This is a genomic window from Pseudomonas sp. 1D4 (genome assembly GCF_001728925.1).
GTDB lineage: Bacteria > Pseudomonadota > Gammaproteobacteria > Pseudomonadales > Pseudomonadaceae > Metapseudomonas > Metapseudomonas otitidis.
In genome coordinates, this window is sequence record NZ_LXJQ01000024.1 from 1 (window position 1) to 53,606 (window position 53,606).

Genomic DNA, 53,606 nt, shown 5'->3' on the forward strand with positions numbered 1-53,606 from the left:
ACAGCCTGCGCCACGCGGTGGACTGCCCGGCGGAGGACCACCTGGCCTGCCCCACCTTCCAGCGCCTGATGAAAGTGGCGGCCCGCGCCGCCACGCGGGAGCCGGCGCGGCGGGCGGGTACGAAACGCCGGCCCTGAGGCCGGCGCGGGGTCACTGGCTGCCGAACAGCGCGGTCCAGTAGATGCCGGCGTCGCTCTTCGGGTCCACCGAGTAGGCGGCACCCAGGTCGCGAAACTGCGGGTTCATCAGATTGGCGCAGTGGCCGGGGCTGGCGAGCCAGCCGTCGAGCACCTTGCGCGAGGTGTCCTGGCCGGCGGCGATGTTCTCGCCGATCTGCCGGCCGATGTAGCCGGACAGCTCGGCGCGGTCCCCCGGGGTGCGGCCGTCGCGGTCCTTGTGGTCGAAGAAGTTGTTGTTGGCCATGGCGCGGGAGTGCCCTTCGGCCGCCGTGGCCAGGGAGGCGTTCCAGCTCAGCGGCGCGGCGGCGGCGAAGAACTGGGTGCCGCACTGGCGGGACTGGGCGCGGGCGGTGTTGACCTGCTCCAGCAGTTTCTGGCCCTCGGCCTGCCAGTCGCCCAGGCGTCCGGTGAGCAGCGGCCGAGCCAGGACGATGCGCCACTCGCGGTTATCGCGGCTGACGCCGATGTCGACGAACTGCGGGTCCAGCACCACCTGGCAGAAGCTCTCGCGGATGGCCTTCATCGCCGACTGCGCATCGCGGGGGCCGGAGAGGCTGATGGCCTGGACGTTGACCATGGGGTAGCGCGACTGGGTCATCGCCTCCTGCAGGTCGCCCATGGTGGTGGCGGAAATCACCAGGCGGGGGTCGGTGGTGAGCGGCGGCAGCTCCAGGGAAGCCTGGCCGGCACAGCTCTGCACCTGGCCGCGGTAGGCGTTGAGGGCTTCGATCAGTTGCGCTTCATCGCCGGCACGGGCGCCTTGGGCGAGCAACAGGCCCAGCGACAAGGCCGCCAGCCGCAGGACGTTAGAGGTGACGCGCATGGATGCCTCCTTGGACGGGTTGCGCCCGGGTGCGCGAGCCCGCTCGGGGCTGGGGTCGCGGCTTATCGGAAGGGCGTATGACCGGCAGACGGGCGATTGGTTGCCCGGCCGGACGGATAGGGGTGGATTCAACCACGGGGGCCGGGCAAATCCCAGGCCATTCGCACCGGAATAGACCCGTTCAGGGCCGCCAGCCCTGCACCTGGCCCTTGGCATCGGCGCCAATCAACAGCAGCCGCTGGGGCCAGTCCACCAGCAGCAGGCCGTGCTCGCGGTTGAGGGCGAGGAACGCGCCCATCAAGGCCTGGGAGTCCGCCCCCTCCTCCAGCACGGCGCCCAGCGCGAGCAGCCCACGCGGGCCGGTGTAGCCGTAGAGCCAGGCGCCGCGCCCCACGGGCAGGCTGAACCCCTGGGCGAGCCGCCCCAGCATCTGCCCCTCGGCCACTATCACTGGCGCTGGTCCTGGCGTGACGCCGAGCCGCGCGGCCAGGCGCTCCAGTGCATCGGGCAACGGCACCAGCGGCACACTGCCCAGCACGCCTGGGCCCGGCGTCCCGCTGGCCTTGAGCGCACTCAACGCCGCCTCGGCCGCTCCACGCTGGCCTGGCGCCAGGAACTGCACCCGCAACCAGTCCGCCTGATGCAGCAGCCGCGCGCCGCGCAGGTCTCCCTGCACCGGCTCCAGCGGCGGCAGCCCGAGCGAGGCCGGGGCGGGCGATGCCACAACCGTGTCGACGGAGTGGGCATCAGCCACGGCAGGCACCAGGCCGAGGGCAACCAGCAGGACGATGGGCAACGGATTCATGGGCAGCGCCGGCAAGTAAAAGGGCGCGCAGATTACCCACGCCCAGGCACACCGTCAGCGACCCCAGCACGGGAGCGGCCGGGGATGACAGGGGAATCAGCCGGGGTTTGGGCTTACAGGCAGACCGAGGTGGTCATGCAGCCGAACACGAACCAGGTCGGCAGCATGCTTGCCAGCAACATGACCGCACCGATCACCACCACCCCAACGGTTCGCCGCCCCTCGAACCGATAGCGCCACGCCCCCAACAGCAGCAATACCGTGCACACCGCCAGTGAAAGACTGAGCGGCCATTCCAGCGACGCTTGCTGCAATCCCTTGGCGACCAGGTTGCCGACAAAAAGCACGTAACCGCTCCCCACACCGAGGGCCGCCACCCATAGCGAAGCCAGGCCCGGCGCTCGACGGACGGTCAAGCCCAGCCATCCCAAAAGCATCAGAACCAGTACGACTGGAATGGCCAGGATAACCAGCTCATAGGGGGTCAGCGGGTACTGGACAGGCATGGTTTTCCTCCGTGAAAAGCGCACATATTGACGCAAGGCAACGCTCGGCACCACGCAGCGAGCATCATCGGCGACCGCCCGGACGACCGTCCCAGAACGTGGCACCCAACACCCCACCACCCCATGGAAGGAACCCCATGAGCCCTGCCCCGCGAACCCCCGACCACGTCCGTTTCCCCCTGCGACAGCGGAGGGGCTGACATGGACCGGCTGGAACTGCTCGACGAACTGGACCGCCTGCTGCCCCCGGTGGACAAGCCCGAAGGCCCGGACCTGTCCTTTCACCCCAGCGGCTGCGAGGCCTGCGACATGCTGCGCACGGAGCTGGCCATCTGGCCCGGGCGCAAGCTGCCGATGGAGGCCCTCTTCTGGCTGCACGATGACATGAGCAGCCTCTCCGCCGCCGGCTGGCGCTGGGCGCTGCCCTCCTACCTGCGGCTGGTGCTGGAGTCACCGCCCGATGAGATCAACCTGCTGCTGGGCTTCCTCATCCTCAACCTCAACCCCTCCCCCGCCTACCGCGAGGACACCCGCACCCGCCTCGGCGCGCTGGATGCGCAGCAGCTCGGGCTGCTGCTGCGCTTCATGCAGTGGTGCGGCGAACAGCCGTGGCTGCTGGCCTGGGGCGAAGACATCGATCAGGCCTGCAGCTTCCTCGACGACCTGCGCCGCCGGCGCTGAGCCTCAGCCCGGCAAGCCGTGCCGCGCCCGGGCGGCCTGCACCACCCGCGCGGCCGGCACCCGCAACTGCACCAGCAGGTACTCGGCGAAATCCGCCGCGTAGCCCTGCCGGGCGATCGCCCGCTCCATGCACAGCAGCCACGCCTCGCTGAGGCCCTCGTCGATGGGCCAGCGGGCGTGGAACGCCGGGATGGCGATGGCGCCGTATTTCTCGCTGAACAGCCGTGGGCCGCCCAGCCAGCCGCTGAGGAAGCAGGCCAGCTTGTCCCGCGAGGGCGCCAGGTCCTCGGGGTGCAGCCGGCGCAGCGCCGCCGCCTCGGGCAGGCTGTTCATCTGCTGGTAGAAGTCGTCGACCAGACGGCGCAAACCGTCGATGCCGCCGGCGGCCTGGTAAGAGGCATCGCCGACGCCGTAGGGCGCGTGGCTCATGGAGGGCTCCGGGCAAAGCGCGGATTGTAGCGAGCGGAGCCTGGTGGCAGTGACTGCCCATTGGTCGCACCGGGCACTGGTGCCGTGAACCCCCGCGCACCGCTCGGCGCCCCGCTGGCAGGCGCCCCTGCTGGCCCGGTAGAATCGCCGCCCTGCCGGACGGTCACGTCCGCCCCATCAACCTGCGGGAGATACGCCATGGGCGCCCAGTGGAAAGCCAAACCCAAAGAAGCCGCCGCCAACGCCCGAGGGAAGATCTTCGGCAAGCTGGTGAAGGAAATCATGATCGCTGCGCGCAACGGCGCCGACCCGGACATGAACCCCAAGCTGCGCCTGGCCGTTCACCAGGCCAAGAAGGCCTCCATGCCCAAGGACACCCTGGAGCGCGCCATCAAGAAAGGCGCCGGGCTGTCCGGTGAGGTGGTCAACTACGAGCGCACCCTGTACGAAGGCTTCGCCCCGCACCGTGTGCCGGTGATCGTCGAGTGCCTGACCGACAACCTGAACCGCACCGTGGCAGAAATCCGCGTGCTGTTCCGCAAGGGCCAACTGGGCACCTCCGGCTCCGTGTCCTGGGATTTCGACCACCTGGGCATCATCGAGGCCGAACCGGCCAGCGCCGATGCCGACGTGGAACTGGCCGCCATCGAAGCCGGCGCCCAGGACTTCGAGCCCGGTGACGACAACACCAGCGTGTTCTACACCGAGCCCACCGACCTGGATGCCGTGTGCAAGGCCCTGCCGGACTTCGGCTTCACCGTGCATTCGGCCAACCTCGGCTACAAGGCCAAGAACCCGGTCACCCTCTCCGGCGCCGAGCTGGAGGAAGTGGAGGCCTTCCTCGAAGCCCTCGACGGCCACGATGACGTGCAGAACGTCTACGTGGGCCTCTCCGTGGCCTGATGAGCCGCCGGGACTTCCACGAGGAACACGCCGAGCGCGCCCGCGCCGATGCGTTGCGCCTGCTGGCCCAGCGCGTCGCCCTCGGCCCGCGCTGGCTGGCCTGGGTGGCCACCGAGCTCTACCAGTTCAAGCCGCCGGAATACGCCAACATGGTGCGCCGCGAACTGGAGCGGCTGACCTCGGCCCAGCGCCTGCTAGACGAGCCGGGCACCACGGTCCATTGACCGCGCCCCGCGCGTCACAGCGCGGGCACTCCTCACGCTGGCTTCAGCCGTGCGCCCAGCCTGGGCGTCCCCAGTAGCAAGCCCACCACTTCGATGATTTCCTCCAGCGCCGCCTCCAGGGTGATGGGCGAGGGCTCCAGCAGCAGGTCCGCCGCGTAGCTGTTGGCCAGGGCGGTGATCTGCCGGGTGGCCCGTGGCAGGTCATCGCAACTGAACACCCCACTGGCGCATCCCTCGGCGATCAGCCCCAGCAGCAGCCCTTGCCATTGGCCGAGCGCCAGCCGGTAGGCCTCGGCCAGCTCCGGGTCGTGCAGGGATTCGTCCCAGGCATCCAGCCAGAGCGTCCAGGCCGCGTCGTCCTTGCGCGCCGGCAGGCAATCGCGCATCAGCGCGATGAGCGCAGGCTCGGGGTCGAGCCCCTGGAGCAACGCCTGGGTGCCGGCCAACTGCTCCTCGGAGAAGCGCTCGAACGCCGCCCGGCGCAGGGTCTTCCAGTCACTGAAGTAGTGATACAGGTGGCTGCGGGACAACCCCGTGTGCTCCGCCAGGTCACGGGTGGAGACGCTGGCCAGGCCGTTGCGCAGGAACAGCTCCAGGGCGGCGGTGATGATCTGATCCTTGCGTTCGGCAACGGGGGGACGGGCCATGAGGTCTCCGGGGGATGAGTGGCTCTTGAATTTTGAGCGACTGCTCAAGGAAAATTGAGCGGCCGCTCAAATCATAGCGCGGCCCCTCCTCACTCACTACGGTCAACCGACGATGCACCCCCTCGATACCGAGCAACTGGCCTCCACCGGCGCCCGCCTCGGCCAGCAATCCGCCGCCACCACCCTCAAGGCCATCGCCTGCGCCTACCCCGGCAAGCTGCTGGGCACCTTCTCCCTGGTCGCCCTGGAGAACCTGCTGATGCTGGCCTACCCGCTGTTCGCCGGGTTCGCCATCGACGCCATCGTGCGTGGCGAAGCGCGCCTGGCGGTGCTCTATGCGCTGGTGGTGCTGGCCTTCTGGGTGGTGGGCGCGGCGCGCCGTGCGGTGGACACCCGCACCTTCACCCGCATCTATGCCGAGCTGGCAGTGCCGGTGGTGCTGCACCAGCGCCAGCAGCAGCACGGCACCTCGAAGGTGGCGGCACGGGTGGTGCTGGCACGGGAGTTCGTCGACTTCTTCGAGAAGCAGATCCCGATCATCGCCACCGCCCTGGTCTCCATCGTCGGTGCCGCCGCGATGCTGCTGGCCATCGAGCCCTGGGTGGGTGCGGCCTGCCTGCTGGCCCTCTCACTGTGCCTGGCCTGCCTGCCGCGCTTCGCCGCCCGCAACCAGACCCTGCACGAGCGCCTGAACGACCGCCTGGAGCAGGAAGTGGCGCTGGTGGGTCGGGTCGGCCGGGGCAGCCTGCTGCGCCACTACCGGCACCTGTCGAGCCTGCGGGTACGGCTCTCCGACCGCGAGGCAGTGGCCTACCTGCTGCTGGGGGTGATGGCTGCGCTGCTGTTCGTGGTCGCCATCACCTGCCTGGCCTCTGCCGAGCAGGTCAAGGCCGGGCACATCTATGCGGTGATGACCTACCTGTGGACCTTCGTCGGCAGCCTGGACGAAGCGCCCTCGGTGGTGGACCAGCTCGCCCGCCTGCGGGACATCGGCAAGCGCGTCGACATCGGCCGGGACGACACCCCGGCCTGATCAGTTGGCCGGGCGCAGAGCCTGCTGCCGCAGCTCGCGGGCCACGTCGAACTGCTGGCGGTAGGCCGGCGACTCCACCGCGTCGTAATCGCGGGTGTAGCGCCGGGCGAATTCCAGGCTGCCCCACTGGCGGTACTGCTGGACGTGGAACAGCTCGTGGGCCCAGAGCACGGCATCCTGGGCCAGGGCCTCGTTGCGGAAGACGATCACGTCCACCAGCGTCACCGCCTTGATGTCGGGGTTCTGCAGCATGGTGCGGGCGGCGGCCATGTCGTCGGCATCGCCCACCCGGTAGCGCACGTTGTCGAGCACGTCGGTGGGGTAGTACGGCAGCAGCACCTGGCGGATCGCCGGCGGGATCGGCGCAGTGCCCTGGCTCAGTGCCGAGGCGCGGGAGCGCAGGATCCAGCCCTCCAGGGAGGTGGCCGCCACCTCGCCGACCCGCTGCTGGGCCGGGCCGATCACCCCGTCCGGGTCCGGCACGCAGATGCAGCCCCCCAGGCAGACCTGCGTCTGCCCCGCCGGGCAGGACGCGGCAAAGGCGGGCGAGGCGGACAACAACAGCAACCCGAGGCAGCGGGCGGACAGGGCAAGGCGCATGGACGACTCCGGGACGAAACGCGCGGCGATACTTGGGCAGCCGCGCGCCGTTGTCCAGCCCCCACGGGCGTTTGACTGGCCGGCGCATTGCGGTAGGCTCTGCGCTTTTCCAGAGGAGTCTTCCCATGCCCCGCGCAACCGCACGCCACATCCTGGTTTCCAGCGAAGCCAAGTGCAACGAACTGAAAGCCGCCATCGAAGGCGGTGCCGACTTCGCCCAGGTCGCCAAGGACAACTCCACCTGCCCCTCCAGCCGTGACGGCGGCAACCTCGGTTCCTTCGGCCCCGGCCAGATGGTCCGCGAGTTCGACACCGTGGTCTTCAGCGCGCCGGTCGGCGTGGTCCAGGGCCCGGTGAAGACCCAGTTCGGCTACCACCTGGTGGAAGTCACCAGCCGCCAGGACTGATCCACCCCGAGGCCCGGCAGCGCCGGGCCTTTCCACGCGCCCTTCGCCCCCCCCCCTCTTCCCCCCTGCGACGCCGTGCCGGATCGCACGCCCCGCGCGCCCACTGCTAGGCTTGCCCGATCCACCCAGCAAGGAGGCGGGATGAGCGACTCCCTCGACACGGTCCCCGGCGTATTCACCTACCTGGACCTGCTGCACCAGCACCAGGGCTCCGACATGTTCTTCAGCGTCGGCTCGCCGCCCCACATCAAGATCGAAGGCCACGCCCGGCCCGTGGGCGAACGCGCCCTGCAACCCGGCGACGTGCGCCAGCTCGCCTACCAGCTCATGTCCCCCGCCCAGGTCGCCGAGTTCGAGCGCGAATGGGAGATGAACCTGGCCGTCAGCCTGCCCGGCAGTGGCCGCTTCCGCGCCAACATGTACCTGCAGCGGGGCGAGGTCTCGATGGTGGTGCGCCTGATCAAGACCAGCATCCCCAGCCTGGAGAGCCTCGGTCTGCCACCGGTGCTGGAGAAGCTGGCCCTGCAGGACCGTGGCCTGATCCTGGTGGTGGGTGCCGCCGGCTCCGGCAAGTCCACCACCCTGGCGGCCATGCTCGACCACCGCAACGCCCAGCGCAGCGGCCACATCATCTGCATCGAAGACCCCATCGAGTTCCTCCACCCGCACCGCCGCTCCATCGTCGACCAGCGCGAGGTGGGCCTGGACACCCACAGCTTCGCCGCCGCACTGCGCAACGTCCTGCGCGAGGCACCCGACGTGATCATGCTCGGCGAGGTGCGCGACGCCGACACCATGCAGCACGCCCTGCACTACGCCGAGACCGGCCACCTGTGCGTGGCCACGCTGCACGGCACCAGTGCCCGCCACGCCATCGAGCGCGTCACCCGCTTCTTCCCGGACGAGGCGCGCAAGCAGGTGCTCGCCGACCTCTCGCAGAACCTCCTGGCCATGGTCGGCCAGCGCCTGGTGCCGGGCATCGACCACAAGCGCGTGGCCGCCGTGGAACTGATGCTGGGCACGCCCCACGTGCGTGACCTGGTGCTGCGCGACGAGCTGCACGAACTCAAGGACGCCATCGAGAACGCCCTGGAGGCCGGCATGTGCAGCTTCGACCAGAGCCTGTTCCGCCTGGTCGAGGCCAACCGCGTCAGCCTGGCCGATGCGCTGCGCTTCGCCGACTCGCGCACCGACCTGGCACTGAAGGTGAAGCTGGAGCACGGCTTCGACGGCCAGGACGCCGAACGCAAGGTGCTGCGCGACGCCTGACCGCCCACCAGCGGTCGATGACCACCATCGACCAATGCGATTCGCACCCGCGCCGACGCTGGAGTAAGGTCGCCCCTTCTCGACGACACAAGGCAGGTGGGCGATGGCAGCCCTCGACGAACAGACCCAGACCCCGCCGGCGGACGCCGGCAGCCCCCATGACGGCGCCGCCCCGGTGGCGCGCCAGGCGAACGCCCGTGGCGATGCCGCGGTGATCGCCACCCTCCTCCCCTACCTGCGCCCCTACACCGGGCGCATCGCCGTGGCCCTGGGGCTGATCCTCGCGGCCAAGCTGGTCAACCTCTACGTGCCCATGGCGCTCAAGCAGATCGTCGACCAGCTCAACGTCGCCCCCAGCCTGGTGGTGCTGCCGGCCGGCCTGCTGCTGGCCTACGGTGCCGCACGCATCGGCGTGACCCTGTTCACCGAGCTGCGCCAGGTGGTGTTCGCCCGGGTCATGGCGCGGGCCTCGCGGCAGATCACCCTGCAGGTGTTCCAGCACCTGCATGGCCTCAGCCTCAAGTTCCACCTGGGCCGGCGCACCGGCGGCGTGGCGCGGGACGTGGAGCGCGGCGGCAGCGCCATCTCCGACCTGCTGGACTGGACCCTCTACACCATCGTCCCGACCCTGGTGGAGATCGTCATGGTCACCGCCGTGCTGGTGTGGGCCTATGACTGGGGCTTCGCCCTCATCACCCTCGCCACCCTGGTGGCCTACGCCCTGTGGACGGTGGCGGTGACCGAGTGGCGCACCGCCTACTACCGCGCCTCGGTGGAGGCGGACACCCGCGCCAACGAGCGCGCGGTGGACTCGCTGCTCAACTACGAGACGGTGAAGTACTTCAACAACGAAGCCCACGAAGCGGCGCGCTACGACGAGAACCTGCGCCATCTGGAGAACGCCAGGGTCAAGGCGACCAAGTCCCTGGCGCTGCTCAACCTGGGCCAGACCGCCATCGTCGCCCTGGGCGTGACCGCGATGATGTGGCGCGCCGCCGCCGGCGTGGTGGCCGGCGAGCTGACCATCGGCGACCTGGTGCTGGTGAACACCTACCTGCTGCAACTCTCCGCGCCGCTGTTCCTGCTCGGGATGATGTACCGCGAGGTGAAGCAGTCGCTGACCAACATGGAGCGGCTGTTCGGCCTGCTGGACGAGCGCCAGGACGTGCGCGACGCCGAGGGCGCCGTACCGCTGCAGGCCACCCGGCCCCGGGTGCGCTTCGAGAACGTGCACTTCGGCTACGACCCGCGCCGGGAGATCCTCCACGGCGTGGACTTCGAGATCCCGCCCGGCGGCACGGTGGCGGTGGTGGGGCATTCCGGCTCGGGCAAGTCCACCCTCGCCCGCCTGCTCTACCGCTTCTACGACATCGACAGCGGCCACATCCGCATCGACGGCCACGACCTGCGGGAGCTGACCCAGTCGTCCCTGCGCGGGGCCATCGCCATCGTTCCCCAGGACACGGTGCTGTTCAACGACAGCATCTACTACAACATCCGCTACGGCCGCCCCGACGCCACCCGCGAAGAGGTGGAGGCCGCCGCCCGCGCCGCCCACATCCATGACTTCATCCAGCGCCTGCCCGACGGCTACGAAACCCCGGTGGGCGAGCGCGGCCTGAAGCTCTCCGGCGGCGAGAAGCAGCGCGTCGCCATCGCCCGGGCCTTGCTGAAGAACCCGGCGATCCTGATCTTCGACGAGGCCACCTCGGCGCTGGACTCCAAGTCCGAGAAGGCCATCCAGACCGCCCTCGACCGCATCCAGGAAGGCCGCACCACCCTGGTCATCGCCCACCGCCTGTCGACGGTGATGGACGCCGACCGGATCCTGGTGCTCGACGCAGGCCGGGTGATCGAAAAGGGCACCCACCGCGAACTGCTGGAGGCCGGCGGCACCTACGCGCAGATGTGGACCCTGCAGCAGCAGGAGCCGGAAGAGCCCGCCGAAGCCTGAGCCGGAGGCCGGTCGCCCGTCGACCGGCACCTTGCCAAACGCCGCGCTTCCTGCGAAAACGCGCGCCTTCCCCACCGGAGCGACTCCCATGAGCGATGAACTGAAGATCGAAGACCTGCTCGAAGGCGACGGCAAGGCCGTGGTCAAGGGCGCGCTGATCACCACCCAGTACAACGGCTGGCTGGAGGACGGCACCCTGTTCGACTCCTCCTACCAGAAAGGCCGCCCCTTCCAGTGCGTGATCGGCACCGGCCGCGTGATCAAGGGCTGGGACCAGGGTCTGATGGGCATGAAGGTCGGCGGCAAGCGCAAGCTCCACGTCCCCGCCCACCTGGCCTACGGCGACCGCCAGGTCGGCGCCCACATCACCCCCGGCTCCAACCTCGTGTTCGAGATCGAACTGCTGGAAGTGCTGACTCGGGACGACTGATCCCAACCGCTAGCGCAGCCGGGGCACACCGTAGGGTGCGCTAACGAGGAACGAGGCAGCGCACCGTCTGCACGGTGCGTCTGCCGTCTTCCCCATCAGCCTCCTCACTCCATACGTACCGAGCCCCTCGCAGGCCCCGCCCCCCTTTCTCTACACCCGCTCAGGGCTTCGCCACCCACGGCTTCGGCCGCTCATACGCCCCCAGGTCACAGCGCGCCACACCATCACCATCCCCGTCACGCGGGCGCTTGGAACCGCGCTGGTCACGAGCGGTGCAGGTACCGATGCCGGCATCCACCGCCGGGCTGTGCGGGCGCAGGGCGTGGGTCTGGGTGCGTCCGTTGTTGTCCGCCAGCGGGTAGAGGACCTGGGTCATCACGTCGGCCTGCTCCACATAGAGCTCGCCCGTGCAGTTGCCCGGACCGGTGCCAAGCAGCAGGCCGATGGCCTTGTACTGCGCCTGGGCGCCCCGGTTGTCGCAGTTCATCGGGGTCGCCAGGTCCTCGTCGAGGTTGCCGGCGATGATGCTGTTGCGCAGGGTCACCTTGCCGAGGTTGATCAACCCGTAGCCACCGCTGTTGTTGGCGATGGTCACGTTCACCAGCAGCGCTTGCGGCGGCGTGCCCCCCATCTGGTACTGGCCATTGTTGAAGGTTCCCTGCCCGTAGTAGGGCTGGCGGTTGCCACTGAGGGTGGCGTTGGCCAGGGTCAGTACGCCGTCGTTGCCGATGGCCGAGCCGAAGCTGGCTTCGTTGCCGGTGAAGGTGGTGCGCGCCACGTCGGCGCGGCCCTTGTTGTGGAGCCCGCCGCCGAAGCCGGCGTCATCGTCGTCGCTGGCGCGGTTGCCGAGCAGGGTGCTGTCGCGCAGCAGCAGGTCGCCGTCGTTGTACAGGCCACCGCCGAGGCCGTAGTGCCCTTCGCCGGCCCCCGCCCAATTGTTGGCGAACAGCGAGCGGTGCACCTCCAGCCGCCCGTGGTTGGCCACGCCACCGCCGTTGCCGGGCTGGAAGGCGGCCGTGGAGCGGTTGCCGCTCACTTCCACCTGGCGCAGCACCACCTCGCCGTGGTTCTCCAGGGCGCCGCCGTAGGTGGAGCTGTGGCCACCGGTGAGGCGCAGGCGCTCCAGCACCACGCGGGCCCCGGCGAACACTTCGATCAGCCGGTCGTTGGCCTCGGGGCTGCCGCTGATGACGGTGCGGCTGGGGCCCTGGCCGACGAGGGTGAGGGAATCGCGGATGTCGAGGTCGCCGTTGAGGTTGTCGTCCTCGTCCAGCACGTCACCCTCCTCGTCGCGCCCGGCGGGCAGGCTGAGGCGGTAGGTTTCGGCCTGGAGGATGATGCGGTCCGGCCCCGGCAGCGCGTTGGCGGCGGAGATCGCGTCGCGCAGGGAGCAGTGGGCATCGCAGACGCCGTCGTAGCGGTCGTCGGTCTGGTTGACGATGAAGTCGGCAGCGCCGGCCGGCAGGCCGAGAAAGGCAAGGGACAGTGTGGCGCAAGGGGCGCCGAGGCGAGAGGCGATACGTGGCATGTGCATGACCCGTCCTGAGTGTCGTGGACAGGGCGCGGCCGCCGTTCGAGGTGAGCGTCCAGGCCCTGCCGGTTCCAAGGGGTGCGGATACGACCGGGCCTCCGCAGGTGCCGCCCGAATGCGGCAGGGTGATCGACCGGCGCAACGCGCCTGGGGTTCAGCGCGCCGGACGAAAGGTCATCCGCAGCCTGGACACCCCGTGGCAGAGCGGCCGCCTCTGGCAGGCACGACGGGCAGCCGCCCACGCCGCCAGGGGTGAAACGCGACCTTCGGCGGGTTGAACCCCTTGGGCGACTTGGTCAGAATCGCCGCCTTTCGAAAAACCGAGCCGCACCGAACATGAAGAACACGCTCAGCCTGATCGCCCTCTGCATCGCCGCCTCCACTTCGGCCCTGGCCGATGACCAGTCCACCGCCAAGGGCTTCGTGGAAGACAGCCACCTCGACGTGCTGCTGCGCAATGCGTACATGAACCGCGACTACAAGCACCACAACAAGGACAAGATGGAGTGGGGCCAGGGCGTCATCGGCACCTTCACCTCGGGCTTCACCCAGGGCACCGTGGGCGTGGGCGTCGACGCCTTTGGCCTCTACGGCCTGCGCCTGGACGGCGGCAAGGGCCGTGTCGGCGCGGCCGGCATCGACTTCTTCAAGCCCGGCGACAGCGGCCACGCCCAGGACGACATCGCCCGTGGCGGTGCGGCGGTCAAGGCGCGCTTCTCCAACACCGTGGTGAAGTTCGGCGACCAGATGCCCGCTCTGCCGGTGCTGAGCTATGACGATTCGCGCCTGCTGCCGGAGAGCTACACCGGCACCCTGATCACCTCCAAGGAGATCGAGGGCCTGGAGCTGAACGCCGGCCACTTCACCGCCGAGGCCCGCAAGAGTGCCGAAGGCCGTGACAGCGGCGGTCTCAAGCGCATCGACGTGCTGGGCGGCAGCTACCGCTTCAACGATCAGTTCAGCGCCTCGCTGTACGGCTCCGACGTGGAAGACGTGCTGAAGAAGCAGTACGTGAACCTGAACTACGTCTACCCGATCGCCAAGGACCGCTCCCTGACCCTGGACTTCAACGGCTACCGCACCCGCCTGGACAAGGACTTCGCCAAGGACGACAACCGCACCAACCGCATCTGGAGCCTGGCGGCCACCTACGCCATGGGCGCGCACGCCTTCACCCTCGCCCACCAGCGCAGCAGCGGTGACATCGGCTACCTCTACGGCGGCTACCAGAGTGCCGACTACATCGGCGACGGCGGCACCACCATCTGGCTGGCCAACTCCTACTGGTCGGACTTCAACGGCAAGGACGAGAACTCCTGGCAGGTGGCCTACGGCCTGGACTTCGCCGAGTACGGCATCCCCGGCCTGAGCTACCGCGTGGCCTACGTGCGCGGCGACAACATCGACGCCGGCCAGGCCGGCCGTGGCCAGGAGCGCGAGATCTTCAACCAGGTGCAGTACCTGGTGCAGGAAGGCCCGGCCAAGGACCTCAAGCTGAAGTTGCGCGGTTCGATGCTGCGGGCGTCCAACAACGTCAACAGCTATGTGGACGATGGCAACGAGGTGCGGGTGTTCGTGGAGTACCCGATCCGGGTGTTCTGATTCCCGCCGTGCTCCGAAAGGCCCCGTCGTGAAAGCGCCGGGGCTTTTTATTGGCGGTGGTCCTGTTTCCCAGGCCCTGACACCCACTCTCCCCCCAGCCTTATCCCAGGTAGTGAAAAATTGAGCGAACTCCGAGCGCACACTTTGCTGTTGCCTGACGCAGATAGTGGGGCGGGGAAAGTGCCCCTTCAGGAGGCCGAGCGCAGTCGTCGCGGAAGGGGTTGAGCGACATGGATGTCGCGAGAGCGCTGTCGGGCCAAGGATGGCCCGTTAGCGCGTACCCCTGGAGCGGCGATGGAGCGAGGGAAGTCCCGCGCAGCGGGACCCGCATGCAGGGGCGAGCCTTTTTGGTTTCTTTTTTGGCGACTGAAAAAAGAAACTCGCCCGGCAAGGCGAAACAGGTGACATCAGCAGAACTCGATAACCAGCCGAGCTACAAATCCCCCGCCGACACACCGTCGAACGGTTCACATAAACACCCGGTGCTGCCCATCCGCTGACTAATGGCCTGGCGCCATCAAGCCGATGCGGGCACCATGCGCACCCGGCGGCGATACCGCCCTGGACAGTCGTACCGAAAAGGATTGGCAGTGAAGACGTACACGCGCATGGCCGCCCTGCTGGCGGTGGCCCTGGTGGCAGGGGGCTGCTCCACCCGCACCTATTTCAAGCTCCCGGACGATACCCGGGTTTCCGTCTACGAACGCGCCGAGCAGTACCCGCAAGGCATGGTCACCACCCGGCCGTTCTTCTGGACCGCCAGCGGTGGCATCCCCTACAAGCTCACCCGCACCGACGGGGCGCCGGTGCAGCAGGGCAAGCTGCGGGCGCGCTTCCGCGTGGCGTCGATCTTCTGGCCGCCGTTCGCGATCATCTACTGGCCCATGGGCTTCGGCCAGCGCTGCTATGACCTGACCTCCACCGAGCCGCAACAGTGCACGCGGGGCGACATGGTCCAACTGAAACGTGACGAGCGCCTGAAGGACTGAGGCAGGAACCCGCACCCGTCATCTGTCGGCGGGTGTCTCAAGGAGGATTTCGTGATGAACCGACGCGGCATCCTGCCGCTGCTGGTGGGCCTGCTGCTCTGCGCCCTGACCCCGGCCCAGGCTGCCGGGGAGGCCCGAGCCATCGAACAGGCCAAGGCTGCGGCCCATGCCTGGCTGGCGGTGGCCGACCGTGAGGACTACATCCGCACCTGGCAGCAGGCGGCCAGCGTGCTGCGCCGCAGCACCAGCCGTTACGAGTGGGTGACCCTGGCGGTGGACCTGCGCTCGCCCCTGGGGGCGCTCAAGCAGCGCGAGCTGCAGGGCGCCAGCTACGCCACGCAGTTGCCGGGCCTGCCGGACGGGGAATACGTGATCCTGCAGTACCGCAGCGACTTCGAGCACCGGGACGGCGCGACGGAGACGGTGACGCCGATGCGCGACAGCGACGGCCAGTGGCGGGTGGTGAGCTACTTCGTGGATTGACCCCGCGCCCGACGGGCGCGAGGTCCTGGCGGGTCAGAGCACGAACGTGGCAACGGCGGCGCCGATGCCCAGCACGGCGATGACGATGCCGCCGATCAGCACCAGACGCCCCTTGGCATCCTCATTGGCCGCTACCGAGGCTGCCGCTTCGGCGGGAGCCGGTGCCACGGCGCGCAGGGGGTTGGCCGATGCCGGCTGACTCACCTCGCGGGCGGCCGCCGGGGCCGGCTTGGGCAGGTCGACCACGCGCACGAACTGGGTGGCGTCCTCGTCGGCCGCCTGGCGCACGTCCACCTTGGGCCCGATCACCAGCAGCGTCACCGAGGCCATGCGCACCTGGTCGCCGGGGGTGAGCACGGCGGTGCCGACCTTCTGCTGGTTGATGTAGACGCCATTGGCGGACGCCAGGTCCTTGATCTCCAGCACGTCGTCCTTGAGGAAGAACTCGGCGTGCCGGCGGGACAGCTCCAGGTCGCTGAAGCACAGCTCGCACTTCACCGAACGACCAAAGGTCATGGAGCCGGTGACGTGGTACTTGCGCCCTTCGTTCTCGCCCTTGATCACCTGCAGGAACCAGCGCGCGGTGGGCGCGGCCTTGGGCTTGACCTTGGCCGGGTCGACCAGCACCAGTTCGACGGCGCCGATCTTCACACGGTCCTCGGAACGCAACTGGTAGCGGGCGCCGATGCGCTCGCCGTTGACCAGGGTGCCGTTGCGGGTGCCGCAGTCGGAGAGGTAGTAGTGGCCGTGGTCCTGACGGATTTCGGCGTGGAAGGGGCTGACGTCCGCTTCGTTCAGTACCAGGTGGTTGCGTTCGTCCTGGCCGATGGTGAAGCGCTCGTCCGCCAGCCAGATGGGTTCCTGGCGGTTGTCCGCGAAGTGAATCCTGAGCATGTCCGAAGTCCTTGATTTACGTTGCGCCAAGCCGATTGCCCGGCTGACCTGTTCCCGCGCATCAATCGAAGATGCGATTCCACAAACGCTTGACCGGGTTGCCACTCTGCTGCTGCCGGGCCGTCTGGCCGGAGGCGCGGGCCTGGGCCCTGCGCACGCGCTGGGCATGACCGGCCTGCAGGGCCAGCAGGGGTTCGTCCAGCGGGCGGACCTTGAGCCCGGCCTCGATGAACTGCTGGGCCAGGGCGAACTCGCGGTGCCCGTAGGCTTCGTCGGCAAGCCGGGCGAAGCGCGCGGCAACGCGGTCGAGCCCCTGCTCGGCGCGGGCCTCGTCCGGGTTCAGGGCCAGTGCCTGGCGGTAGTGGTAGACCGCGCTGTCGTCCTCGGGTTGCACCAGGCGGTCCTCGGCCAGGCGCGCATCGCCCTGGGCCAGGGCGGCCTCGATGCGGGCCTGCTTTACGCGGGCAAGGCCATCGCGGGCCTGGGCGTTGTCGGGTTCGCGGGCGAGTGCGCGGTTGAAGAAGTCTTCGGCGCTGTCTCCGGCCGGGCTGGCCAGTTGGCCGGCGGCCAGGCGCTGTTCGCCCTGGGCCAGGAGGTCGCGGATCTGCTTCTGCTTGACCAGGTGCAGGCCAACGGCGGAGCCGATCCCCAGCAGCAGCACGCCAAGCAGTGCCCATCCCCAGGCGGGCAGGCGACGGGCCGAGGCAGCAGCCGGCACGGGCTGACGCGGGGACGTGCGCGCGGGGCCGGCCCCCTTGGCGAGGTCGGGGGTGCGGGTGACGCGGGTGTGGTCCTGCTCGTTCTCGTTCAGTTCGGCGAGGCTGGCCAGCAGCACGCGGCAGTCGGCGAAACGCTCTTCCGGGTCCTTGGCGAGCATGCGGTCCACCAGGAACTGGTAGGGCTCCAGGGCGCCGGCCAGGCGCGGCGGCTCCATCTGTACGTGGTTGAGCACGGTCTGGGTGTAGCTGGTGCCACGGAACGGGTTGGTGCCGATGAGCAGCTCGAGGAAGATCACGCCCAGGCTGTAGATGTCGCTGCGCGGGTCCAGGGGCAGGCACTGGGCCTGCTCCGGGCCGCTGTAGGCGGGGCTGCCGACGGCGACGTCATGCTGGGTGAGGTCGCTGTCCAGGGCCAGCTCCTTGGCGATGCCGAAGTCGCTGAGCACGGCGGTGCCGTCCTCCCGGAAGAGGATGTTGGCCGGCTTGATGTCGCGGTGGATCATGCCCTTGTCGTGCACCACCACCAGGGCGCTGGCGATCTGCCGGATGAGGGTCAGCGCGCGCTGGGGCTCGAAGCGCTCGCCCCGGTGCTGGGCCAGGTCGCCACCGGCGACGAACTCCATGGCGATGTAGGGGCGGCCATCGGCGAGCCGACCGATGTCGTGGATGGTGATGATCGCGGGGTGGTGCAGCGAGGCCACCAGGTGCGCTTCCTTGATGAAGCGCTTGGCGAAGGCTTCATCATCCAGGCGTTGCAGGACCTTGATCGCCACCTGGCGGTGCAGGGATTCCTGGGTGGCGAGGTAGACCTCGGCCATGCCGCCACGGCCCAGCCGGCCCTGCACGCTGTAGCCGGGTATCTCCAACAAGCTGTCGTTCATAGGGAAGGAAGGTGCGCTTATCGCTGTTTTCGGGAGCCGAACCATCGGCTGAGGAAGCCGCGTGGCGGGGCCTCCGGTGGAGCAGACTCCGGCGCCGGCAGGCCCAGCACGATGCAGGAGATATTGTCCCTGCCGCCATGGCTATTGGCTAGCTCGACCAGCGTGCCAACCATCGCTTCGAGGGTGCTCGAGCGGCTGCAGATCTGGTGCAGGGTGGCGTCGTCCAGCTCGTTGCTGAGGCCGTCGCTGCACAGCAGCAGCAGCTCGCCCGGGGCGAGGCGGCCGACCCGGCTGCCGACTTCCAGGGCCTGATCGTCACGGCCGAGGCACTGGGTGACGACGTTGCGACGCGGGTCCTGACGGGCCTGCTCGGGGGTGAGCTGGCCAAGGTCCACCAGCATCTGCACCCAACTGTGGTCGTGGCTGATCTGGCGAATGCCGCTGGCGTCGATGAGGTAGCAGCGGCTGTCACCGGCCCAGGCCAGTTGGTAGGCGTCGCCTTGCAGGTGCAGGGCGACCAGGGTGGTGCCCATGCCGCGGCGCTCCTCGCCCCCTTCGGCTGCCACCGCGAGCACGGCTTCATTGGCGCCGTGTACGGCCGTGGGCAGGTCGGCGCCGGCCTGGATGTGCTGCTCCAGCGCCGCCAGGGCGGTGGCGCTGGCCACTTCGCCGCACTGGTGCCCGCCCATGCCATCGGCCACGGCCCAGAGGCCCAGGGTGCTGCTGCACAGCAGGGCATCTTCGTTGTGTTCACGCACGCGGCCGGCCACGGACAGGGCGGCGTAGGCGGGAGCGGAGGGGGCGGGCGTGCTGGGCATGGGCGGCGGCGGGGATCTCGGGTGAGTCGGGGCGACCCTGAATGATGGCGGCAGCCACGCTGGCTGTCGCGTTCCGTGCCCCACAAGTGTTAAACAGTCGAGGCTTTGTCGCACGCGTGGTGCGCGGCCCGGGCGTCTATGCTTGCGCCTCGGGGCCGGGCCGAACCGGCCCCGCCATGTGCAGCCGAACGCTCAACCCCGGCACCCGGACCCGAGGACGCCCCATGCGCGTGACCCGCTTCAGCTTCAGCACCCTGTTGCTCAGCCTGACCCTGCTGCTCGCCGGCTGCGCCGGCCAGTCCTGCGACGAGCCGCTTTCCGGCGAGGCCTGCCGCGACGAAAAGCTGCTCTACCAGAACGACATGCTGCAGGCCAAGCTGCTGATCGCGGCAGGCGACCCGGAGAACTACGAGCTGGCCGGCGCGCTGCTCAAGCGGGCGGAGCCGGGGGATACGCGCGGCGAGGTGCCCTTCTACCAGGCGGTGCTGCTGATCAACGAGGGCCCGCAGTTGGAAGAGGTGCTCGACCTGCTGGAGAAGGCGGCGGCACGCAAGCACCCCCACGCCATCGCCCTGCTCTACAAGATCTGGTCCGAACCCTTCCTGGCCACCGAGGCCGACCCGTTGCGTGCGGAGCTGTACCGGGCGCGCTACGCCGACCTGGACGTGGCCAAGAGCGGCTACCCGTCCTTCGAGAAGGCCCTGGCGGTGGTCAACACCCTGGTGGACCGCTCCAACCCGGCCGGGGCACAGGTCAGCGGGCGCTGAGGCCTGCGGCAATACGCCCAGCCCCACCTCGCCGACACCTGCGGCACAATCCGCCCCCGGAGCCCGGCGCCAGACCGGCGCCCTTCGCCTGCGCGTGTAGACCCGATCCGGTCCTGCGGACCTTCCAGCGAGGTTTACCCATGAGCATCACTTCCAGCGGCATCTGCGCCGCCGCCGACCAGCTGCAGGGCTTCGTCGGCTTCAACCTGAAGACCGGGCACCACATCGTGCGCTTCAGCGAGGACTCCTTCGGCATGGACGTGGACAACGACAGCATCATGCCGGCCAGCGAATTCGTCTGGCAGCCCCACACCGACCACACCATGACCCTCAAGCGCGAGCTGATCCAGTTGCTGCTGGACCAGAACATCGACGAGCGCCTGAACATCAGCGAGCCGCTGCGGGTGTACATGCGCCGCCGCGACCTGCCCGAGATCACCGCCGAGCGTCGCCTGCGGGGCTGCCTGGAGGCCTGACTCAGGCCTTCAGCACCGGCACCGGGCGCGGCTCGCCGGCCTCGTCCAGTTGGTAGCAATAGGCTTCCTTGAGGTTGGCCTTGCCGCTGTCGGTGTAGACCAGCAGGCGCTGGCCGTCGGTGCGGGTCTTCACCAGGCCGTAGGCGGTCCGGCTGAAGGCGTAGAAATCGCCACGGCGTTCGGCCTTCTGGGCATCGGTCAGTCGGGCCCAGCCCTCCATGCGGAAGAACGCCACCAGTTCGGTGACGAACACCAGCGGCTCCTCGACCCGTGAATGCCGCCCCAGGGCGCCCATGAGGGTGGCGCGGGGGTGGATGTACTCGTTCATCGGGTCGTCGCCGCTGGAGACGACGTTGACCACCGGGGACACCCGCTTGAACAGCGCGCCGGAGAAATCCGCCGAGCCGTGATGCGGCACCTTGAACACTTCGGAACGCAGGTTGACCTGCCCGGCATCATGCTGGCGGGCCAGGGTGCGTCCGGCTTCGTCGTTGAGGTCCCCGCAGAACAGGTAGCTGAAGCCGCCATAGGCCAGGCGGAACACCACGGAGTGGCCGTTGATGGTGTGGGAGGCGGAGTAGCCGGAGAAGCCGGTGGGCGCCGTTTCCAGCGAGTCATGGCCGACACGGGGCCCGGCGGGTGGCGCACCGAGGAACGGCAGGCCGGCGTCGGCCCCTTCGCCGACCGGCAATGGGCCGAGTACCTGGATGTCCACCCCTTCTTCCCGGAGGAAGTCGAAGGCATCGTGCTGGCCGAAGGACAGGCGACGGAACTCGATGGGCTGGCGGGCCCGGCTGGACCAGGCTTCCAGCGCCTTGCGCCAGGCGCGGAACTCGGTGTTCATCACCTCGGCCGGTACGTCCAGGGGGCTGTCCAGCAGGGGCGACACCAGCAGGGCGTCACCGGCCTGGCGGGTGGGGCCGAGCTGCTCGATTTCCTTGCGGCCCTTGGCGGCACGCTTGACCAGGCCGTTGTGGTAGATCCGCCGGGGTTCGATGAACAGCCGCTTGCGCGGTTCGGCGTTGGTTTCCGAGCGGTGGATCTGGGTCAGACCGGAGAAGTGGTCGGCATCGCCGTGGGTGACGAGGATGCAGTCGATCACCTTGGGCGCCTCGGCCGAGGAGCCACGGTAGCGAGCGGCCAGGTAGCGGGCGAACATCTGGTTGTCGCCGCCATCCACCAGCATCACCTGCCCGCCCGGGGTCTCGATCACCGCGCCATCGCCCTGCTGCACGTCGACGAAGTTGACCTTGAGCACCCGGCTTTCCGTGCGTGGCATGACCAGGTCGGCCGGTCGCAGCGGCTTGCCATCGCGGCGTCGGGCCGAGCGCGGCGGCACCAGCCAGGCCTCGGTGGCGACGGGCAGGATGCTGCCGTCGGGGCGCTCCTCGTAGGTGTGGGTGGCGATGCGCACATGCCGCTCGGTCACCTCCAGCACCTCGACGAAATCCCCCCAGGCGAGGGTGTAGAGCAGCGTGTTGCGTTCCGGGCTGTCGTAGACGTTGGCGAGGTCGACGGCGATGGCGTGCTGGGCAGTCATGCTCGGGCTCCTTCCGGGCGTGTTGGGCGGGTCAGTCGTCGGCCGTGGGATCGAGGCCGGGGAACAGCACCTCGGTGAAGCCGAAGCGGGTGAAGTCTTCGATGCGCGAGGGGTAAAGCCGGCCGATCAGGTGGTCGCATTCATGCTGTACGACACGGGCGTGGAAGCCCTCGACAGCGCGGTCGATGGGCTGGCCGTCAGGATCGATGCCCTGGTAGCGGATGGCCCGGTAGCGCGGCACCCAGCCACGCAGGCCGGGCACCGAGAGGCAGCCTTCCCAGCCGCTTTCGCGGGCTTCGTCCAGGGGCGTGATCACCGGGTTGAGGAGGATGGTCGGCGGCACGGCCGGGGCATCGGGGTAACGCTCGCTGCGCTCGAAACCGAAGATCACCAGTTGCAGGTCGACGCCGATCTGCGGGGCAGCCAGGCCGACGCCGCCGACGTGGTGCATGGTTTCGAACATGTCGTCGATCAGCGTCTTGAGGGCGGCGCTGCCGATCATCTCGTCAGGCACGGGCGGGGCAATGCGCAGCAGACGCGGGTCACCCATGCGGAGGATTTCGCGGATCATCTCGGGCATTCCGGAACGGTGGCTGGAGGGGCTCGATGAAGCCTGCAAACGCGCCCGCTGGCAAGGGTTGAAACGGCTTTGCAACGCACCTCGCCGAGGGGCGCAAACGGGTCTTTCAACGCCGCGCTAAAAAACGGTAGGCAATCCCCGAAATGACGGGTATGGTGTTGCCCACTGTGCTGCATGTGTGACGTAAATCGATCCATGTTCCAAGCTTCGATTTGTACTCTTTGCGCTCAGTCCGGCGTGGAAAGTCCTCGCCGTGTCAACTTTGTTCAAGGAGTTACTCCAAATGGCTGATCGTCAAACTGGCACCGTCAAGTGGTTCAACGATGAGAAAGGCTTCGGCTTCATCACCACTGACAACGGCCCGGACCTGTTCGTCCACTACCGCTCCATCCAGTCCAACGGCTTCAAAACTCTGAAGGAAGGCCAAAAGGTTTCCTTCGTAGCCGTTCAGGGCCAGAAGGGCATGCAGGCAGACGAAGTCCAAGTGATCTGATCACCGACCGTCTTCCGGAAAAACCGGCCCTCGGGCCGGTTTTTTCATGCCTGCGATTTGGCTTCGCTGATGTGCGTACTGGCGCGAGCCTCGGCCACCAGCCAGTCGATCAGCCGGCGTAGCCGCTCGCTGGGCTGCCCCTTCCGGCTCCAGGCCAGGCGGTATTCCCAGGGTGTCGACAAGCGACACGCCTCACCGAACGGCAGCACCAGCCGCCCCTGCGCGATGTCATCCCCCGCCAGCGCCGTCGACCCCAACGCAAAGCCCTGCCCATTCACCGCGCCCTGTATCGCATGTCCGATCAGGCCGAAGCGGATGCCGGCCGAGGTATCGACACGCGCGCCGACATAGCGCTCGAACCAGTCCCCCCAGTCGGGAATCCGCAGGTTGCTGGCGCTCTTCCAATGGGCATGGACCAGCCGCGCGCCCACCAGATCAGCCGGCTCGCGGACCGGATGGGCCTCCAGGTAGGCCGGGCTGCACACCGGGAAGAACACCTCACGGAACAGCAGCTCGCTGGCGGGCAGCGCGGTGCCCTCGGTGACGAAGCGGATCGCCAGGCTGGCCTCGCCGCGTTCCAGGTCCGCCAGCTCTTCGGTGGCCTCCAGGCTCAGGGCGATGTCCGGGTGGGTGCCGGAGAACTGGTTGAGCCGGCGCATCAACCAATGGGAGGCGATGGAGGGCGCACAACTGACCTGCAGCGGCCCTTCGGGCCTGCTCCGCAGGGCCGCCGCCCCCTCGGCCAGCAGGGCGAACGCCTGGGACACGGTGGCAGCCAGGCGCCGGCCGTTGTCATTGAGGGTGACGGTGTTGCGGGTACGGTCGAACAGGCTGACCCCGAGCTCTTCCTCCAGCAGGCGGATCTGCCGGCTGACAGCGCCTGGGGTGACCGACAGCTCATGGGCGGCCTCGGTGAAGTTGCGGCTGCGGGCGGCAACCTCGAAGGCGCGCAGGGCGACAAGGGATGGTGTGCGCATGGGGGTGCTTTGAGTTGAAGTCAAAGCATGATGACAAAACATCGTTTGAATGCAAGGCGCCCGCTCGCCATCCTGCCGCCCTTCCGGCCCACCTCTGCGGCCATTGCCTTGCGAGTCATCGATGAGACCCACACGCCTGCCACTGGACCCTTTTGCCTGCGGCCTGATGCTGCTGCTCTGCATCGTCTGGGGCTTCCAGCAGGTCTCCATCAAGCTGGTGGAACAGGATGTGGCGCCTGTCCTGCAACTGGCCATCCGCTCCGGCATCGCCGCGCTGGTGCTGGGCATCATCACCCTGTGGCGGGAAGGCCGTTGTGCCTTCGGTGACGGCACCCTGCTGCCGGGGCTCGGGGTCGGCCTGCTGTTCACCCTGGAGTTCTTCTTCATCTCCGAAGGGCTGGTCCGTACCAGCGCGTCCCACATCGCGGTGTTTCTCTACACGGCGCCGATCTTCGCCGCCCTGGGGCTGCACCTGATCCTCCCCGAGGAACGCCTGTCGCCGGTGCAGTGGCTGGGCGTGCTGGTGGCCTTCGGCGGCATCGCCCTGGCCTTTCTCGGCAAGCCGGGGAATGCCGCAGGCAGCCTGTTCGGCGATGCGCTGGGCATCTGCGCCGCCATCGCCTGGGGTGCCACCACCGTGCTTATCCGGGGCTCGTGCCTGTCGGAAGCCGCCCCGGTGAAGACGCTTTTCTACCAGCTCGGCGTCGCCGGCGTGGTCCTGCTGGCGGTGGCCGCCGCCACCGGCCGCCTGGGCCTGGTCCCTAGCGAGCGCGCCCTGCTCAGCCTCGGCTTCCAGGTGGTGGTGGTGGCGCTGATCAGCTACCTGGGGTGGTTCTGGCTACTGCGCCGCTACCTCGCCTCGCGCCTGTCGATGCTGTCGTTCATGACCCCGCTGTTCGGCGTCGTTTTCGGCGTGCTGATGCTCGGCGAGTCGCTGGATTCATCCTTCATCTTCGGCGGCCTGCTGGTGCTGGGCGGCCTGCTGCTGGTCACCGGCGCCGAGCTGCTGCGCGACGTCCTGGCGCGTCGGCGCGTGACGCACAGCACCTGATTGCACCTATCGGTCAGGAAAAAGGGCTGATAGCCTGTCGGCCGTTTCAGACGAAGTGAGGGATGCACTTTGAGATCGGCCCTGTTCGGCCTCTGCCTGCTGCCCATGCTGGCGCAGGCGGCCGTTTACAAATGCGTCGGCAACGACGGCGCTGTCAGCTACTCCGCCGTGCCCTGCCCCGCCACTGAAGGCCAGGCGACGAAAATGCGCGAAGCGCCGCCCCCCAGCGATGTGCCACCGCCTCCGCCGCCCCTGGTGGTGTCGCCCCCTGTCAGCCATGCGGCTGCACCTGCCGCGCCCGCCGCCAGCTCGCCCCCACCCCAGCGCGGTGCTCGCGTCACCGTGGTCGGCGACAGCGCCGCCAGCGACCGCGATGCGCGGGTCAACGAGATGCGCGAGCGCGCCGAGCGCGAGAAGAAGGACAGCTACGACCGCGACTACGAAATGCGCCGTCAACGCATGGAGCTGGAACTGCGCCAGCAACGCGAGCGCGAAGCCCGCCAGCGCCAGCAGAGCCCTGCCCCATCCCCCAACAGCAGTTCGTCGACCGCCGGGGAACCATCGAGCACGGGCACGGGTCAGTGACAACGAGGCCGATGACCGGCGGCCTCAGGCCTCGGACCCCATAGAGTCGCCGCTGGGGGTCCGGGGTCGTTTCACCTGTCATCTCCGCTCACAGTTTCCCTGCGCCCGGGGCGTTCACGCCGGGCTCGGACTGACCGATCATGCCGAGCGTTAACGGCCCGATCTGCGGCCAGTCCCACGGAGCCCAACCATGCCCATACGTTCCCGCCTCTCCTCCCTGCTGCTCGGCAGCACCCTGCTGCTCACTCTCGCTGGCTGCGACATGGCTCAGGAGTCGGCCGACCGCCTCGCCGAGAAGACCCGCGAAGCCGCCGAGGAACTGGCCCGCGAAGCCATCAGCGACACCGTGGACCAGGTGAACAAGGAAGTGGACAAGGCGCAGCAGGCCACCCGCGAATGGCTCAAGGCACAGCCCGGAGAACAGCCCGAGCAACCACCCCGTGCCGAGGGCGAACGCCCGAAGGATGGCGACGCCATGATGCCGCCCGCCGGCGTGGAAACCTGACCCACCCCAGCCTCCAGTGCAGACGCGAGAACGCCGGCCCGGGGCGACCCGGGCCGGCGTTCTGCCATATGGAAATCAGACGCCGAAGTAGCGCGGCAACGGCGTGCTGTGCAGGTTGCGCAACGACTCCACCGGCGGCACCTCGCCCAGTTCCAGGGCGATATCGCGGCGCAGCGTGGCGATGATCAGCTCCAGTTGAGCCGGCTGCTTGAGCGCCGGTACCACGCGCTGGAAGCGGGCGTCGTCCTTCTCCAGCACCACCACGTAGCCACCGTCTGGGCGGCGCTGGGCGCTGAGCGCGTAGTCGGGAAAGGCCTTGGCCAACTGCTTGATGTCGAGACCCATAGCGTTTCACTCTCCAAGGGGCAAAATTTTTCCTGACAGGGAACCCTGCAGGCAGCGTGCCAGCCTTTAGACAAGTGAAAACTCAATAAAATCAATGCGTTGGCAAAATAAGTCCGACGCATTACCGTGCATTTCGCCCGATCAACAGAAAATGGCCGGGCGAAATGCACGATGCGATTCAGCGGCGCGCCAGCTCGATGCCGTCCTCGTGGATGACGATCTCGCCGCGCTTGTAGAGGCCGCCGATGGCCTTCTTGAAGTTGCCCTTGCTGACGTTGAACATCTGGGCGATCACCTCCGGCGGGCTCTTGTCGCTCAATGCCAGGCGGCCACCTTCGGCGCGCAGCCGCTCGAGGATGCGCTCGGCGAGGTCGGACGAAGCGGCCTGCCCTTGCGGCTGCAGGCTCAGGGCAATCTTGCCGTCGGGGCGGATCTCGCGGATGTAGCCCTTCTCGCGCATGCCGCTGCGCAGGAACTTGAACACCTCGTTGCGGTGGATCAGCCCCCAGTGGCGGTCCTCGATGATGGCCTTGAAGCCCATGTCGGTCTGCTCCACCACCAGCAGGTCCACTTCCTGGCCGACGCTGTAGGTGGCCGGGGTGGTGTCCAGGTAGCGATCCAGCCGGGCCGTGGCGGTGATGCGGCGGGAGCGGTCGAGGTAGACGTACACCACGCAGTAATCCCCCACCTGCAGCGGGCGCTTCTCTTCCGAGTGCGGCAGCAGCAGGTCCTTCGGCAGGCCCCAGTCGAGGAACAGGCCGATGCGGTTGATCTCCACCACCTTCAGGCTGGCGAAACCGCCCACCTGGACCTTGGGCTTCTGGGTGGTGGCGATCAGACGGTCCTCGCTGTCGAGGTAGACGAACACGTTGAGCCAGTCACCCACTTCGCAGGGCTGGTCCTTGGGTACATAACGCCGGGGCAGGAGGATCTCGCCTTCCGCACCACCGTCCAGATAGAGACCGAAATCGGTGTGCTTGGCCACCGGCAGGCTGTTGAATCGACCGATCAGGGCCATCTCGCGTACCTCGAATTGACAGGGCGCGCATTCTACAGGGCCCACCGCAACGGGGCCACGCACACTGCTCGACGGCTTCGCCAGGCCGTCCGTCGCCGCCTCGCTGAAACACCTTGATGCGGAGAATTCCGCATTGCCGGCGCTGTCTACTGGCCGGTAGCACAATGATGTTTCAGAATCGTGTCCGAATTGAAACATTTGCCCGATTTTCGGATTCTCGCTGCCCTATCTCAGGAGTTCCTGTGCGCACCATCGGCCGCTGGCTGTCTGCTCCCCTCCACCTGATCCTGCTCATCGTCCTGTTCATTGGCATCCCGCTGGCGGGCCGTGCACTGCTCGGCTGGAGCGAAGGCTTCGGCTTCGGCTTCGGCTACGGCTCCGACCTGGCCTTCGGCAGCCTCCTGGTGGCGCTGCTCTATGGCCGCCCGCGCTGGGTGGCGTTGCCGGTGATGCTGTTCTGGGCGCTGATCATGCTGGGGACGGCCGAGCTGGTGAGCGCAGTCGGACGCATGCCCGAGCCGAGCGACCTCAAGTACCTGCTGGACCCGCAATTCGTCGGCCACTCCACCCAGGGCGGCGGGCTGACCTACCCCTGGCTGGCCGGCGCGCTGGCCATCGGCATCCTCGCCGCCCTGCTCGCCTGGCATCGCCCGGCCAAACGCCCGAGTCGTGCCTGGCTGGCCGTGCCGCTGACCCTGCTGGCCGGCCACGCCACCCTGCAGTACCTGCGTCCCAGCGAAGCGGACCAATGGCGCCAGTTCAACCTGCCCCACAAGCTGCTCGCCGGCGCCCTCAGCAGCGGCCAGATGGCCGTGGAAGACTGGCTCGCCGGGGATCAGCCGGAGAGTCCGCCGGACATCGCCGGCCTGGCCCGCCTGGACCTCGACGGCACCCCGCTGCTGGCCGGCCCCGGCCAGGCGCGCAACGTCCTGGTGATCACCCTGGAAGGCATCCCGGGGGCCTACATCGCCGCCAACCGCGCCGCCATCAACAGCCACTACGCCGAATCGCCCATGCCGCGCCTGAGCCAGTGGGCCGAACGCGCCATGACCACGCCGGACTACGTGCTCCACAGCCACCAGACCATCCGCGGCCTCTACGCCATGCTCTGCGGTGACTACAGCAAGCTCGACTCCGGCACCCCCAAGGGCCTGGAACTGCTGAACAACCCCACCCGCGCCCAGGACTGCCTGCCGGCCCAACTGCACCAGCACGGCTTCAGCACCCACTTCCTGCAGGGGGCCGGGCTGCGCTTCATGGCCAAGGACAAGATCATGCCGCGCATGGGCTTCGACAAGACCCAGGGCCGCGACTGGTTCCGTAACACCCCCTACCTCGAATTCCCCTGGGGCATGGACGACAAGGCCTTCTTCGAGGGGGCGCAGACCTACGTGCAGCAACTGCGCAAGCAGAAGAAGCCGTGGATGCTCACCCTGCTCACCGTCGGCACCCACCAGCCCTACTCGGCGCCGGAGGACTACCTGGCCCGCTACCCGGACGCCAAGCGCGCCGCCATCGCCTACCTGGACGATGCCGTGGACGCCTTCCTCAGCGGCTTGGAGAAGCAGGGCGTGCTGAAGGACACCCTGGTCATCATCACCTCCGACGAATCCCACGGCATCGATCAGGTGCGCCTGGCCTCCGCCTGGGGCTTCAACCTGGTGCTGGCCCCCGAGCAGGCGGCCCTGCCGCCGATCAAGGGGGGCGTCTACGGCCACGTCGACCTGACCGCCTCGGTGCTCGACTACTTCGGCTACCGCGTACCGCTGAGCCTGGCCGGCCGCTCGCTGTTCCGCGACTACGAGCAGGGCCGCGAGATGATCTCCTACACCAACGGCATGCTGCGCTACCACGACGGCAAGGACCACTTCGTCGAGTGCGATTTCCAGCAGGTCTGCCGGCGCTACCGCAGTGAAGGTTTCATCGCCGACCAGGCCCGTTTCGACGGCCGTTTCAGCGGCCGCGAAGCCCGCCAGGTGGCCGCCCGCAGCACCCTGCTGGACCAGTCTCTGGTTGGCGGCCAGGTGGGCCAGGAATACCAGTTCGCCACCCGCGAGCGCATCCGCCTGAAGCAGCAGGTGAAGGACGACTGGGCCGACAACCTGATCGGCGCCCAGTACCTGGAGCTGCCGAAGAACACCCGCACCGAGGTGGAGCTGACCATCAAGGTCCACGCCATGGACACCAAGGGCGCCCGCCTGCTGCTCAAGACCAAGGAGTTCGAGCGCGACGTGGCCGTGGGCATGCCCGAGCTGCCATTGCTCAAGCGCGGCAAGCCGGTGACCCTGCACTTCGCCTTCGACAACCCCGAGGCGCGCAAGGCGTTCTCCTTCCACCTGCTGGCCGAAGGGCGCGGCACCATCGAGATCAGCAACTTCAAGGTGGTCACCCAGCCGCTGCCGAACCCGCCGGCCGCACCGGAGGCTGCCAGCCAGGTGGCAGGCGCCGCCCCTGAGCGCCAGGGCCTCGCCCGTGTGCTCAACCTGTTCGCCCGTCATCCGGAGACGGCCGACAGCGACCTGGAGAGCAGCGCGGAAGCCGAGTCCGAGGCCCTGCCCGAACTGCTCCCGGTCGACGCCGAGCCGGAAACCCTGGTGCGCTGACCGCGCACCGGGGACAATGCGGGCCCCGCCACAGGAGCCCGCACCATGACCGACCCCATCCGCCTCTCCAAGCGCCTCGCCGAGCTGCTGCCCTGCTCGCGCCGCGACGCCGAGCTGTACATCGAGAACGGCTGGGTCAGCGTCGCCGGCCAGGTGGTGGAAGAACCCCACGCGCGGGTGACCGACGAAGTCATCAACCTGCATCCCGACGCCAAGCCGACGCCGGTGCCGCCCGTCACCCTGCTGCTGCACAAGCCCGCCGGCGTGGACGAGGAAGGCGCCCGCGCCCTGCTGGTGCCGGCCAACCTGGCGGCGGAGCAGGCCGGCGAGCGCACCTTGCGCAAGCACTTCTCCCGCCTGACGCAGATGGCCCCGCTGGAAACCCGGGCCAGCGGCCTGGTGATCTTCACCCAGGCCCACGGCGTCACCCTGCGTTTCGAGCGTCCGCTGGAAGAGGAATACACCGTCGACGTACGCGGCGAAGCCGATGCCGAACACCTGGCGCGCGTGGCTCGCGGGGTCGAGCACAAGGGGCGCCCTCTGCCCCGGGCCAAGGTCAGTTGGCAGAGCGAGAACCGCCTGCGCATCGCCCTGAAGAGCCCGCGCCCCGGCCAACTGCGGCAGATCTGTGAGCACCTCGGCCTGGAACTGCTGGGCCTGCGGCGCCTGCGCCTGGGCGGTGTCTCGGCAGCACGGCTGCAGCCGGGGCAGTGGCGTTACCTGCTGCCCGGCGAGAAGTTCTGAAGCGGCGGGCCAATGGCCCGCCGGCTCATGGATTGTCCAGGGTGGTCTTCACCAGGTTGCGGGTGTGCCCGGCGAAATGCCGGATCAGCTTCACCAGCACCTCGTTCAGCGCCGGATCGGTCTCCGCCGGCTTGAGCTGATTGCCGGCACTGAAACCCTGCCCCGGCTGGGCACCGGCCAGCCACAGACCGATGCGCTCGTCGAATTCGTCCGCCGCCTCATAGGACTCCCGCGCCACCACGTCCTGCAGGTAGCCGGGGCCGAACGGCGGGTAGCGGTCGTCGTCCGACGTGTCCGCATAGGCCCTGAGCAGCGGGTCGTCATTGCGCCCCTCGCGCAGCAGCCGGCGCAGCCAGTCGGCCTGGTACTTCTCCACTTCCGTATGGCGGGTCGCCACCCGCTCGATGGCCGCCTCCTTGCCCGAGGTATCGCCCAGTGCCGCCTGCACGGCCGTCCACATCAGCGTGGCGGTGTTTTCACCGGGCAGGGCCTTGGCGTGGTAGGGCTGGGTCAGGTCCTGCACGTAGTGCAGCGCCCAGCCGAGAAAGCGGTAGCCCCAATACGGGTGGCCACTCTCGAACGCCAGCCGCGCCAGCGCCATGTACTGGCGCACGCGCAGCTCCGGGTAGGTACGGGCGAGGAACGGCGCGGCCTGATAGATGACCGCCGACTCGTGGTAGTAGCCGATGTGGAATGGCGCCTGGGACGAATATTCGAAGCGCGCGTCACCGAAGGGCTGGGGGCCGAAGCCGTAGAGTGCGCCGACCTCGCCGGGGTTGTCCGAGAAGAGGTTGATGTCGTGCCCATAGTCCGGCTCGTCCGCCGCGCTGGCGAGAACCGCACGGGGGCTGACCCGCTCCCCCGGCTCCACCGCCAGGAAGCGCCATTCGTTCCACAGGCTCAGCTTGCGGAACACCAGCACGTCCTGGGCCGGCAGCACCTTGGCCGCCGGCAGCTCCAGCCCCGGCAGCGCCTGGACGAAATACGCCAGGCGGATCTCCGGGCTGACCCGCAGCGCCATGAGGAACGCGCGACGCCGGTCGCCGCCGCCATCGGCAGTCCAGCGCAGGCTGTCCGGCCGGGCCGGGTAGTCCGGCAGCTCCTCGCGGGCGCGCGCCTCCTGCTCGTCCAGCACCTGCTGCAAGGCCACCGCCTCGGCCGCGAGGAAGTCCTCCAGACGCTCCACCGGCACCGGCTCGGCCTGGCGCAGCTCGGGCAGGTCGGCCAGGGCCAGCCAGGTGCCGAGGGAATGGTTGGACCAGGCCAGCAAGGTGGCCGGCGAACAGGCGATCAGGCCGCAGAGGGCGAGCAGCAGGCGTTTCATTGCATCTCCGTGTCTGGGGCGCCCTCTTGCCGGGGCGCTCGTCACGCAAGGGTAACAATCGAAGGAACGCCGGAGCACTGTCCAGGCAGGACAGGCGACTCACCAAATCGGTCGCTGCATCTCGTAGGGGAACCCCACCGAACTACTGAGACTCAGGCCCTGGCCGCCTGGTCGGCCAGGGTGTAGAACACCTCCGGCCCCAGCGCCGCACTGCCGCGCTCGCTCAGTTGCTTACGCACCTGCAGATGCGCCGGCAAGCTGCTGCCGAGTATCTCCAGCAGCAGGGCCTAGTAGTCCGCGGCACGCATCTTCAGCGCATCCAGGTTGCCGCTGGGGTCGCGACCGCTGGCCAGGCGCTCCTCGGCCAGTTGCGCGGCGTATTCGCGTGGGGTGAAGGGACACTTCTGCTGTTAGCTATTGCCCGCGTCTTCATCTGCCAATTTTGATTCTTCTTCGACGTATTCCGGGCTGATCTGTCCACGGTTCAGGTCAATCTCGCCTGTCCGCAACCAAAGGCTGTACTGCTGGTAGGCGTCTGCAATGGCGTCCAGCTCGTTCGTTCTCACCTGCGCATCTTTGTTGTAACGGATCGTTTTGAGCCTTTCCGGCTTGAGGCCTGTTGCATCGGCGACTGCTCGGTGCCCCAGCATATGAACCAAAGCTATAACTCGATCCTGTGTTAATCCCATTAGTTCTTACCAATGCAAGGTAAAATATTTACCTTGCACCTCATAAGGTATATATTTTATCCAGAAGGTAAATAATTTACCTTCTAAACATCGTTGAACCACAGTCTATGAGCATTTCAGAGGCAGGGATAGGCAATGAGACGGCGACACCCCGATGCACTGCGACTAACGAGGACAGCACCTTGAAGCTCAATGCAACCACGGCTATCGGCTACATCGGCAAAACGGTGCTCGTCGAGCTGGTATGGGACGACAGTGAGGCACCGATCTGGTGCTGCAAGCACATCGTCGGTGTAGTCCTGCCCATGGCGGGGGTGTATGACGAGGCGTTCTTCATGACCATCGATGGTCATTTCCGTGAGCGCTATCCCAGCGAGATATTCCTTTCCACCATCCGCACTATTCGGGCCGTGTGGCCACACGCTCCAACATGCGGTGCTGTTGATGGGGGTGCGTGTCCGAGAGGGACGCCAGGGAGGGGCGGCGAAGCATGAGAGCGGCTACGGTGATAGCCAATCAGGGGGGAGCGTGATGGCATAGTTGTGGTGCGTCGTAGTAGAACGCCTGCACCTGGCTCAGCTCGCTGGTGGGGGCGATGCCGTCCAGCTCGCCGCGCGCCAGCATCAGGTGCAGGCGCTCCATGGGCAGGTAGTGGTACTCCAGCTCGAAGCCGGCTTCACGGGCGGCGGCGGCGATGATCTCCACCTCCAGGCCGCGTTGCTCCGTTTCGAAAACATAAGGTGGCTTCTCGGTGCCGAAACCGAACCGCAGGGTTTCCCCCTGTGCCAGCAGGGTCACCCCTGCCAGCACGATGCCGACGAACCACTTTCCCATGCCACCCCCTGGTCACTGCCTCGCACAATAGTCGCTGGCGCTGTGGCTGCGCAGGGGGCAAGACGGCCGGTTACTGGATCTCCTCCGGCGTCACAACCACCCAGTTGCGGTCGGCGGTGACCGGCAGGCCCAGCTTGGCCTGGGACTCGGCGTTCTTCTTCTGCATGGCGGTGATCTGGTCCATGTACTTGGCCTTGCGGTTAACCCACACCCGCAGCCCGCCCTTCTCCACGTCGGTACCGTGGAACAGCATGTAGCCATCGCTCTCGGGGGTATCACCGCCCACCAGGATCGGCTTCTTCCACTGGTCGATGTAGGTGAGGATGGCCGCCTGCTTGCCCGCCATCCAGGTGGCCGGGGTCCACAGGTAGGGGGTGATTTCCAGGTCGAGGTTGGCCTTCTCGTCGTAGTGGCCGTCCTTGATCTGCTTGCGCGCGGCGGTCAGGGCGCCGGTCTTGCGGTCCTTGAGCAGGGTGGTGACGCCGATGACGTTCTCGGGCTTCACGTTGTAGCCGTACTTGGGATCGGCGGCGACCATGCGCACCAGCTCTTCCAGGGCGGCGGTCATGATGTACACCTCGATGCCGTTCTCCTGGAGCTTGTTCATCAGCTCCTTCTGCCCGGTGAAGGGCTTGGGCGGGTTGATCTCGATGGTCTTGACCTCATCCCCCTCGTAGTAGGTGCTGGGGATCGGCTTGCCGTAGGCCATCAGCTCGTCCACGTAGCCCTTCAGCTCGCGCAGGGTGAAGCCGGAGAACACCTGGGCCACCCAGGGGTAGCAGACCATGTCATCCAGTTCGCACAGGCGGTAGTAGTAGCTGTTGAGGCTTTCCTTGTGGCCGTTGACGTCCCTGAACGGGATGAGCTTGAGCGACGGGTCGAGCTTCTCGCGGGTCAGCACGCCCTTCATTTCCAGGAAGGGCAGCAGGGACTCTTCCAGGTCGTAGCGGTAGCTGGTGTTGTCCATGTCGAACACCGCGTAGGCGCCCTTGTTGGCGTTGGCGGCGATCAGCGCGTCCAACTGCTTGGCGGCGGGCGCCGGCCAGTGGGCGAGTTCGGTGGCGGCAGCGGCGGGGCCGGCCAGGCCAAGGCACAGGGCGGCGGCAAGAAGCGTCCGGGTCAATGTCATCGCGTAGGTTCCCTCGGGGTGGGCGAGGCGCATCAGGCGCCCCGGGCCCCTGGACCCTAGCAGAGGTCCATGACACCGCCATGACCGGAACCGACACGCACCATCGCGCTTGCGTCCACCTCAGTGCCAGCGCCACCAAGCCCAGGCGCCGAAGGCTCCGAGGTGCAGCAGGACGATGAACCAGAAGCGCAACTGGTAGGCCAGCTTGCGGTTCTTGTGGCGGATCAGCCGCTGGGCCAGCAGGCCACCGGGCCAACCGCCGAACAGCTCATAGAGGTGCAGGCGCGCCTCGGGGATACGCCGCATACCGGCCACGGCCTGGCGCTTGTCGTACCAGTAGGCGACGAAGCAGACCAGGCTCATGACCAGGTAGACGAGGGCCAGCAGTTGCCAGCCCGAAGGGAGGGTCACTCAGCCGCCGGCTTGCGGCGCTTGAGCGGTGCCAGGCCGTCGCTGCTCACCACCTGCGGCTGCTCGCGACGCGGGCCGGACGGCTTGCGCTTGGCGGCGGGCTTGGCGGACGCCTTGCCGGTGCTCTTCTTGTCGGTCTTTTTCTTCTTGGTGCCGACTGCCTTGCCCGAGGCCTTGACCTTCTTCGGCCCGTTGTAGGTGCCTTTCAGCTCCTTGATCACACGGCGCTCGAAGCTCTGCTTGAGGTAGCGCTCGACGCTGGACATCAGGTTCCAGTCGTTGTGGCAGATCAGCGAGACGGCCAGGCCCTCGCCGCCGGCACGGCCGGTGCGGCCGACGCGGTGCACGTACTCGTCGCCGGAGCGCGGCATGTCGAAGTTGATCACCAGGTCCATGCCTTCGATGTCCAGGCCACGGGCCGCCACGTCGGTGGCCACCAGCACCTTGGTGCCGCCCTCGCGCACGCGGTCGATGGCCAGCTTGCGGTCCTTCTGGTCCTTGTCGCCGTGCAGCACGAAGGCCTTGTAGCCCGCCGCCACCAGGTGGCCGTAGAAACGGTCGGCCTGGGCACGGGTGTTGGTGAAGACGATGGCCTTCTGGTAGGTCTCGTTGGCCAGCAGCCAGCGCGCCAGGGCTTCCTTGTGGTCCACGTCGTCGGCGGTGATGACTTGCTGCCGGGTCGACTCGTTGAGCTGCTCGATACCGTTCAGGCGCAGGTGCAGCGGGTCCTTCAGGACCTGGGCGGACACCTCGCGCAGGGCCGCGCCGCCGGTGGTGGCAGAGAACAGCAGGGTCTGCTGGCGGTTGGCGCATTCGGCGGTGATGCGCTGCATGTCCTCGGCGAAGCCCATGTCCAGCATGCGGTCGGCCTCGTCCAGCACCAGCACCTCCACCTCCTTCAGGCTCACGGTGCCGGAGTTGAGGTGCTCGATCAGACGGCCGGGGGTGCTCACCAGCACGTCCGGCAGCTTGCGCAGCATGGCGGCCTGGACCTTGAAGTCCTCGCCACCGGTGACCAGGCCGGACTTGATGAAGGTGAACTGCGAGAAGCGCTCCACTTCCTTCAAGGTCTGCTGGGCCAGCTCCCGGGTCGGCAGCAGGATCAGCGAACGGATGCGCTCGCGGGGCTTGGCTTCGCCGATCAGGCGGTTCAGCAGGGGCAGCACGAAGGCCGCCGTCTTGCCGCTGCCGGTGCGCGCGGTGACGCGCAGGTCGCGCCCTTCCAGCGCCGGGGGAATCGCCGCCTGCTGCACGGGCGTCGGTTCGACGAATTTCAGTTCGGCGACAGCCTTGAGCAGACGTTCGTGCAGGGCGAATTGGGAGAACACGGGTACCACCTCGATCGGAAGCCTGGAAAACAGCTGCGTAGGTTACCTTGTGTCGCGCCCGAACGCCCGCGATCCCTTCGCCGGCCCCTGTGCACGCCTGAACTCGCGCCCGACCGGCCCACTCCAAACCCTGACGCCCCTGATTCCCTCTGCGGAAAGCCCCCATGACTGCTCCGCTGATCCATTACGTCGCCACCAGCCTCGACGGCTCCATCGCCCGCCCCGACGGCCGGGTGGACTGGCTCGAATCCATCGAGCGCTCCAGCGACGATCACGGCTACCACGCCTTCTACGAGAGCATCGACGGCCTGCTGATGGGCAGGGGGACCTACGAGGCCGTGCTGGCGATGGGCGGCGACTGGCCCTACCCCGGCAAGCCCTGTACCGTGCTCACCCGCGCCGACCTGCAACCCGCCGGCCCCCAGGTGAAGATCCGCCACAGCACGCCCCAGGAGGCCCAGGCGGAGCTGGCCGAAGCCGGCTGCAAGCGGGTCTGGCTGGTGGGCGGAGCCCTCGCGGGCACCTGCCACGCCGCCGGCCTGCTGGACGAGCTGATCGTCAGCGTGATCCCGCACCTGCTCGGTGCGGGCATCCCGATGTTCGCCACCGGCCTCGAACGGCGCCTGAACCTGCACGAACAACGCAGCTTCGCCACCGGCGTGGCGCAACTGCATGACCGACTGCTACCGGAGGCCTCAGCCCCATGACCACCCTCGACATCGCCGCCGCCTGCCTGATCGACCCCGATAACCGCCTGCTGCTGGTGCGCAAACGCAACACCCGGGCCTTCATGCTACCCGGCGGCAAGCGCGAGCCCGGCGAGAGCGCGCACGAGGCGCTGCGCCGTGAACTGCAGGAAGAGCTGGAACTGAGCCTGCCGGCCGATGCCCTGAGCCCGCTGGGGTCATTCCGAGCGGCAGCCGCCAACGAGCCGGACACCTGGGTCGAGGCCCAGGTCTTCGTCGCGCGCCTGGAGCAGCCAGTGGCGCCCGCCGCCGAACTGGAGGAACTGGCCTGGCTGGCGCCCGGCCAACCGCTGCCGGACACCCTGGCACCGCTGCTACGGGAACAGGTCCTGCCGGCCCTGGCCGCTCACCCCGCCTTCGCCTGAAGGCCGCCCCTCACACGCCCAGTTGGCGCGCCTGGCGCCGCAGCAGCTGGGCGCTGTCCCAGCCGATCAGCAGCACCGCCAGCCAGATGGGCAGGTAGGTCCACAACTGCGCCGGGTCGAATGCCTCGCCGAGGAACAGCACCGCCACCGCGAACAGCAGCACCGGCTCCACGTAGCTGAGGATGCCGAACAGCCCCAGCGGTAGCAGCCGGCTGGCAGCCATCATCGCCGCGAAGGCCAGGGTACCCAGCACGCCCAGCCCGGGAATCAGCCACCACAGCGCCGGTGACTGGGCGAACGCGCCCTCGGGGCCGTGGGCGATGATCAGCCACGCCGCCAGGGGTGCCAGCACCAGCATTTCGAGGATGAAACCGGACAGCGCATCCAGGCGCATCCAGCGGCGCAGCATGAAATACGGCGGGTAGCCCAACGCCGTGACCAGCGTCAGCCAGGAGAAGGCGCGGGTCATCCACAACTCGTGGATCACCCCGGTCAGCGCACAGATCACCGCCAGCAGTTGCAGTGGGCGCAGACGCTCGTTGTAGAACAGCCGGCCACACACCACCATCACCAGCGGCAGCAGGAAGTAGCCCAGCGACACCTCCAGCATCCGCCCCTGCAGCGGCGCCCAGAGAAACAGCCCCCACTGCAGGCCGATCAACACCGCCGCCAGCGGCAGCGCCGCCAGCAACAGCGGCTCGCGCCGCAGCCTACCGAGCACACCGCCGAGGGTCGCCCACTGCCGGCTCAAGGCCACCAACAGCAGCACCGCCGGAATCGACCAGAGCACGCGCTGGGCGAACACCTGCACACCATCCAGCGGCGCCAGTTCGTGCACGTAGCCGGGCATCAGCGCAAACAGCACCGACGCCACCAGGGACAGGGCGACACCGCGCCCGGACAACCTCACCGGCACACCGTGGCGGCTGGGTAGAAGAACGAAGAAGACATGGCAGGCCTCTGATTGCAGCCGGCGAAAATACCCGCTCATCAGCAACAGAGGAAGCTTACCCACGCACGTGCGGACCCGCTGGGACCAACCCGGCATCGACGAGCCTGAAAGCGGCACCTGCCTGCCAGGCGCCCGCTTGGGAAACCAACCGGGAACCGAGTCGGCCGAAGCAGAGCGGTGGGCTGAAGCCCACCCTACGGCCACCGACTCTCACCTCACCGACCTCGCGAGCAGAGCGCACTCCAACGGGAAGCGAGCGTTCATAAAAAAGCCCGGCCATGGGCCGGGCGGAGTGTGTGCGTCGGGACTACGCACGGAGCAATCGGGTGAAGCCGGTCAGGCAACCTTGACCAGTTGCGCACGGGCCTGGGCGATGCCCTTCTCCTGGAACTCAGCGCCCATGTTCAGGCCCTCGGCATGGATGAAGGTGACGTCATGGATGCCGATGAACGCCAGCGCCTGACGCAGGTAGGGCTCCTGGTGATCCAGCGGGCCGCCGGCGTACACGCCGCCACGGGCGGTGAGGACGAAGGCGCGCTTGCCGTTGAGCAGGCCCTGGGGGCCGGTCTCGGTGTACTTGAAGGTCACCCCGGCGCGCAGCACATGGTCCAACCAGGCCTTGAGGGTGCTGGGGATGCCGAAGTTGTACATCGGCGCTGCCAGCACCAGCACATCGGCTGCCAGCAGCTCGTCGGTGAGTCGGTTGGAGCGGGTCAGGGCTGCGCGCTCGGCGTCGTTCTGCTGGTCAGCCGGCTTCATCCAGCCGCCCAGCAGGTCGCTGTCCAGGTGCGGCACGGTTTCCTGGGCCAGGTCGCGCACCACTACCTCGTCGGCCGGGTGGGCGGTCTTCCATCGGGCGATGAATTCGGCGGTCAGTTGGCGGGAGATGGAACCCTGTTGGCGGGCGCTGCTTTCGACGATGAGGACACGGGACATGCTGGCTGCTCCATCAAGAATGGTTGCGATTCGATGGAGCGCAGCTTAGGAGGACACAATTCGATAAAAAAGCGAAAAAATCCGCTACTAAATATCGAGGTTTTTAATTTATAAAGGCCTCCTGATCGACCAGGAGGCGGCGCAATCAAACCGGCTTGCAGGTCAGCCCGACGCGCAGGCGGATGATGCTGCGGTTGAACTTGGCGGTCAGCGAGACGCTCTCCCCCGGTGCGATCACCGAGCGGCGTACCCGTGGAGTTTCCGGCCCGTTGACGAAGCGCGCGGTGCACTCGGCGCGGGTCCCGCCCAGGTTGTAGACCGTGATGGCGCCCATGTTGTGGTCGATGTCATTGGTCTGGTAGGAAATCTCGGCACCGTTGTACTGCTTCTCCACCTCGATGGGGTAGGCCAGGGCGACGCCGGGCAGGACGGCCAGCAGGGTACAGAGCATTGTTGTTTTCATCGGGGGTCTCCGCTGCGGTGGGCCGCCAGATTACAGGAGAGCGCCGATCCAGGTCATCGGCGCCGGTCAACGTGAGGAGCCAGCCATGAAAGCGCCCCGGGTCACCCTGGACCAATGGAGAACCCTGCAGGCCGTGGTGGACCACGGCGGCTTCGCCCAGGCAGCGGAGGCCACCCACCGCTCCCAGTCCTCGGTGAGCTACACCATCGCACGCATGCAGGAGCAGCTCGGCGTGCCACTGCTGCGCATCGACGGGCGCAAGGCGGTGCTCACCGAAGCCGGCGAGGTGCTGTTGCGTCGCTCCCGCCACCTGGTCAAGGCCGCCAGCCAGCTGGAAGAACTGGCCCACCACATGGAGCAGGGCTGGGAGGCCGAGGTGCGCCTGGTGGTGGATGCCGCCTACCCCACCGCTCGCCTGCTGCGTGCACTGGCCGCGTTCATGCCGCAGAGCCGCGGCTGCCGGGTGCGCCTGCGCGAAGAGGTGCTGTCCGGCGTGGAGGAGGTGCTGCTGGAAGGCACCGCCGACCTGGCCATCACCAGCCTCACCGTGGCCGGCTACCTGGGCACCGAACTGTGCAATGTGGAATTCGTCGCCGTGGCCCACCCCGACCACCCGCTGCACCGGCTCAACCGCACCCTCAGCTTCCAGGACCTGGAAAGCCAGCTGCAGGTGGTGATCCGCGACTCCGGCCGCACCCAGCCCCGCGACGTCGGCTGGCTGGGCGCCGAACAGCGCTGGACGGTAGGCAGCCTGCCCACCGCCGCCAACTTCGTCAGCAACGGCCTGGGCTTCGCCTGGCTGCCGCGCCACATCATCGAACGGGAGCTGGCCGACGGCCTGCTCAAGCCGTTGCCGCTGGACCAGGGCGCCACCCGGCACCCGAACTTCTTCCTCTATGCGAGCAAGGAGAAGGCCCTGGGACCGGCCTCGCAGATCCTCGTCGAGCTGATCAAGACCTTCGACTCGACGCCCCTGAACGCCCCCTTCGCCGCACCGATGCCCAGCGCCTGAGGAGCCCGCCATGCCCTGGTTCGACCATCACGGCTGTCGCCTGCACTACGAAATCCACGGCCAGGGCACCCCGGTGCTGCTGGTGCACGGCCTCGGCTCCAGCACCCTGGATTGGGAGTACCAGCTCCCCGCCCTCAGCGCCCGCCACCAGGTGGTGCTGATGGACGTGCGCGGCCACGGCCAGTCGGACAAGCCCCGCGAACGCTACAGCATCGCCGGCTTCGCCGCCGACGCCGCCGCGCTGATCGAGCACCTGGGCCTGGCCCCGGTGCACCTGGTGGGCATCAGCATGGGCGGGATGATCGGCTTCCAGCTCGGCGTCGACCGCCCCGAGCTGCTGCGCAGCCTGACCATCGTCAACAGCGCACCGGAAGTGAAACCCCGCAGCCCGCGCGACTACCTGGAGGTGGCCAAGCGCTGGACCCTCTCGCGCCTGCTGGGGCTGGACACCATCGCCAAGGCCCTGGGCCGCCTGCTGTTCCCGCTGCCGGAGCAGGCCGAGCTGCGCGCCAAGGTGGAAGAACGCTGGCCGCGCAACGACAAGCGCGCCTACCTCGCCGCCCTCGACGCCATCATCGGCTGGGGCGTGCGGGAACGCCTGGCCCGCATCACCTGTCCTACGCTGGTGGTGACGGCCGACCGGGACTACACCCCGGTGGCACAAAAGGAGGCCTACGTCCGCGAATTGCCCGATGCCCGTCTGGTGGTGATCGAGCAATCCCGCCATGCCACCCCGCTGGATCAACCGCAACGCTTCAACACCACCCTCCTCGACTTCCTCAACCAGGTCGAGCACAACAAGGAACGCCCCACATGCTGAAGAAACTCGCCCTCGCGGCCTGCACCCTGCTGTTCGCCTCCCACCTGCTGGCTGCCGGCAACCCCCACGTCACCCTCAACACTTCCGCCGGGGAGATCGAGCTGGAGCTGGACGAGGCCAAGGCGCCGATCACCGTGAAGAACTTCCTCGCCTACGTGGACGCGGGCTTCTACAACGGCACCGTGTTCCACCGGGTCATCCCCGGCTTCATGATCCAGGGTGGCGGCATGACCGCCGACATGCAGAACAAGTCCACCAACCCGCCGATCAAGAACGAAGCCGACAACGGCCTGCACAACGTGCGCGGCACCATCGCCATGGCCCGCACCCAGGCCACCGACTCGGCCACCAGCCAGTTCTTCATCAACCACCGCGACAACGCCGCGCTGGACCACGGTGCCCGTGGCTTCGGCTACGCGGTGTTCGGCAAGGTGGTGCGCGGCATGGACGTCGTCGACCAGATCGCCAACGTCCCCACCGGTCGCCGTGGCATGCACCAGGACGTGCCTGTGCAGCCGGTGGTGATCCTCTCCGCCAAGCGCTCCTGACCCCTTGCGGCCCGCCTCGGCGGGCCGCTGCACACGGGGCCGGCTCCCTGGAGCCGGCCCCGTTTCTCATTGAGGTTCCAGCATGTTCCGCCGCTTCGAACGCCTGATCGACGTCTTCCGACCGGCCCCTGACGACACCCCGCCACGCAGCGTGCTGCGCTTCTACCTGCACTACCTGCGCCAGGTCTGGCCAGTATTCGCCGCCCTGCTGGTGGTGGGGCTGATCGTGGCGCTGATCGAAGTGGCGATGTTCAGCTTCCTCGGGCGCATCGTCGACCTGGCGCAGTCCACCCCGGCCGGCGAACTGTTCAGCGCCCACGGCCACGAGCTGCTGTGGATGGCGGTGGTGACCCTGCTGCTGCGCCCGCTGTTCAACGCCCTGCACGACCTGCTGGTGCACCAGAGCATCAACCCCAGCCTGACCAACCTGATCCGCTGGCAGAACCACCGCTACGTGCTCAAACAGAGCCTCGGCTTCTTCCAGAACGACTTCGCCGGCCGCATCGCCCAGCGCATCATGCAGACCGGCAACTCCCTGCGGGACTCCGCCGTGCAGGCGGTGGATGCCCTCTGGCACGTGCTGATCTACGCCGTCAGCTCCCTGGTGCTGTTCGCCGAGGCCGACTGGCGGCTGATGCTGCCGCTGGTGGCCTGGATCATCGCCTACGTCATCGCCATCGCCTGGTTCGTGCCCCGGGTCAAGCAGCGCTCGGTGGAGTCCTCCGATGCCCGCTCGCGGCTGATGGGGCGCATCGTCGATGGCTACACCAACATCACCACCCTCAAGCTGTTCGCCCACACCCATGACGAAGAGGGCTACGCCCGCGAAGCGCTGGACGAGCAGACCTGGCGCAGCCAGCTGGCCGCGCGGGTGGTCACCATCATGGACACCGTCGTCACCCTGCTCGGCGGCGCCCTGGTGGTCAGCACCTGCGGCCTCGCCCTGTGGCTGTGGAACCAGGGCCTGATCAGTGCCGGCGCCATCGCCCTGGCCACCGGGCTGGTGATCCGCATCATCAACATGTCCGGCTGGATCATGTGGGTGGTCAACGGCATCTTCGACAACATCGGCCAGGTGCAGGACGGCATCCAGACCATCGCCGTGCCGCGCCAGGTGGTGGACGCCCCCGAGGCCCGGCCCCTGCAGGTGCAGCGTGGCGAGGTGCGCTTCGAGGCGGTGCACTTCCACTACGGCAAGGGCAGCGGGGTGATCGAGCACCTGGACCTGCATGTACGCCCCGGCGAGAAGATCGGCCTGGTAGGCCCTTCCGGCGCCGGCAAGTCGACCCTGGTGAACCTGCTGCTGCGCCTCTACGACCTGGAAGGCGGGCGCATCCTCATCGATGGCCAGGACATCGCCCAGGTGACCCAGGACAGCCTGCGCGCGCAGATCGGCATGGTCACCCAGGACACCTCGCTGCTGCACCGTTCCATCCGCGAGAACCTGCTCTACGGCCGCCCGGACGCCGACGATGCGGCGCTCTGGGACGCGGTGAGCAAGGCCCGCGCCGACGGCTTCATCCCCCAGCTCAGCGACGCCGAAGGCCGCCACGGCCTGGACGCCCATGTCGGCGAGCGCGGCGTGAAGCTCTCCGGCGGCCAGCGCCAGCGCATCGCCATCGCCCGCGTGCTGCTCAAGGACGCACCGCTGCTGATCCTCGACGAGGCCACCTCGGCACTGGATTCGGAAGTGGAAGCGGCCATCCAGGAAAGCCTGGAGAGCCTGATGCAGGGCAAGACCGTGATCGCCATCGCCCACCGCCTCTCCACCATCGCCCGCATGGACCGCTTGGTGGTCCTCGACCAGGGCCGCGTGGTGGAAAGCGGCAGCCACGCCGAACTGCTCGCCCAGGGCGGTCTCTATGCCCGCCTGTGGCGCCACCAGACCGGCGGCTTCGTCGGCGTCGACTGACTGGAGATTCGCCCTCCGAACACCATGGGCTTCGCACAGCTCAGCCCATCCTACGGCCACAGGCACAACCCGTAGGATGCACTGAGGCCACGAAGCGCATCGCGACGATCAATGCAACGGTCTTGAGGAGCCCGCCCGGCACATCGGCCACACCGCAACGGCCACAGGCACGGCCCGTGGGATGCGCTGAGGCCACGAAACGCATCGCGACGATCAATGCAACGGTCTGAGGCCGCCCGGCACATCGGCCACACCGCAACGGTGGATCGATGAAACGCGATCCACCCTCCGGGGTGCCGGTGGTGATGGTGTACGAGGACAGCCAGGGCACGGTGCACAAGATGCGCTACCTGGAATGGGGCGGCAGCACCCTCAGCAACGGCTGAGGCTCAACCCTGGCGATAGGGCAGCATGCCCCGCGCGTCCTCGGCATAACGGAGGATCGCGGGGCGTTCCTGGGCCAGGAAGTCCGCCACTGCCGCGCGCAAGCCGGGGTGGCGCAGCAGGTGCCAGGAGCGGGTCACGACCGGCTCGAAACCCCGGATCAGCTTGTGTTCGCCCTGGGCGCCGGCGTCGAAACGCGACAGCCCGGCACGGATCGCCCACTCGATGCCCTGGTAGAAACAGGTCTCGAAATGCAGGCGGTCGAACTCCGCCAGGCAGCCCCAGTAACGCCCGTACAGGGTGCTGCCATCCACCAGCGAGAACGCCATGGCCACCGGCCGGCTGCCCTGCATCGCGAACACCACGCGGATGGCCTGGGGCATGCGCTCGGCCAGCAGGCTGAAGAAGGCGCGCGTCAGGTAGGGCGTCTGCCCGCGCACCGCATAGGTGTTGGCGTAGCAGGCGTAGACGAAGTCCCAGTCCGCCTCCAGCAGTTCGTGCCCCTCGCGCCACTGGAAATCGATCCCCTGCCCCGCCACCTGCTCGCGCTCCTTGCGCACCTGCTTGCGCTTGCGCGAGGCGAAGGCGTCGAGAAAGTCCTGAAAGTCCCGGTAGCCCCGGTTGTGCCAGTGGTACTGGCAGCCCAAGCGCTCCAGCCAGTGCTCGCGCCCGCGCAGCACCGCGTCGGCAAAGGCATCGGTGAAGTTCACATGCAGGCTCGACAGGTCCTCCGCGTCGAGGGCTTCGGTCACCCCCTCCAGCAATGCCGACGCCGCGCTGGCGTCCACCGCCAGCAGGCGCGCGCCGCCCACCGGGGAGAACGGCACGGCCCCCAGCAGCTTGGGGTAGTAGCCGATCCCGGCACGCTGGCAGGCATCGGCCCAGGACCAATCGAACACGTACTCACCGTAGGAATGCACCTTCACATAGGCCGGCATCGCCGCGCGCAGGTGTCCCTGGTCGTCGAGCAGCAGCCGGTGCGCCGGGTACCAGCCGGATTGCCCGCCCACGCTGCCGCTGTCCTCCAGGGTCGAGAGGAAGGCATGGCGCAGGAAGGGCTGGTCATCGGGCAGCAGGGCGTCCCAGCGCTCGGGCGCCAGGTCGGAGAGTCGGGTGAGGGTCTGGATGGGCATGGCGAGCAGTCTGGCGCGGGGCGCAGGCGAAGAAAAGCCCGCCGTGGAGGAATTGCCGCTGGCCTGGGTGCAGGGCGGGAAACGCATCGCGGCTGAAACCGCTTCCACAAGATGTCGCGCACGCAAAAATCCGCGCCATAAAAAAGCCCCGCCGAAGCGGGGCCCAAGAAGGAGCGGATGAACGGAGTTGCTTAGAACACGTACTGCGCGCGGATGACGAAGCCGTCGCCGTCGTCGTCGCCCACGCTGTTGGTGATCTTGTCGGTAGCAGCACGGACATAGGTACCGCTGATCTTCACGGCTTCGTTGGCGTACCAGTTCACGCCCAGGTTGTGCACCTTGGCCTTGGCGTCACCGACTTCGCGAGTGGCGGTAGCAGTGGTCACGTTGTTGTCGTCCACGCTGACGCTGTCGTAGCGGTAGAACAGTTCCCAGGCACCGATCTGCTTGTTGCTCGGCTTGATCTTGTCGAACTTGCCGAGTTTGTAGTCGCGCGCTTCACCGGTCAGTGTGTAGGCCGCCTGGACGTAGAAGCCATTGGCCTCGATGTCCTGGAAGGACGCGGAGTCGGCCTTCATCTTGCGCTTCATGTATTCACCCTGCAGGGAGAACGGGCCGGTGGCCCAGGCCGCTTCCAGGCCCCAGGCGGTGTCGTCGTCGTAAGAGCCGGCAGGACGGGAGTTGGCGCCACCGAAGACCACGCGGTTGCCATTGGTGCCGGCATCGTTGCCACCCAGGGTTTCCACGCCACGCATGCCCAGGCGGCTGCGGAAACGGGAGTCGACGGTGGAGTCGGAGACGTCGCGGCGGGCGAAGTTCGCACCAAAGTGCAGGACGTTGCCGGCTTCAGCCATCGGGGCGAAGACGCCGCGCAGGTTGACCTGCTTGTTGGCCTTGCCGTCGGTGTCGTTGCTGTCCTTGGAGAACACACCGCCGGACAGGTAGGCATAGTTGCTGATGGTGGTCGACACCTGAGCGCCCATGCCGTTCTGGTGGCCGTTGGCCCAATCGATGATGTCGTAGAAGGCGTTACGCTCCTGAGCGGTCACCCACTTGGAGCTGGTGGCTTTTTCCAGGCCGAACTCGGGGTCGAAACGACCGAGCTTGATCACCACCGGTTTGAAACCGGTGTAGGCGATGGAAGCTTCGTCGAAGTAGCCATCGTCGGAGCTGCCGGCGTTGTGGGAGAAGTCGTAGTTGATCTGGTAGGCCCAGTCGGTGTAAGCCACACCGCCGATCTCCAGGAGGGCGCGACGGAAGTAGGCCGCGTCAGCGGTGTCACCGTTCTTGGTGTAGATGCCGTCGAAGCTGCTGTAGTCAGCCTGCAGGCGACCACCGATCTTGAAGCTGAACGCCTTGTCGGTGGTGCCGACTTCCAGGCCGCCCTTGGTCTTGATAACGATGTCGGTGCCGTCGGTGGTCACGGTACCTGCGAAGGCCTGGGCGGAAATGGCCAGGGCGAGGGCGCTGGCGGCAATACCGGCGAGGTGCTTACGGATCATCGAAGATTCCCCTAATTGGTCTTAGTGCTGGAAAAACACCCGAGCCCAAGGGCTCGTTCGTGCTGGTGGGGAATGTTGGCGGGGGGTTATTTCAGCTCAGTTGCTTTTAGATAAATGTTTTATGACACCGGAACTTTTTAAGTCCGATGGGAAATATGACTCAACGCCAGTCACCATGCGGGTTACACGGCTACCAGGAAAGGCGCCCGCAAAAGGTTCATGCGGGAAACATGACGGAACGATGGCGAAGGTGCGTCAGCTCCGGGGACGACGCTCGTCAGCCAGGCGCTGGGCCAAGGCGTCTATTTCACCCGGTGAGGCATCCGGCCAATGCCTTACCACATCACGGGTCAGTGCCAGTTGGCGGATGAAACGCCGGCAATCGGCGCAGAACAACAGGTGGCGGCGTGCGTCGAGGCGCGCCAGCAACCCGAGTCGACCATCGAGGTAGTCGCTGGAGCAGGCCACCAGCGTTCGGCAGTTCAGCATTGGCCCGTTTCCTCGTAGTGCTCCAGGGTGGCGAAGACCTTCAGGCGAGCGCGATGCAACAGCACCCGCATATTGGAGAGTGAAACCTCCAGAAGATTACAGATGGCCTCCGGTGCCAGCCCTTCGCGCTCGTGCAGCAACAGCACGCTGCGCTGCAGGTCGGACAGGCTCAGCAGGGTCTTCTCCAGGCACTGGCGCAGCTCGTCGGCCTGCAGCAGGGCTTCCGGCGAATCCTCATGCCAGGCACTGGTCGGGCGCAGCCAATGGCCGTCGGCGGTGAAGCGGGCGTCATCGAGGCTGCCGTGGGGGGCCGGCAGGTCGTCCAGCAGCACTTCCCGCCGGGCCTGGCTGGCGCGGGTGCGGGCGGTGTTGGCGGCGATGGTGAGCAGCCAGGTCTTGAGGCTGGAGCGGCCCTCGAAACCGTCGAGCGCACGCACGGCGGCCAACCAGGCATCCTGGACCACTTCTTCGACATGGCGGGGGCCGGCGATGGCGTAGGCCACCGCGCGCATCGCGCTCTGGTGGGCGGCGATGAGCTGACGGAACGCCGAAGGCTCCCCCGCACGCAGGCGGGGGAGCAGCTCGGCGTCCGCAGGGAGGGGCATCAGCGCTTGCGCAGAATCACGCTGCCGATGGAGTAACCGGCACCGAAGGAGCTGAGCACGCCGAGGCTGCCGCTGGGCAGGTCGTCCTGGTGCTTGTGGAAGGCGATGACCGAACCGGCGGAGCTGGTGTTGGCGTAGGTGTCGAGGATCACCGGCGCTTCCTGGGGCTCGGCATCACGGCCCAGCAGCTTGCGGGCGATCAGCAGGTTCATGTTCAGGTTGGCCTGATGCAGCCAGAAGCGCTTCACCCGGGCCACGTCGATGTCGTTCTCCTGCAGGTGCGCGGCAATCAGCTCAGCCACCATCGGGCAGACGTCCTTGAACACCTTGCGGCCTTCCTGCACGAACAGCTTGTCGCGGGCGCCGATACCCTCTTCCGCCGCGCGGTTGAGGAAGCCGAAGTTGTTGCGGATGTTGTTGGAGAACTGGGTCAGCAGCTTGGTGCTGACGACTTCGAACTGGTGCTTGGAGGTGGCCTTGTCGGCACGCTCCAGGATCACCGCGGTGGCAGCGTCACCGAAGATGAAGTGGCTGTCGCGGTCACGGAAGTTCAGGTGCCCGGTGCAGATTTCCGGGTTGACCATGAGGATGGCGCGGGCCTGGCCGGTCTGGATCGCGGTCACGGCCGCCTGGATGCCGAAAGTGGCGGAGGAACAGGCGACGTTCATGTCATAGCCGTAACCCTGGATGCCCAGGGCGGCCTGGACCTCGATGGCCACTGCCGGGTAGGCGCGCTGCAGGTTGGAGCAGGCGACGATCACGCCGTCGATGTCGGCAGCGGTACGGCCGGCACGCTCCAGGGCCTCGCGGGCAGCGCCCACGGCCATCTCGCAGAGGATGCCCCACTCGTCATTGGAGCGCTCGGGGATGCGCGGCACCATGCGCTGCGGATCGAGGATGCCGGCCTTGTCCACCACGAAGCGGCTCTTGATGCCCGAGGCCTTCTCGATGAACGCCACGCTGGATTCGGCCAGGGCTTCCACCTCGCCACGCTCGATGGCAGCGGCGTTCTCGGCGTTGAAGGCCTGCACGTAGGCGTTGAAGGAGGCCACGAGTTCTTCGTTGGAGATGCTGTTGGACGGGGTGTAAAGGCCGGTGCCACTGATCACGACGTTGTGCACGGTCGATCCTCTCGTTGCGGGGCTGTGACGGACACAGCCGGTTGGGCAGTTGGTTCGCCGGCCGACAGGGCGCGCCCGGCGTCTTGAATTGGGCCATCTCCGGGCAGCGGGATGGTGGGTGGAACGGGTTGGCAAGTCATCCGTGCCCCGGACCGGGCACAGCCCGCTCAGGATAACGGGGCAAGGCGCTCGCTGGCGGCGAAGTTTGCCACAGCACGGGCCTTTCTGGCGCCTGCCGGAACGCCACGGCAGACCACCGGTGCAATCCTGCGGGAGGGCTATCAGTCGTAGGAAAACAGGCAAAAAGCAGCCAGAAGAGACTTACAATCCATCCCTTCTGCGTAGAAGCTCGATGGCACGCGGAAGACACAGCGAGACGCCTCAAGGTCGGCGTTCATGTGGCCAAAATGCATGGAATTTCGGCCAGGATGCCCTCGCAGCGCGAGGGCAACAGGCCTTACAGGTGGCGGCTGATGCGCGCCTGGAGGGCTTCCAGCTCGGCGGGGTCGGCCTTCTGGCTGGCGTGGATGCCGAGGCCTTCACCCTCGTAACGGGGAATGATGTGGAAGTGCAGGTGAAACACGGTCTGCCCGGCCGGGGCGCCGTTGAACTGGGCCACCTGGACACCAGCCGGCTTCAGCTCCTCGGTGATGACGCGGGACAGACGCTGCACCACCGCCATGACCTTCGCCAGCGCCTCCGGGTCCACGTCCAGCAGGTTGCGCGCCGCCGAACGCTTGGGGATCACCAGGGCATGGCCGTAGGACTGCGGGAACAGGTCGAGGAAGGCGAGCACGTCGTCGTCCTCGTAGAGCCTGTAGCACGGGGCATCGCCCCGGATGATCTGGGCAAAGATGTTCTGCGGATCGTAGGTACCGTGAAGGCTCATCGTGGCGCTCCATATGCCGACTGGTCAGCCGCGCACCTTACCCGCTGCGGCGTCGGAGTTGAACCCCCGGCGCCGTTCTGGCGTCACCCGGTGCGCTCCAGCATCACCACCCGGTTGCGCCCCTGGGACTTGGCCAGGTAGAGGGCCTGGTCCGCTGCGCAGATCCAGTCCTCCACCGAGGCCATGCGCCCGTCGAAGACGGCCAGGCCGACGCTCAGCCCCACATCGCCTTCTTCGCGGGCGATCTTCTCGCGCAGGCGCTCCAGCAGCACCCGGGCGCCCTCCTCCTGGGTCATCGGCAGCAGCACACAGAATTCGTCGCCGCCATAGCGCCCGCACAGGTCGGTGTCCCGCAGGGTCTCACGCAGGTCGCGCCCAAGGCGCTCCAGCAGTTCGTCGCCGGCCAGGTGGCCACGGGTGTCGTTGACGGCCTTGAAGTGATCCAGGTCCACCAGCGCCAGGCAGGCGGGCTGGCCACCCCGTTGGCAGCGGAGGAATTCCTGCTGGGCCTGCTCGGTCCAATGGCGGCGGTTGTAGAGGCCGGTGAGGCTGTCGGTCTGGCTCAGGGTGCGCAGCGCCTTGCGGCTGCGCGCCACGCTCTGGGCCAGGTCATAGAGGGTGGCGCCGATCACCAGGGGCTGCAGCAGCAGCATCGGCAGGCACAGCAGCAGGTGCTGCAGGGTGATGGGGCTGTGAAAGGTGAAGCCGAACACCAGGACGCCCGCTGCCACACCCGCCAGTTGGGCCAGCAACCCCTGGGCCACGAAGCGGATGCCGCCGGCGGCGACGTTGTTCGCCTGCAACATGGCGAAGGCCACGCAGGTGGCAAGCGGGCTGAAGCCGGCGGTGGCGATCCAGAAGGTGCCGGCGAAGGAGTCGAACAGGATGTGCCGGCGCTCGTTGCGCACCGGGTCCTGATAACTCCGGCTCAACACCAGGGCCACCCAGGGCCAGACGAAGGAGAACAGCACCAGCAGCCCCCACACCCACGCCGGTCGGTGTAACTCCCACAGCGGCAGGGCCATGCACAAGGCGCCGACCGGCAGCCCCAGGGCACGGGGCAACAGGGCCCGCCAGACGAAGCGGCTGTGCCCGTGCCTGCCGGCAGGCGCTGCCGGGACGGTCCTGCTGCCGTTTTGCCTGGCCATGATCGTTCACCCTCGGAAGTCCTGCCGGGCTGTATAGCACGGCGCCATCACCCTCACCACGTACCTCGCGGCCCGTAGCCCGGGCTTCAGCCCGGGGAGGCATTTCGCAGATGGACCAGCACCTGCTCCACCCGCGCCTCCAGCGGGCCACTGAGCATTTGATAGCGCCAGCCGCGGCGTTGCAGTTCGGCGTGGTACCAGGCCTGCTGGCGGCGGCGGAAGGTTTCGTCCTGGCGGGTGCCGTCCTGCACGAAGGGGAAGTCGTCGGCGCAGAGGAAGGTGTGTGCGTAGGGGCGTTCGGCCAGGGTAGCCAGTTCGGCATCGGCGCGGCCGAACATCGCGTGGCTGTAGAACAGCGTGGTCAGCGCCGAGGTGTCGCAGACCAGGTAGCGCCCGGCCGTGAGTGCTGCCTGGTCCTCCCGGGCCATCTGCGTGCGGCCGATGTGCAGCAGGTCGTCGTAGTCCAGCGCGCCGTCCTTGGCCACCCAGTGCTCGCGGCCGAACTCAGCCACGCAGGGGGCATCGAGCGCGGTGGCCAGGGCGATGGCGAGGCTGCTCTTGCCGGTGGATTCGCCGCCGAGCAGGACGATCCGTTCGACGAAGTCGGCGTGCACCTCGGGGGCGAGGAAGCCACGCAAGCCATGGGGATCGGCGCGCAGGCGGGTGCCGGAGACGGGCACGGCGAGGCGCTGCGGGTCGACGCAGACGTGCCGCACCGGGTGGCCGAAGACACCCGCCAGGTGCGCGGCGAACCCCTCGCCATAGCCCTCGCTGGTGAATACCGCGTCCACCGTGGTGCCGAACACCGCCTGGCAGAACTCGGCAACGAACTGGCGCGGCTCGAACTCGGGGGCGTCGTTGTGGGGCAGGTCGGGCAGGCGCTTGCCCTGCTCCCGCCAGGCCTGGATGCGGGCCGGGGTGACCACCTCGGCCTGCAACTCCGGGAAGCGCAGACGCAGCCAGCGCTCGCGGCGCCCGGCCTCGCAACCCGGCAGTTCGGGGAGGGACCAGCAAAGCAGCAACAGCCGCTCGCATTGCCCCTGGGCCGCGCGGATCAGCCGTTCATGGCCCAGGTGCAGCGGCGAGAACTTGCCCACCACCAGGCCGGTGCGAAAGGTCGCGCTCACCTCAGGCGGGCTCCTGCCCGGCCAGGGGCGTGGCGGCCTGGCGCAACTCACGGCGCCAGCGGTACAGGCCGTACCAGGCGTTGCACCAGAACAGGGTGTAGAGCCCGGCGGTGAGGTACAGCTCGCGGGAGGCGAAGAGCGGCACCGCCAAGGTATTCACCAGCAGCCAGGCGTACCAGTTCTCCAGGCGCCGGCGCATCAGCAGCAGCTGCGCCAGCACGCTGAAGGTCAGCACCAGGGAATCCACCAGCGGTGCGTAGGCATCGGTGAAATGGTGCAACAGCGCCCCATAGGCCAGCGCCACCACCACGGCCAAAGCCGCCATCCGCAACAGGCTGGCCGGAGCGGTGCGGCTCACCGGCAGCTGGGTGCCGGCGTTGCCGTGCAGCCAGGCCCACCAGCCCAGGGCGCTGGTGATGATGAAGAAGCCTTGCAGGGTGACGTCGGCATAGAGCTGGGATTCGAAGAACAACCAGCCGAACAGCACGCAGCCGAGGATGCCGATGGACCAGGTGTGCACGCTGTTGCGTGCGGCCAGCAGCACGGCGATCAGGTTCACCAGGTCGGCGACGAGTTCGAGGGTGGAAGGCATGAGGTCGTCCTTGTCCGATGCGGCCGGGTTCAGCCGAAGCGCTTGACCGCATCCAGCCAGTCGCGCTCCAGGCGCGCCTGCTCCGGGTCGAGCCCCAGGGCCAGCATCGCCTCGCGGTGCGCATCGATCTCGCGGACCATCTGGCTGAGGTCGGAGGTGTTGCCGTCCAACTGGTGCATCTGGGTCACGCCCAGGTGATAGAAGCGCAGCAGCTTCATCGCCGCCGGGTCGTTCACGGCAACGCCGGCCTTGACCCGGTGCATCAGGTTGGTGACGCGCATCAGGCTGCGCTTGAGCCCCCAGCCATAGACCGCCGGCGCCATGAACGGGCGCGGCCAGAACTGCAGGCGCACCAGGGCCACCGTCACCGCCAGCCCGGCCAGCACGCCGGCCAGGTTCCAGCGGAAGTTGTCGCCACCGGGGGTGCCGAACAGCTGCACGCTGGCGGTGGCGAACAGCATGGCCAGGGCGATGAACAGCACGGCGATGCCGATGGCGATGCGCCGGGTCTTCTCGCGGTACAGCTCGGGGCTCATGGGGCGGATTTCGAACAGCACGTCACTCACGGATCAACCCTCCACCTGGGTCCACTGCTTGTTGAGACGCTTGTCGGAGACCGGCATCTTCGTCCCCAACTGCTGGGCGAAGAGGGACAC

Annotated in this window: 61 protein-coding genes and 2 pseudogenes (1 of these 63 running past the window's edge); 28 read left to right on the forward strand and 35 right to left on the reverse strand. The window is 67.7% G+C overall.

Annotated features, from left to right (window positions below):
• A pseudogene (locus A7D27_RS29130) lies at nt 1-137 on the forward strand (MerR family transcriptional regulator); the annotation flags it as partial.
• A 13-nt stretch (nt 138-150) separates the two neighbouring features.
• Here the strand turns inward: A7D27_RS29130 and A7D27_RS13780 are convergent.
• From A7D27_RS13780 to A7D27_RS13790, 3 genes are all read right to left on the reverse strand, one after another.
• Nucleotides 151-1,002 (reverse strand): CAP domain-containing protein, encoded by an 852-nt coding sequence (locus A7D27_RS13780; RefSeq protein WP_069565221.1) that lies wholly within the window; start codon nt 1,000-1,002, stop codon nt 151-153.
• A 181-nt stretch (nt 1,003-1,183) separates the two neighbouring features.
• Nucleotides 1,184-1,807, reverse strand: coding sequence for a hypothetical protein (locus A7D27_RS13785; RefSeq protein ID WP_069565222.1), 624 nt, complete (start codon nt 1,805-1,807; stop codon nt 1,184-1,186).
• 113 nt (nt 1,808-1,920) lie between these two features.
• Complete coding sequence (locus tag A7D27_RS13790) at nt 1,921-2,313, reverse strand: hypothetical protein (RefSeq protein ID WP_069565223.1); 393 nt, start codon at nt 2,311-2,313, stop codon at nt 1,921-1,923.
• Between the two features lie 201 nt (nt 2,314-2,514).
• Between A7D27_RS13790 and A7D27_RS13795 the strand changes: the two genes are divergently transcribed.
• Nucleotides 2,515-2,994 carry a hypothetical protein gene (locus A7D27_RS13795; RefSeq protein ID WP_069563607.1) on the forward strand — a complete coding sequence of 160 codons (480 nt, stop codon included), beginning with the start codon at nt 2,515-2,517 and terminating at the stop codon, nt 2,992-2,994.
• Nucleotides 2,995-2,997: 3 nt separating this feature from the next.
• On the opposite strand, the gene A7D27_RS13800 is transcribed toward A7D27_RS13795, so the two are convergent.
• A complete protein-coding gene (locus A7D27_RS13800; protein ID WP_069565224.1) occupies nt 2,998-3,423 on the reverse strand; it encodes a group II truncated hemoglobin in 426 nt (141 codons plus the stop codon).
• A 198-nt stretch (nt 3,424-3,621) separates the two neighbouring features.
• Between A7D27_RS13800 and A7D27_RS13805 the strand changes: the two genes are divergently transcribed.
• Nucleotides 3,622-4,326 carry a YebC/PmpR family DNA-binding transcriptional regulator gene (locus A7D27_RS13805; RefSeq protein ID WP_044407338.1) on the forward strand — a complete coding sequence of 235 codons (705 nt, stop codon included), beginning with the start codon at nt 3,622-3,624 and terminating at the stop codon, nt 4,324-4,326.
• Entirely contained in the window at nt 4,326-4,550 is a 225-nt protein-coding gene (locus A7D27_RS13810) for a hypothetical protein (protein ID WP_069565225.1), read from the forward strand. Before A7D27_RS13805 ends, A7D27_RS13810 begins: the two co-directional genes overlap by 1 nt.
• A 32-nt stretch (nt 4,551-4,582) precedes the next feature.
• Here A7D27_RS13810 and A7D27_RS13815 read toward each other — a convergent pair whose 3' ends face one another.
• Nucleotides 4,583-5,197, reverse strand: a complete 615-nt coding sequence (locus A7D27_RS13815; protein WP_069563609.1) for a TetR/AcrR family transcriptional regulator — start codon at nt 5,195-5,197, stop codon at nt 4,583-4,585.
• 112 nt (nt 5,198-5,309) lie between these two features.
• Here A7D27_RS13815 and A7D27_RS13820 point away from each other — a divergent pair, with 112 nt between their 5' ends.
• Complete coding sequence (locus A7D27_RS13820) at nt 5,310-6,230, forward strand: ABC transporter six-transmembrane domain-containing protein (RefSeq protein WP_069563610.1); 921 nt, start codon at nt 5,310-5,312, stop codon at nt 6,228-6,230.
• Here A7D27_RS13820 and A7D27_RS13825 read toward each other — a convergent pair whose 3' ends face one another.
• Nucleotides 6,231-6,830, reverse strand: a complete 600-nt coding sequence (locus A7D27_RS13825; protein ID WP_069565226.1) for a DUF4157 domain-containing protein — start codon at nt 6,828-6,830, stop codon at nt 6,231-6,233. It abuts the gene before it with no gap.
• 125 nt (nt 6,831-6,955) lie between these two features.
• On the opposite strand from A7D27_RS13825, the gene A7D27_RS13830 reads away from it, so the two are divergent.
• The 4 genes from A7D27_RS13830 (at nt 6,956) to A7D27_RS13845 (ending at nt 10,890) form a co-directional block, all read left to right on the forward strand.
• A complete protein-coding gene (locus tag A7D27_RS13830) occupies nt 6,956-7,237 on the forward strand; it encodes a peptidylprolyl isomerase (protein ID WP_044407352.1) in 282 nt (93 codons plus the stop codon).
• Nucleotides 7,238-7,378: 141 nt separating this feature from the next.
• Nucleotides 7,379-8,506, forward strand: a complete 1,128-nt coding sequence (locus A7D27_RS13835) for a PilT/PilU family type 4a pilus ATPase (RefSeq protein WP_069565227.1) — start codon at nt 7,379-7,381, stop codon at nt 8,504-8,506.
• A 103-nt stretch (nt 8,507-8,609) separates the two neighbouring features.
• Nucleotides 8,610-10,460, forward strand: coding sequence for an ABC transporter ATP-binding protein/permease (locus A7D27_RS13840; protein WP_069565228.1), 1,851 nt, complete (start codon nt 8,610-8,612; stop codon nt 10,458-10,460).
• An 88-nt stretch (nt 10,461-10,548) separates the two neighbouring features.
• Nucleotides 10,549-10,890 carry an FKBP-type peptidyl-prolyl cis-trans isomerase gene (locus tag A7D27_RS13845; protein ID WP_044407361.1) on the forward strand — a complete coding sequence of 114 codons (342 nt, stop codon included), beginning with the start codon at nt 10,549-10,551 and terminating at the stop codon, nt 10,888-10,890.
• 160 nt (nt 10,891-11,050) lie between these two features.
• Here A7D27_RS13845 and A7D27_RS13850 read toward each other — a convergent pair whose 3' ends face one another.
• Nucleotides 11,051-12,424 (reverse strand): CSLREA domain-containing protein, encoded by a 1,374-nt coding sequence (locus A7D27_RS13850; protein WP_069565229.1) that lies wholly within the window; start codon nt 12,422-12,424, stop codon nt 11,051-11,053.
• Nucleotides 12,425-12,757: 333 nt separating this feature from the next.
• Between A7D27_RS13850 and A7D27_RS13855 the strand changes: the two genes are divergently transcribed.
• The 3 genes from A7D27_RS13855 (at nt 12,758) to A7D27_RS13865 (ending at nt 15,495) form a co-directional block, all read left to right on the forward strand.
• Nucleotides 12,758-14,023, forward strand: coding sequence for an OprD family porin (locus A7D27_RS13855; RefSeq protein WP_069565230.1), 1,266 nt, complete (start codon nt 12,758-12,760; stop codon nt 14,021-14,023).
• Between the two features lie 590 nt (nt 14,024-14,613).
• Nucleotides 14,614-15,012, forward strand: a complete 399-nt coding sequence (locus A7D27_RS13860) for a hypothetical protein (RefSeq protein ID WP_240915776.1) — start codon at nt 14,614-14,616, stop codon at nt 15,010-15,012.
• Between the two features lie 54 nt (nt 15,013-15,066).
• Nucleotides 15,067-15,495: a DUF4019 domain-containing protein gene (locus tag A7D27_RS13865; protein ID WP_069563314.1), complete on the forward strand. Its 429-nt coding sequence runs from the start codon at nt 15,067-15,069 to the stop codon at nt 15,493-15,495.
• 33 nt (nt 15,496-15,528) lie between these two features.
• On the opposite strand, the gene A7D27_RS13870 is transcribed toward A7D27_RS13865, so the two are convergent.
• The 3 genes from A7D27_RS13870 to A7D27_RS13880 all read right to left on the reverse strand — a co-directional run bounded on the left by A7D27_RS13870 (nt 15,529) and on the right by A7D27_RS13880 (nt 18,807).
• Nucleotides 15,529-16,389 carry an FHA domain-containing protein gene (locus A7D27_RS13870; RefSeq protein ID WP_069565232.1) on the reverse strand — a complete coding sequence of 287 codons (861 nt, stop codon included), beginning with the start codon at nt 16,387-16,389 and terminating at the stop codon, nt 15,529-15,531.
• A gap of 61 nt (nt 16,390-16,450) precedes the next feature.
• Nucleotides 16,451-17,989 carry a serine/threonine-protein kinase gene (locus tag A7D27_RS13875; RefSeq protein ID WP_069565233.1) on the reverse strand — a complete coding sequence of 513 codons (1,539 nt, stop codon included), beginning with the start codon at nt 17,987-17,989 and terminating at the stop codon, nt 16,451-16,453.
• 17 nt (nt 17,990-18,006) lie between these two features.
• The gene (locus A7D27_RS13880) at nt 18,007-18,807 is read right to left on the reverse strand and encodes a PP2C family serine/threonine-protein phosphatase (RefSeq protein ID WP_069565234.1); all 801 of its coding nucleotides are present in this window, start codon (nt 18,805-18,807) and stop codon (nt 18,007-18,009) included.
• Nucleotides 18,808-19,031: 224 nt separating this feature from the next.
• Here A7D27_RS13880 and A7D27_RS13885 point away from each other — a divergent pair, with 224 nt between their 5' ends.
• Together A7D27_RS13885 and A7D27_RS13890 are read left to right on the forward strand one after the other, a co-directional pair.
• On the forward strand, nt 19,032-19,574 hold the full coding sequence (locus A7D27_RS13885) for a hypothetical protein (protein ID WP_069565235.1): 543 nt from the start codon (nt 19,032-19,034) through the stop codon (nt 19,572-19,574).
• A 140-nt stretch (nt 19,575-19,714) separates the two neighbouring features.
• Nucleotides 19,715-20,050: a DUF2025 family protein gene (locus A7D27_RS13890; RefSeq protein WP_044413557.1), complete on the forward strand. Its 336-nt coding sequence runs from the start codon at nt 19,715-19,717 to the stop codon at nt 20,048-20,050.
• A 1-nt stretch (nt 20,051) separates the two neighbouring features.
• On the opposite strand, the gene A7D27_RS13895 is transcribed toward A7D27_RS13890, so the two are convergent.
• Nucleotides 20,052-21,590, reverse strand: coding sequence for a ComEC/Rec2 family competence protein (locus tag A7D27_RS13895; RefSeq protein ID WP_069565236.1), 1,539 nt, complete (start codon nt 21,588-21,590; stop codon nt 20,052-20,054).
• A gap of 31 nt (nt 21,591-21,621) precedes the next feature.
• Entirely contained in the window at nt 21,622-22,161 is a 540-nt protein-coding gene (gene def, locus A7D27_RS13900; RefSeq protein WP_069565237.1) for a peptide deformylase, read from the reverse strand.
• Between the two features lie 292 nt (nt 22,162-22,453).
• On the opposite strand from def, the gene A7D27_RS13905 reads away from it, so the two are divergent.
• On the forward strand, nt 22,454-22,663 hold the full coding sequence (locus A7D27_RS13905; RefSeq protein ID WP_044413549.1) for a cold-shock protein: 210 nt from the start codon (nt 22,454-22,456) through the stop codon (nt 22,661-22,663).
• A 44-nt stretch (nt 22,664-22,707) separates the two neighbouring features.
• On the opposite strand, the gene A7D27_RS13910 is transcribed toward A7D27_RS13905, so the two are convergent.
• Nucleotides 22,708-23,640, reverse strand: coding sequence for a LysR substrate-binding domain-containing protein (locus tag A7D27_RS13910; protein WP_069565238.1), 933 nt, complete (start codon nt 23,638-23,640; stop codon nt 22,708-22,710).
• A gap of 121 nt (nt 23,641-23,761) precedes the next feature.
• On the opposite strand from A7D27_RS13910, the gene A7D27_RS13915 reads away from it, so the two are divergent.
• The 3 genes from A7D27_RS13915 (at nt 23,762) to A7D27_RS13925 (ending at nt 25,781) form a co-directional block, all read left to right on the forward strand.
• Nucleotides 23,762-24,691 (forward strand): DMT family transporter, encoded by a 930-nt coding sequence (locus A7D27_RS13915; protein ID WP_069565239.1) that lies wholly within the window; start codon nt 23,762-23,764, stop codon nt 24,689-24,691.
• Between the two features lie 69 nt (nt 24,692-24,760).
• Nucleotides 24,761-25,276, forward strand: a complete 516-nt coding sequence (locus tag A7D27_RS13920) for a DUF4124 domain-containing protein (RefSeq protein WP_069563305.1) — start codon at nt 24,761-24,763, stop codon at nt 25,274-25,276.
• Between the two features lie 190 nt (nt 25,277-25,466).
• Nucleotides 25,467-25,781, forward strand: coding sequence for a hypothetical protein (locus tag A7D27_RS13925; protein WP_069565240.1), 315 nt, complete (start codon nt 25,467-25,469; stop codon nt 25,779-25,781).
• Nucleotides 25,782-25,856: 75 nt separating this feature from the next.
• On the opposite strand, the gene A7D27_RS13930 is transcribed toward A7D27_RS13925, so the two are convergent.
• The gene (locus tag A7D27_RS13930) at nt 25,857-26,126 is read right to left on the reverse strand and encodes a DUF3509 domain-containing protein (protein ID WP_069563303.1); all 270 of its coding nucleotides are present in this window, start codon (nt 26,124-26,126) and stop codon (nt 25,857-25,859) included.
• 178 nt (nt 26,127-26,304) lie between these two features.
• Nucleotides 26,305-27,144, reverse strand: coding sequence for a S1 RNA-binding domain-containing protein (locus A7D27_RS13935; RefSeq protein WP_069563302.1), 840 nt, complete (start codon nt 27,142-27,144; stop codon nt 26,305-26,307).
• 242 nt (nt 27,145-27,386) lie between these two features.
• Here A7D27_RS13935 and A7D27_RS13940 point away from each other — a divergent pair, with 242 nt between their 5' ends.
• Nucleotides 27,387-29,747, forward strand: a complete 2,361-nt coding sequence (locus A7D27_RS13940) for an LTA synthase family protein (protein ID WP_069565241.1) — start codon at nt 27,387-27,389, stop codon at nt 29,745-29,747.
• Between the two features lie 45 nt (nt 29,748-29,792).
• Nucleotides 29,793-30,491 carry an RNA pseudouridine synthase gene (locus A7D27_RS13945; RefSeq protein ID WP_069565242.1) on the forward strand — a complete coding sequence of 233 codons (699 nt, stop codon included), beginning with the start codon at nt 29,793-29,795 and terminating at the stop codon, nt 30,489-30,491.
• A gap of 25 nt (nt 30,492-30,516) precedes the next feature.
• On the opposite strand, the gene A7D27_RS13950 is transcribed toward A7D27_RS13945, so the two are convergent.
• Both A7D27_RS13950 and A7D27_RS13955 read right to left on the reverse strand, forming a co-directional pair.
• Nucleotides 30,517-31,815, reverse strand: a complete 1,299-nt coding sequence (locus A7D27_RS13950; protein WP_069565243.1) for a phospholipase — start codon at nt 31,813-31,815, stop codon at nt 30,517-30,519.
• Between the two features lie 410 nt (nt 31,816-32,225).
• Nucleotides 32,226-32,504, reverse strand: a complete 279-nt coding sequence (locus A7D27_RS13955; RefSeq protein ID WP_069565244.1) for a hypothetical protein — start codon at nt 32,502-32,504, stop codon at nt 32,226-32,228.
• Nucleotides 32,505-32,686: 182 nt separating this feature from the next.
• Between A7D27_RS13955 and A7D27_RS13960 the strand changes: the two genes are divergently transcribed.
• Entirely contained in the window at nt 32,687-32,998 is a 312-nt protein-coding gene (locus A7D27_RS13960) for a hypothetical protein (protein WP_139134098.1), read from the forward strand.
• 22 nt (nt 32,999-33,020) lie between these two features.
• Here the strand turns inward: A7D27_RS13960 and A7D27_RS13965 are convergent, their stop codons facing one another.
• From A7D27_RS13965 to A7D27_RS13980, 4 genes and pseudogenes are all read right to left on the reverse strand, one after another.
• Nucleotides 33,021-33,338 (reverse strand): hypothetical protein, encoded by a 318-nt coding sequence (locus A7D27_RS13965; protein WP_069565246.1) that lies wholly within the window; start codon nt 33,336-33,338, stop codon nt 33,021-33,023.
• Nucleotides 33,339-33,408: 70 nt separating this feature from the next.
• Nucleotides 33,409-34,467, reverse strand: a complete 1,059-nt coding sequence (locus A7D27_RS13970) for a haloacid dehalogenase-like hydrolase (RefSeq protein WP_069565247.1) — start codon at nt 34,465-34,467, stop codon at nt 33,409-33,411.
• A gap of 162 nt (nt 34,468-34,629) precedes the next feature.
• A pseudogene (locus tag A7D27_RS13975) lies at nt 34,630-34,860 on the reverse strand (DUF1294 domain-containing protein); the annotation flags it as partial.
• 14 nt (nt 34,861-34,874) lie between these two features.
• Nucleotides 34,875-36,206, reverse strand: coding sequence for a DEAD/DEAH box helicase (locus A7D27_RS13980; protein WP_069565248.1), 1,332 nt, complete (start codon nt 36,204-36,206; stop codon nt 34,875-34,877).
• Between the two features lie 164 nt (nt 36,207-36,370).
• Here A7D27_RS13980 and A7D27_RS13985 point away from each other — a divergent pair, with 164 nt between their 5' ends.
• Nucleotides 36,371-36,913 (forward strand): dihydrofolate reductase family protein, encoded by a 543-nt coding sequence (locus A7D27_RS13985; RefSeq protein WP_069565249.1) that lies wholly within the window; start codon nt 36,371-36,373, stop codon nt 36,911-36,913.
• Complete coding sequence (locus A7D27_RS13990) at nt 36,910-37,317, forward strand: NUDIX domain-containing protein (RefSeq protein WP_069565250.1); 408 nt, start codon at nt 36,910-36,912, stop codon at nt 37,315-37,317. The genes A7D27_RS13985 and A7D27_RS13990 overlap by 4 nt, the downstream gene beginning before the upstream one ends.
• Before the next feature lie 10 nt (nt 37,318-37,327).
• On the opposite strand, the gene rarD is transcribed toward A7D27_RS13990, so the two are convergent.
• From rarD to A7D27_RS14005, 3 genes are all read right to left on the reverse strand, one after another.
• Nucleotides 37,328-38,227 carry an EamA family transporter RarD gene (rarD, locus tag A7D27_RS13995; protein ID WP_069565251.1) on the reverse strand — a complete coding sequence of 300 codons (900 nt, stop codon included), beginning with the start codon at nt 38,225-38,227 and terminating at the stop codon, nt 37,328-37,330.
• Between the two features lie 378 nt (nt 38,228-38,605).
• Nucleotides 38,606-39,205 carry an FMN-dependent NADH-azoreductase gene (locus tag A7D27_RS14000; RefSeq protein ID WP_069565252.1) on the reverse strand — a complete coding sequence of 200 codons (600 nt, stop codon included), beginning with the start codon at nt 39,203-39,205 and terminating at the stop codon, nt 38,606-38,608.
• Nucleotides 39,206-39,350: 145 nt separating this feature from the next.
• On the reverse strand, nt 39,351-39,668 hold the full coding sequence (locus tag A7D27_RS14005; RefSeq protein WP_069565253.1) for an S-Ena type endospore appendage: 318 nt from the start codon (nt 39,666-39,668) through the stop codon (nt 39,351-39,353).
• Between the two features lie 85 nt (nt 39,669-39,753).
• On the opposite strand from A7D27_RS14005, the gene A7D27_RS14010 reads away from it, so the two are divergent.
• The 5 genes from A7D27_RS14010 to A7D27_RS27220 all read left to right on the forward strand — a co-directional run bounded on the left by A7D27_RS14010 (nt 39,754) and on the right by A7D27_RS27220 (nt 44,346).
• Nucleotides 39,754-40,680 carry a LysR family transcriptional regulator gene (locus A7D27_RS14010; protein ID WP_044413495.1) on the forward strand — a complete coding sequence of 309 codons (927 nt, stop codon included), beginning with the start codon at nt 39,754-39,756 and terminating at the stop codon, nt 40,678-40,680.
• A 10-nt stretch (nt 40,681-40,690) separates the two neighbouring features.
• Nucleotides 40,691-41,500, forward strand: a complete 810-nt coding sequence (locus A7D27_RS14015) for an alpha/beta fold hydrolase (RefSeq protein WP_069565254.1) — start codon at nt 40,691-40,693, stop codon at nt 41,498-41,500.
• Nucleotides 41,494-42,048: a peptidylprolyl isomerase gene (locus A7D27_RS14020; RefSeq protein ID WP_069565255.1), complete on the forward strand. Its 555-nt coding sequence runs from the start codon at nt 41,494-41,496 to the stop codon at nt 42,046-42,048. Before A7D27_RS14015 ends, A7D27_RS14020 begins: the two co-directional genes overlap by 7 nt.
• Before the next feature lie 82 nt (nt 42,049-42,130).
• Entirely contained in the window at nt 42,131-43,960 is a 1,830-nt protein-coding gene (locus A7D27_RS14025) for an ABC transporter ATP-binding protein (protein ID WP_069565256.1), read from the forward strand.
• 269 nt (nt 43,961-44,229) lie between these two features.
• On the forward strand, nt 44,230-44,346 hold the full coding sequence (locus A7D27_RS27220; RefSeq protein ID WP_083265636.1) for a DUF2790 domain-containing protein: 117 nt from the start codon (nt 44,230-44,232) through the stop codon (nt 44,344-44,346).
• A gap of 3 nt (nt 44,347-44,349) precedes the next feature.
• Here the strand turns inward: A7D27_RS27220 and A7D27_RS14030 are convergent, their stop codons facing one another.
• The 11 genes from A7D27_RS14030 to hrpA all read right to left on the reverse strand — a co-directional run.
• Nucleotides 44,350-45,477 carry a GNAT family N-acetyltransferase gene (locus tag A7D27_RS14030; RefSeq protein ID WP_069565257.1) on the reverse strand — a complete coding sequence of 376 codons (1,128 nt, stop codon included), beginning with the start codon at nt 45,475-45,477 and terminating at the stop codon, nt 44,350-44,352.
• A gap of 191 nt (nt 45,478-45,668) precedes the next feature.
• Nucleotides 45,669-46,979: an OprO/OprP family phosphate-selective porin gene (locus tag A7D27_RS14035; protein ID WP_069562433.1), complete on the reverse strand. Its 1,311-nt coding sequence runs from the start codon at nt 46,977-46,979 to the stop codon at nt 45,669-45,671.
• A gap of 255 nt (nt 46,980-47,234) precedes the next feature.
• Nucleotides 47,235-47,468 carry an anti-sigma factor gene (locus A7D27_RS14040; protein ID WP_069562432.1) on the reverse strand — a complete coding sequence of 78 codons (234 nt, stop codon included), beginning with the start codon at nt 47,466-47,468 and terminating at the stop codon, nt 47,235-47,237.
• Nucleotides 47,462-48,073 (reverse strand): RNA polymerase sigma factor, encoded by a 612-nt coding sequence (locus A7D27_RS14045; RefSeq protein WP_069562431.1) that lies wholly within the window; start codon nt 48,071-48,073, stop codon nt 47,462-47,464. Before A7D27_RS14045 ends, A7D27_RS14040 begins: the two co-directional genes overlap by 7 nt.
• Nucleotides 48,073-49,194, reverse strand: a complete 1,122-nt coding sequence (locus tag A7D27_RS14050; protein ID WP_069562430.1) for a beta-ketoacyl-ACP synthase III — start codon at nt 49,192-49,194, stop codon at nt 48,073-48,075. Before A7D27_RS14050 ends, A7D27_RS14045 begins: the two co-directional genes overlap by 1 nt.
• Before the next feature lie 457 nt (nt 49,195-49,651).
• Complete coding sequence (locus tag A7D27_RS14055) at nt 49,652-50,083, reverse strand: HIT family protein (protein WP_069565258.1); 432 nt, start codon at nt 50,081-50,083, stop codon at nt 49,652-49,654.
• An 83-nt stretch (nt 50,084-50,166) separates the two neighbouring features.
• Entirely contained in the window at nt 50,167-51,231 is a 1,065-nt protein-coding gene (locus A7D27_RS14060; RefSeq protein ID WP_083265637.1) for a sensor domain-containing diguanylate cyclase, read from the reverse strand.
• A gap of 86 nt (nt 51,232-51,317) precedes the next feature.
• The gene (locus A7D27_RS14065; protein WP_069565259.1) at nt 51,318-52,358 is read right to left on the reverse strand and encodes an AAA family ATPase; all 1,041 of its coding nucleotides are present in this window, start codon (nt 52,356-52,358) and stop codon (nt 51,318-51,320) included.
• Between the two features lies 1 nt (nt 52,359).
• Complete coding sequence (gene pnuC, locus A7D27_RS14070) at nt 52,360-52,950, reverse strand: nicotinamide riboside transporter PnuC (RefSeq protein WP_069565260.1); 591 nt, start codon at nt 52,948-52,950, stop codon at nt 52,360-52,362.
• 29 nt (nt 52,951-52,979) lie between these two features.
• The gene (locus A7D27_RS14075; RefSeq protein WP_069562438.1) at nt 52,980-53,504 is read right to left on the reverse strand and encodes a DUF3087 domain-containing protein; all 525 of its coding nucleotides are present in this window, start codon (nt 53,502-53,504) and stop codon (nt 52,980-52,982) included.
• Between the two features lie 15 nt (nt 53,505-53,519).
• A protein-coding gene (gene hrpA, locus A7D27_RS14080; RefSeq protein ID WP_069565261.1) for an ATP-dependent RNA helicase HrpA crosses the window boundary here: on the reverse strand, nt 53,520-53,606 show its final stretch. It continues 3,813 nt past the right edge of the window; only the last 87 of its 3,900 coding nucleotides appear in the window; its start codon lies off the right edge, out of view — the gene reads right to left on this strand; its stop codon occupies nt 53,520-53,522.

Coding starts and splice junctions, on each gene's coding strand:
- A7D27_RS13795 (WP_069563607.1), top strand. CDS start 2,515: ATGGACCGGCTGGAACTGCTCGACGAACTGGACCGCCTGCTGCCCCCG.
- A7D27_RS13830 (WP_044407352.1), top strand. CDS start 6,956: ATGCCCCGCGCAACCGCACGCCACATCCTGGTTTCCAGCGAAGCCAAG.
- A7D27_RS13925 (WP_069565240.1), top strand. CDS start 25,467: ATGCCCATACGTTCCCGCCTCTCCTCCCTGCTGCTCGGCAGCACCCTG.
- A7D27_RS13915 (WP_069565239.1), top strand. CDS start 23,762: ATGAGACCCACACGCCTGCCACTGGACCCTTTTGCCTGCGGCCTGATG.
- A7D27_RS13985 (WP_069565249.1), top strand. CDS start 36,371: ATGACTGCTCCGCTGATCCATTACGTCGCCACCAGCCTCGACGGCTCC.
- A7D27_RS13955 (WP_069565244.1), bottom strand. CDS start 32,504: ATGGGATTAACACAGGATCGAGTTATAGCTTTGGTTCATATGCTGGGG.
- A7D27_RS13790 (WP_069565223.1), bottom strand. CDS start 2,313: ATGCCTGTCCAGTACCCGCTGACCCCCTATGAGCTGGTTATCCTGGCC.
- A7D27_RS13880 (WP_069565234.1), bottom strand. CDS start 18,807: ATGCCCAGCACGCCCGCCCCCTCCGCTCCCGCCTACGCCGCCCTGTCC.
- A7D27_RS14025 (WP_069565256.1), top strand. CDS start 42,131: ATGTTCCGCCGCTTCGAACGCCTGATCGACGTCTTCCGACCGGCCCCT.
- A7D27_RS14060 (WP_083265637.1), bottom strand. CDS start 51,231: ATGGCCAGGCAAAACGGCAGCAGGACCGTCCCGGCAGCGCCTGCCGGC.
- A7D27_RS13875 (WP_069565233.1), bottom strand. CDS start 17,989: ATGAACGACAGCTTGTTGGAGATACCCGGCTACAGCGTGCAGGGCCGG.
- A7D27_RS14010 (WP_044413495.1), top strand. CDS start 39,754: ATGAAAGCGCCCCGGGTCACCCTGGACCAATGGAGAACCCTGCAGGCC.
- A7D27_RS13970 (WP_069565247.1), bottom strand. CDS start 34,467: ATGACATTGACCCGGACGCTTCTTGCCGCCGCCCTGTGCCTTGGCCTG.
- A7D27_RS13820 (WP_069563610.1), top strand. CDS start 5,310: ATGCACCCCCTCGATACCGAGCAACTGGCCTCCACCGGCGCCCGCCTC.
- A7D27_RS13910 (WP_069565238.1), bottom strand. CDS start 23,640: ATGCGCACACCATCCCTTGTCGCCCTGCGCGCCTTCGAGGTTGCCGCC.
- A7D27_RS13865 (WP_069563314.1), top strand. CDS start 15,067: ATGAACCGACGCGGCATCCTGCCGCTGCTGGTGGGCCTGCTGCTCTGC.
- A7D27_RS13895 (WP_069565236.1), bottom strand. CDS start 21,590: ATGACTGCCCAGCACGCCATCGCCGTCGACCTCGCCAACGTCTACGAC.
- A7D27_RS14035 (WP_069562433.1), bottom strand. CDS start 46,979: ATGATCCGTAAGCACCTCGCCGGTATTGCCGCCAGCGCCCTCGCCCTG.
- A7D27_RS13850 (WP_069565229.1), bottom strand. CDS start 12,424: ATGCACATGCCACGTATCGCCTCTCGCCTCGGCGCCCCTTGCGCCACA.
- A7D27_RS14040 (WP_069562432.1), bottom strand. CDS start 47,468: ATGCTGAACTGCCGAACGCTGGTGGCCTGCTCCAGCGACTACCTCGAT.
- A7D27_RS13870 (WP_069565232.1), bottom strand. CDS start 16,389: ATGCTCAGGATTCACTTCGCGGACAACCGCCAGGAACCCATCTGGCTG.
- A7D27_RS14055 (WP_069565258.1), bottom strand. CDS start 50,083: ATGAGCCTTCACGGTACCTACGATCCGCAGAACATCTTTGCCCAGATC.
- A7D27_RS13935 (WP_069563302.1), bottom strand. CDS start 27,144: ATGGCCCTGATCGGTCGATTCAACAGCCTGCCGGTGGCCAAGCACACC.
- A7D27_RS13800 (WP_069565224.1), bottom strand. CDS start 3,423: ATGAGCCACGCGCCCTACGGCGTCGGCGATGCCTCTTACCAGGCCGCC.
- A7D27_RS13905 (WP_044413549.1), top strand. CDS start 22,454: ATGGCTGATCGTCAAACTGGCACCGTCAAGTGGTTCAACGATGAGAAA.
- A7D27_RS13825 (WP_069565226.1), bottom strand. CDS start 6,830: ATGCGCCTTGCCCTGTCCGCCCGCTGCCTCGGGTTGCTGTTGTTGTCC.
- A7D27_RS13965 (WP_069565246.1), bottom strand. CDS start 33,338: ATGGGAAAGTGGTTCGTCGGCATCGTGCTGGCAGGGGTGACCCTGCTG.
- A7D27_RS13810 (WP_069565225.1), top strand. CDS start 4,326: ATGAGCCGCCGGGACTTCCACGAGGAACACGCCGAGCGCGCCCGCGCC.
- A7D27_RS13855 (WP_069565230.1), top strand. CDS start 12,758: ATGAAGAACACGCTCAGCCTGATCGCCCTCTGCATCGCCGCCTCCACT.
- A7D27_RS14005 (WP_069565253.1), bottom strand. CDS start 39,668: ATGAAAACAACAATGCTCTGTACCCTGCTGGCCGTCCTGCCCGGCGTC.
- A7D27_RS13805 (WP_044407338.1), top strand. CDS start 3,622: ATGGGCGCCCAGTGGAAAGCCAAACCCAAAGAAGCCGCCGCCAACGCC.
- A7D27_RS27220 (WP_083265636.1), top strand. CDS start 44,230: ATGAAACGCGATCCACCCTCCGGGGTGCCGGTGGTGATGGTGTACGAG.
- A7D27_RS13990 (WP_069565250.1), top strand. CDS start 36,910: ATGACCACCCTCGACATCGCCGCCGCCTGCCTGATCGACCCCGATAAC.
- A7D27_RS13930 (WP_069563303.1), bottom strand. CDS start 26,126: ATGGGTCTCGACATCAAGCAGTTGGCCAAGGCCTTTCCCGACTACGCG.
- A7D27_RS13845 (WP_044407361.1), top strand. CDS start 10,549: ATGAGCGATGAACTGAAGATCGAAGACCTGCTCGAAGGCGACGGCAAG.
- A7D27_RS13950 (WP_069565243.1), bottom strand. CDS start 31,815: ATGAAACGCCTGCTGCTCGCCCTCTGCGGCCTGATCGCCTGTTCGCCG.
- A7D27_RS14020 (WP_069565255.1), top strand. CDS start 41,494: ATGCTGAAGAAACTCGCCCTCGCGGCCTGCACCCTGCTGTTCGCCTCC.
- pnuC (WP_069565260.1), bottom strand. CDS start 52,950: ATGCCTTCCACCCTCGAACTCGTCGCCGACCTGGTGAACCTGATCGCC.
- A7D27_RS14045 (WP_069562431.1), bottom strand. CDS start 48,073: ATGCCCCTCCCTGCGGACGCCGAGCTGCTCCCCCGCCTGCGTGCGGGG.
- A7D27_RS13945 (WP_069565242.1), top strand. CDS start 29,793: ATGACCGACCCCATCCGCCTCTCCAAGCGCCTCGCCGAGCTGCTGCCC.
- A7D27_RS14000 (WP_069565252.1), bottom strand. CDS start 39,205: ATGTCCCGTGTCCTCATCGTCGAAAGCAGCGCCCGCCAACAGGGTTCC.
- A7D27_RS13815 (WP_069563609.1), bottom strand. CDS start 5,197: ATGGCCCGTCCCCCCGTTGCCGAACGCAAGGATCAGATCATCACCGCC.
- A7D27_RS13835 (WP_069565227.1), top strand. CDS start 7,379: ATGAGCGACTCCCTCGACACGGTCCCCGGCGTATTCACCTACCTGGAC.
- A7D27_RS14015 (WP_069565254.1), top strand. CDS start 40,691: ATGCCCTGGTTCGACCATCACGGCTGTCGCCTGCACTACGAAATCCAC.
- def (WP_069565237.1), bottom strand. CDS start 22,161: ATGATCCGCGAAATCCTCCGCATGGGTGACCCGCGTCTGCTGCGCATT.
- A7D27_RS13840 (WP_069565228.1), top strand. CDS start 8,610: ATGGCAGCCCTCGACGAACAGACCCAGACCCCGCCGGCGGACGCCGGC.
- A7D27_RS13785 (WP_069565222.1), bottom strand. CDS start 1,807: ATGAATCCGTTGCCCATCGTCCTGCTGGTTGCCCTCGGCCTGGTGCCT.
- A7D27_RS13885 (WP_069565235.1), top strand. CDS start 19,032: ATGCGCGTGACCCGCTTCAGCTTCAGCACCCTGTTGCTCAGCCTGACC.
- A7D27_RS14030 (WP_069565257.1), bottom strand. CDS start 45,477: ATGCCCATCCAGACCCTCACCCGACTCTCCGACCTGGCGCCCGAGCGC.
- A7D27_RS13780 (WP_069565221.1), bottom strand. CDS start 1,002: ATGCGCGTCACCTCTAACGTCCTGCGGCTGGCGGCCTTGTCGCTGGGC.
- A7D27_RS13890 (WP_044413557.1), top strand. CDS start 19,715: ATGAGCATCACTTCCAGCGGCATCTGCGCCGCCGCCGACCAGCTGCAG.